Genomic DNA, 55,485 nt, shown 5'->3' with positions numbered 1-55,485 from the left:
GTGGTCTGCTGAAAACGTCACCCACGCGGGCGGCCCTGAGACTGCCTCACGCCATGCTGGTGGGCCGGCCCTCATTCGTGCCGCGCATCATGGCTGACGCTCTGCGCGCCGGCCCGATGAACCTCTGGCACGGGGCCAGCGACCTTCTGCGCGACAGTGTTCAAGATCTGCTCCCCCAGGTCAGTGCGCGCACGCTGGTGATCTGGGGCACCCGCGACGTGCTGGTGCCGGTTGCCCTCGGGCGGACGCTGGCTGCGGCGATACCTGGCGCCAAATACCACGAGATTCCGCGTGCCGGGCATGTGGTGATGGTTGACGCTCCGGCAGCGTTTAATCGCCTGGTGCTTTCGTTTATGAAAGAAAGTGAAGCGGTTTGAGGTGTCCGGCTGCTGTCCCGGGGCATGCACAGTTCACCTGGGTCAGGGGGCTGTGGACTCACGCCTGGGTTCGTGGGAGTGGGCCGCCTGTGGTAATCGTTCCTGGTCTGGGATGCGCTTCCTGGATGTATATCCGCGTTTCCCGCGAGCTCTCGCGGGGCCGGACGGTCTATGTCTATGATCCACCGGGCCACGGCCACAGCCAGGGGCGCCCGGATTTTCCTCGCGTCATCGAGGACCTGACCGACCATCTGGCCGCGTGGCTCGATATCCGTCAGCTGCAGGGCACGCCGCTGTTCGGACATTCGCTTGGGGCAGAGGTGATCTTCGACCTGGCTGCGAGGTACCCGCACCTCGCGTCGGCGCTGGTAGCGTGTGCACCCACCGGGATTCCTGAGAATCCCAGTGTGACCGTACAGCTGCTGCGCCTGATGCGCGACCTGCCCCGTGAACGCGCTGGGCTGATGCTGCCAGGAATCCGTGCCTACATGCGCAGCGGCGTCAATCTGATGTACCGGCTCTCGCAAAACCAGGGCAGACATGATACCGGCCCGCTGTTGCCGCATATCCGCGTGCCGACGCTGCTTCTGAATGGTCTGAGTGACCGTGTAATCCAGACCTGGACCGTGAACGCTATCTGTGACGCTATCCCTGATGCGGTGGTGCGTGAGATTAGAGGTGGAACCCACGCCCTGACAGACAGCCATCCTCGCGCGGTTTCGCGATTTACCCTTGATTTTCTCAAAGAAGTCGAGAAGTGAGAGAAGAAACCGGAAATTCACAATCACGTTATATCGTGAATACTTTCACTTGATAGTATCCTAGGAACGATGCACCTGCCCGGCCCTCAAAGAGCCGACATTCTCTGTTCTTCTGCCATAAATGCAATCCGGTGTGAATCCAGCGACTCGTGCAGTGGGGTCGGCACTCCCTGTTCACCCCTCAAAAAGGCCAGCCACGCGGCGACCAGCGCCGTATCTCCACCACCGTGAATCCCGGCCACAGGTACGTTCCAGATCCGCGGCTCACGAGTGCGGAAGTCGTGCAGTTCCAGCTCGCCGCGTTCCATGTGCCCCCGGAGCTCGCCATGGCTCCCAAGCAGTTTGAGGGTCCGGGTATTGTTGTGAGTGAACGCACTGACCGTCAGCTGGGCCACCACACCGTTGGCGAAGGTGACCGTCACAGCCTGGTGGTCGGCAACATTGTTGAGACCCAGATAAACGCATTGCCCATATGGCCCTGATTCCAGCGCTTCTTCAAGAGAGATCCCGCCGGCCGTCAGCACCGTCACTGGCCACCGGTCTGCCGAACGAGTCGTATAGATGCCCCGGGCATCGTACGGACAGGCATGAACCGGGCAGGTGACGCACCGGTCGGAGGCACCCGCAGGCGCGTTGGCCGGCGTGAAATGGTGCAGCCCTCCTACACTCCGGACCGTCCGTGGCGGCGCTCCAGCAAACCAGCGCAGCAGATCCAGGTCATGGCCGCTCTTGGCCAGCACAAAGGGTGCCGCTGGCGGCGAGGCGCGCCAGTTGCCGCGCACGTACGAATGAGCATAGTGCCAGTACGCCACATTCTCGGCATGCTGGATACCCACCAGTTGGCCCAGAGCACCCGAGTCCAGCACGGCGCGGATCTCCTGGAAAAACGGGGTGGCCCGCAGCACATGACACACCGTGACCCGCCCCGTCGAGACCGCTTCGGCGGCCAGCAGCAGCGGAAGCTCATGTGGACTGAGACAGACCGGTTTCTCCAGCAGCACGTCGTAGCCAAGTGAAAGCGCCTTCAGGCACGGCTCCACATGGGCGTCGTCGGGAGTGGCGATGACCACCGCGTCAGCGACGCGGCCCAGCGCGAAAAAAGAGTTCCAGGTCGCGAAGCACGCCTCAGGGGCCACCCCGTACCGCCCCGCCACCTCCCACAGCCGCCCTGGCCGGGGCTCCACCAGATGTGTGATCTGTACGCCCTGGTGCCCCAGGTGGCTGGCGTACACGTCAGCGCCGCGGTTGCCGCAGCCAATGATGGCGACCCGGACCGTCATGTCTGCCGGGCGACTCCCCAGCCAGCATCTTCCGGCCGTGCCAGGCATCCAGCCGTCCAGTTCAGTCCGGCGTATGGATCGTCGGCCAGCAGAAGCGCACCGTCCAGGTCAGCCCATTCGCACAGGCCAGCCAGGTGGGCAGCTGCGGCGATCCCCAGGCTGCTTTCGATCATGCAGCCCATCATGACCTGCAATCCATGGGCCCGGGCCAGCCGCAGAGCACGCAGCGTCTGAAGCGGCCCTCCCAGCTTGGCCAGCTTCAGATTGACCCCGTCGAAGGCCTGGGCCAGCGCCACGACGTCGCTCACGTGGTGCAGGCTCTCGTCGGCCACGATCGGCACAGGGGAGACCGCGCGCAGCATGGCGTGACCCTCCAGGTCTCCTGCTGCCAGCGGCTGCTCCACGAATTCCACCCTCGCGGCCTCCAGCAGCCCCAGCATCCGTTTGGCCCGGGCCCGGGTCCAGGCCGCGTTGGCATCCACCCGCAACGCCACCTCGGGGGCCTCCTCGCGCAGCGCTTCAAGGATGTCCTCGTCCTGTCCGGTGCCGAGCTTGACCTTCAGCACCCCGTGCCCGCGCCCAACCGCCTCACGGGCCTGGCGCCGCATATCAGGGAGAGGAGCAAGGCTGACGGTGTAACTGCTTTCCGGCAGCGGCGCTGGCGACAGGCCAAGCAGCCGCCAGACCGGCACCCCCGCCGCCTGCGCACACCACTCGACGGCTGCCATCTCCAGGGCGCATTTCACACTCGGATGGTCGTGTGGCATGCGTGTCCCCATGGCCGCGTGCAGCCCGTCCCAGTCCCAGGGATCGGTCAGCGCCTCTGCCAGCAGCGGCAGCACGGCCTCCACCGTGCCGCGGGTCTCGCCATAAAACGCATTGGGAGCCGCCTCTCCCTGGCCGCTCAGGCCTCCCTGGCTCAGCGTGACAAAGGTGCGCGGGTACACGCTGTGGGTCCACCGCGCAATCCCGAACGGCTGAGCGGTGTGCAGTTCCAGCGTTTCCCAGGTCACCATCGGCGCCCCGGCGCTCATCCCGGCCACCGGCCGAATCCGGTGCAGCTGGCCTGAAGCCTGGCCCCGTAGTCGCCTTCGCCCAGGGTTTCGATGGTCACGGACATGTGGGTGGCATTGGCATGAATCATGCGCCGGGCGTCAATCATCAGGCCCACATGCCCTGGAAAGAACGCCAGATCCCCCGGCAAGGGAGTCTCGACCGGGGTCAGAACCTGCTGCTGCTGATCGGCGTCCCTGGGCAGATCATGGCCGCACGCCGCATACACCGTCTGGGTCAGCCCGCTGCAGTCCAGACCCCAGGCGCTTCGCCCGCCCCAAAGATAGGGCGCCTCCAGGAAGCGCAGGGCAAATGCGACCGGGTCGGCCTCTTTGGGTGGCGCGAGGACCACCTCCTGGACCCAGGCACCGCGGCCATCCGGCAGTTCAACGGGCTGCCAGCGGCGGCGTCCTTCCTCCACCACTTCTCCACCGGTGCGGAACACCCGCGCCCCATAAGCCAGTTCGGCCAGCACCGGCTGGCTGACCTTGGGCCCGGCGAACGCGTGGCCCCGCAGCGCCGTGACCCGCAGGCTTTCGCCCTGGGGTGGCTGGTGCACCAGCTCAGTCATCCGGGCCCATCCCAGGTACCGGTCGTGCAGGGTGCGGACATGGGCCCAGCCCTCGGCGTTTTCCCACAGCAGTTGCAGCGGCTCCCCCGCCAGGGCCTCCGTCACCTGGGAACCCCGGACGTCAGGCCCGGAGCGCAGGCTGAGGCGCTGCGCCGCCCACATGGGCCGGGGTGCCACATACCGCCACTGGCCTTCCGGCAACTGACCGCGCAGCGCCTCCTCGGCCACATGGACGTCCGGATCGAAGGCGTGGTTGCGGCGGTCGGGCAGCGTGATGGTCATGCTCTCCAGCCTAGAGCAGTTTGGCCAGCGAGGCCCCGGAAGCGGTGCCCGCGAATCAGAGGCAGCTGCTCAGCCAGCGCGCCCAGTTGCCCCCGCCTACGCCGGCCCGTACCTCTTCAGGGAGCAGGTCCAGCAGCCGTGGCACGTCCGCATAGCGGTCAACTCCAGCCGGGCATTTCTGCTGCCCGTACCCCCCGTCCATATCGGTGCCCAGCACCACCCGGTCCCAGCCAATCAGCTCCGCGTAGTGCCGGGCATGGTCCGCGAGCACTTCCAGCGGGGCCCGCACGTCGCCAGGATTCCAGCCGGGCTGCAGAAAACTGCTGAGGTACACCAGCCCCACCACGCCGCCGGCCGCCGCCACCGCGCGGGCCATCTCGTCACTCAGGTGGCGGTTGCTCGCCGGCCTGCCGTCCGGCCGCGCCATTTTCGCCCGGGCATTCGAGTGTGACGCAATCAGGCGCGGGCCGATCTCCACCACGTCCCAGAACGCCGCGTCATCCAGATGAGAGGTATCGACAGTCAGGCCGAGATCACGCATCGCCGTGACCAGGGCCATTCCTGCCGCGGTCAGCGGACCCGGCGCCCCGGTGCCCCCGGCGTAGCGGGTGGCGCCCCACGCGGGACCAATGATCCTGACCCCGGCCTCCATCCAGAAGCTGAGGTCATGTTCGTCGCGGACAGGGTCGGCGCCCTCCATCAGCAGCACCACGCCCAGCGGCGCATCAGCCGCCATCAGATGCGCCGCCACCGCCTGGGCGTCCGCGAGCAGCGTAATGTGCCCCTGATCCTCCCAGCGGCGGTACTGGTCCAGCTGGGCCAGGGCCTGGCGCCGCGCGCCTGCGGCGTCCGTGTAGCCGTCCGGCGCCTCTGCGTTGCGGGGCATGGCAAAGAGCGTGCCCAGACACACGCGCGTTCCGGCCTGACGCAGTTCCGGAAACGACACAGTGGCCGTCTGTCCTTCCACCGGGTCGGCTGCGCGCAGCGTCTCGAGGGGAAGGGTCAGATCCCGGCCATTCAGGGCGTTCATGGCGAGGTCCAGGTGGCCGTCGATCAGCAGTCCGGGAGAGACCTGCATCAGACCAGCTCCAGGACGGCACGCAGGTCGTGGATGGCCTGGGGGTCCTGACCCCGCAGGTCGATCAGGGCCGCCTCCATCCCGAGCTGCCGGGCTGCTTCCACGTTCTCGATCCTGTCATCCACAAACAGCACCTCGTGGGGCGACACCCCCAGGGCCTCCAGCGCATGGGCGTAGGCACCAGCGTCCGGCTTATGGGCGCCGATGACGCAGGTGGCGAGTGCCACATCCACCAGGTCGTGTAGGTCCAGGGCCTGAAGCGTGCGGTCGATGCTGGGCAGGGTATTGCTCAACACCCCGATTCTCAGGCCACGCGTGCGCAGTTCTTCCAGCACTTCGCGTGCCCCGGCCACGGGCTTCATGTACCGCTCGTAGGGATAGGCTTCCATGAATTCGGTGGCAGCTGACCCGGGCAGGCCCAGCCGACCGGTGAGTTCCAGACCGTATGTCATCCAGAAGTCTGCTTCTTCCTCGTGGGTGCGCAGGTCCCACCAGCTCAGCGCCCGGGCCTGCCACTGGGCCGCCAGCGCTTCCCCGACCACCTGTGCGTCCAGCCCGAAGCGCCCGGCGGCCCAGACTGCCGCTTCGCGGTAGACCTGTGGATCGGTGTAGGCGATGGTGTCGTCACGGTCAAACAGCACCGCGCGCAGACGCGGGGAAGATGGGAAAGAAGCCATGCGCGACATACTACCGTCCGGCCCCTGTTTATAAAGCCGCCGTAATCTGCACTCTCTGCGCAACAGGATTGCTTCACTTCGGAAAATTCGTGAATGTCTAGCAATAAAATTGCCAGATTGGCCCCGGGCCCCTAGCATGGGTTCATGTTCGAGCCGCACCCCGAGCACATTCTCCTGACTCCTGGCCCCACACCAATTCACCCCCGCGCGCAGCAGGCCCTGATCCGCCCCATGCTGGGTCACATGGACCCTGAGGTCTTCGCCCTGAACAGCGAAATTCAGGCTGACCTCCGGGTGATGTACGGCACAGAGCCAGAGGCGTTTACCGCTCTGCTGGCCGGAACCGGCAGCCTCGGCATGGAGGCGGGTTTTGCCAATCTGGTCGAGGCGGGCGACGAGGTGCTGGTGTGCGCCAACGGCAGCTTCGGCAGCCGTATGGCCGAGATGGCCGCCCGTTATGGCGCCCACGTCCGGCTGGTGACGGCGCCTCTGGGGGAAGCGATCTGCCCGGAGGATGTGGCAGCGCAACTCGACGGCGTGAATATGGTGGCAGTAGTGCATGGGGAGACCAGCACCGGGGTGCTCAACCCTGTTCCGAAGATTGCCGAACTGGTGCGCGGCAGTGGCGCCCTGCTGACCGTCGATGCCGTGACCACGGCGGGGATGGAGCCGTTTCATATGGCCGAGTGGGGCGTGGATTACGCGTATACCGGCGCCCAGAAATGTCTGTCGGCGCCTCCAGGGCTGGCGCCCATCGCCGTCAGTGAACGTGCCTTTGCCCGCTTCGCGGCAAGGCGGACGAAAGCGCCGCTGTGGTACTGCGACCTCGAAGGCCTGCGCGACTACTGGGTAGACCACACCTACCACCACACTGTGCCGGTCAACCTGCACTTCGCCTTTCACGCAGCCCTGCGCGCCGCGCTGGAAGAAGGCCTGGTCCAGCGCCAGCGCCGGGTGGCCCAGCTGGGGCAGGCCATCACGCAGACGCTCTCACCGCTGGGTTTCAGCCATTACGTTCAGCGCCCGAAGGATCGCCTGCCCACCGTGCTGGCCCTGCGCCTCCCGGACGGCTTTGACGATGCGGGAATCCGGCAGGCCCTGCGCCGCCGCGAGATCAGCGTGACCGGCGGCCTGGGACCGACCGCTGGCGTGATCTGGCGTCTGGGGCTGATGGGTGAAAGTGCACACCCTGCTCCGTACCGCGCCCTGATGGTGGCCCTGGAGGACCTGCTGGGCGAACGTGGTCTCGCCGGACGCTTCGACGAGGCAGTCCACGGCGTGCTGGCTTAGGGCCCACCGCTGCGAGGGGGCGGACCACACGCCGCCCCCTCATTCCTGTTTAAAACTGCGTTGAGCTGTTCAGGCCATCCGGCCAGTTCGGATCACGTCGGCAATCACCGGCGGCAGGTTCCAGGCCATGATGTCAAACGCACTGGATGCAAAGTCGTAGGTGACCTTGTGCAGGGTGACCTTCGGCTTGCGGCCCACGCAATCCACGATGGCCACGTCCGCGCCGGGCTCATGGTTCAGTGACAGCCCCACGCTGCCGGGATCGACGAACGTGGTCTCGCCAACAACGCGCACAAACGGAACGTGGGTTCCCGCCACGACCACCACCCGCGCCCCCAGTTCCTCGGCCAGCGTTTCCAGGTCTCGCTCGCTGGACATCAGGTCCACCCGACGTTCGGGATCGTGCGGGCTGCCGTGAAAGTACCGTACCCGGCCCACCGGGGTCATCAGGCGGCCACCGGGGGGCAACCGACGCAGGAAGTCCATCTGATCCGGAGACAGCATGGTGCGTGACCAGGTCAGAACCTGCTCGGCCACACCGCGCCGGTCGGAACGCTCTCCGAGTTCCATCGCCACCCGCATGTCGCTGGAGCCCAGAGCCACCGACCAGCCCTCCCGACGGACAAAGTCGATGACCGGGCCTGGGCTGGCGCCGTAGCCGACCATATCGCCCACCACGATGACCTGATTGACCGGGTTCTCCGCGAGGAAGCGTTTGACCGACGTCAACGCGTGGATATTTCCATGAAGGTCGCTGATAAAGGCCAGACGCAAGGTGCCCACATCCTAAAGCAATTTGTCAGCTTTGGGGCGTTACCCCCCCAGAGAGACGACTATCATGCCCCAGATGCCTCGCCTGCCCGTCCCCCTGATCTGCGTGCTTCTGGGCGCCGTCCTGGCCCTGTGCAACCTGCCGCTGGAGTGGAGTTTCGTCACGCCGCTGCCGCTGGCAGTGCTGCTGTTGTATGTGGCTCAGCCCCTGGGCGCCCGGGCCATGGCCGTCAGGATGTGGTGGGCCGGAAGTGCCTACAGCGCCGTCCACCTGTGGTGGTTGACCGCGTTCCTGGGGAAATTGTTTGGCTTTCCCCCGGCCGGGGCTCTGGCTCTGGTGCTGTACGCCCTGGAAGGGGCCTTTCTGGCTGCCGTTGCGCTGCTGGCTGGCCGGCTGGTGCGTGGCGCCCTGGCGCGCGTGTGGGTACTGGCCGGGGTGTGGGTCGGTCTGGAATGGCTGCGCTTTCTCGGCCCACTGGCCTTTCCGTGGCCTTCACTGGGCTACACGCTGCTGCCGACCCCCATGATCCAGGTCGCCGACCTCGGTGGGGTCTTGCTGGGCAGTGTAATCGTGGCGGGCACCGCCGCTGCACTGGTGAGTTTCTGGCTGGACCGCCGCGTGCCGCTGCTGGCCATGAGTGCGGTCTGGGTTCTGGCGCTGGCCTACGGCGTGACACGCACCCCCGCTGAAGGTCCGGAAGGACGCGCCCTGTTGCAGCGCAACACCATCGACACCTTTGCCCGGGCCAGCAGGCGGCTCTCTCCGGAGGCGCAGTTTGCCGAGTATCTTCGTCTGTCGCGCTCCCGGCAGCCTGGAGAGGTGGTGATCTGGTCGGAAAGTGCCATCCAGAGCGAGGAAATGTTGCGCCAGGCGCCTCCGGGAGGTCTGTACGGCGCCTGGGCCTTCGAGGTTGACGAGCGGGCCAACCGGGTATTGAGCTGGGACGGGAAGAAGGTCCTGAGCAGCACGGACAAAGCCAGACCCGTGCCCTTCGGCGAGTACTACCCGCTGCGTCAGGAAGTGGCGCCGCTGTGGAACCTCATTGAGCAGCAGATTGGCTTCTACCTCGTCAGCGTGCCGGCCGCTCAGGCTCTCAGCGTTCTGACCCTGGGCGGCGTGCGTTACGGCGCCTATGTCTGCTACGACAGCGTGTTTCCCTGGGTGGCACGCCAGCTTTCCAACAAGGGCGCCCAGGTGCTGGTCAATGCCAGCAACGACGGCTGGTATGACGGCTGGGGCGTGCAGCAGCACTTCATGATGGGGCGCGTGCGGGCCATCGAGAACCGGCGCTGGGTGCTGCGCAGCGTCAATAAGGGCGTTGCGGCCGTCATCGACGATCTGGGTCGTCCTCGCCGGACACTCGATAGGGGAGAGGGTGTCATTCATGCCCGGTACCGGCTGCTGGAAGGCCAGACCACCTACCAGCGTTTTGGCGACCTGCCGGCCCTGGTGCTGGCCGGGCTGATGGTCCTTTTCGGTGTGCTGATCGAGCGGAGCGAACGCCGACGCATGCAGTGAGGCCTCAGCGAAAGTGCTCGACGATATCGTCCAGGTCGTCTTCGGGGACTTCCACGTACCGGCGGGTGGTGTCCACCTGCTCATGGCCAAGAAAACCAGCGACCCGGGTAAAGTCCTTGGTGGCCGCGTACAGCTGAGTGCCGGCATATTTGCGGCCAGCGTGGAAGCCGCGGAATTCGTGTTCCCGACCAGTCTTCAGCGCCAGCTTCTGCAGCCGGTCATAGGCGGTGGAATATGCCCGGAAAGCAAGCACCCTCCCGGAAGGTGTGGCACCGGTATCGTTCTGCAGGGCCTCAAGTGCCTCGCGGAGCATGCCGCTCATGGGCACGCGCCGGGCCTTGTCGCCCTTGCCGTGCGCCACCAGCAGCCGGCGGCGCGGCAGGTCCATATGGTTCCATTCCACCGCCAGAGCTTCCGCGATCCGCAGGCCCGCATGGGCCATCAGCAGCAGCAGTACCCGTTCCTGAATGTCGGCGTGCTCCAGCATGGCCTGCACGAATTCGGCCCGGTAGGGCGGATTTTTGACAATGCCCCGCGTGCGGTCCTTGGGCCGTTTCACATCGGCAAACGGGTCCGCGTCCGTGGCGCCTGCCCATCTCAGGGCCCGGTACAGCGCCGCCGCCGCCGCCACTCTGGCCATCACCGTGGCGGGTTTCAGGCCGGAACTGCTCAGGGCGGCCACGTACAGCCCCGGGTCGCGCCGGCCCGGGTGCAACAGATTCCAGGCGTGCTCACGGGCGTGCGTCAGCAGCACCTCTATACCTTTGCGGTAGGCGCGGAGCGTATGCGGGCTCAGGGCAACGCCGCCGCTGGTGTCGGTAGTCAGGTACGCCAGGGTCAGCGGCCACAACTCGGTAAAGTCCTTGTCACGGGCGGCCGTCACCGCCCGGACCTTCAGCACTTCATCGCTCAGGCCGCTGAAGGTCCGGGCCTGACCCAGCCGGTCGGCGGTAAAAGGAACCAGATCGGTTGACATGTGCTCCGATGATAACATGCATTATCAACGGAACGGACAGAGAGCCACAGAAGAGAATCCTGGCTCAAGCTTTACCTGCCTGTATTTGACCCCCCTGTACCCCTCGAAACTTTTTGGAGGCCCCTTCCTGGGCCTCCTGTGAGCTCGGCGAAAAAACATTATCGGCAACGACCATTGCTCAGGTGTCGAGCTCGGTCCGCCGCACCGGGGTCAGGAACTGCACCGCGCCAGGCATGATCCGCGCGACGAACGGCGTGGTTTCCACGTGAAGCTCACCATCAAACTGCAGCGGAAACGGTTCGTCGGCGTCCACCTGAACCTGCCGGGCTTCAAAGGTTTCCAGGTTGCCACTGAACATGGGATCGCCCAGATTAAATTTGGCGCGCACCGAGTCGATGATGTTGGGCACCAGCCGGAAAATGTTCCCGGCCTTGAGCAGGATCACCGTGAAGCGTCCGTCGGACGGACTGATGTCACTGGTGATCGGCAGCCGGTAATTGGCCATGCCAAGGTTCGCCACCATCACGCCGATGCCTTCGAACGAGCGCGGCTCGCCGTCCACGATCAGTTTGAAAGTTGTCTTCTTCGGGTTGAGCTGTTTCATGGCGCTCAGCACGTAGGCCATTTCCCCGTATTTTTCCTTGAGTTCCTCACTGTCGCGGATCATGGCGGCGTCTGCGCCGGCTCCAGCCAGCATGGCAAACCCACGGCTTTCGCCCTTGACCTCGATTTCACCCAGGTCCAGCCGCACCGCGTGGCCGTCCCGCATGACCTGCACAAGTTCTTCCGGGGTTTTGGGCAGGTCCAGGTTCTGGGCAATCAGGTTGGCGGTGCCTGCGGGGTATGCCAGCAAAGGAATGTTCTTATACCGGGTAGCGTAGGCTAGGCTGCTCACGGTTCCGTCTCCGCCGGCAGCCACCACGGCGTCGTAGGTTTCGACGTCCTGAACATAATCGGTCATCTTGCTGTCGGGTACCAGTTCACGCTCGGTCACGTCGGCACCGGCAGTCCGCAACAGGTCCAGGAACAGCGGTAGCGGGCTGTCGCCCTGACCACTGCGGGGGTTGTGGATGACGAGGATGCGCCGGCCGGTCAGGGGATCGGTCTCAGTGACGGACGTATCCGGCATTTCAGGTGTTTCGCTGGGGGGTGGTGTTTGACCGGTCATCGCACGGGTCATTAGACTGCGTTCACGGAGGCTGTTGCTATGCGTCATTTCTTTGTTGCTTCTTTACTGTGTGCTGGTGTTCTTGCGTCCTGCTCCCCGACCGCTCAGGTGTCCCGGCAGGTGACGGTGACCCCCATGCTGATCAAGCTGTCTGAACCTGCTGCCCGCGGCGGAACCCTGACCATCCAGGGCCGTTACCTGGGGGGGCCGGCAACCAGCCGCGTCCGCCTGGGGGCCAATGAGCGTGGCGAGGGCGGCTTCGTATTCCCCGCTGCAGCGGTCCGTTCCTGGTCCGATACCGAGATCGTGCTGACCATTCCCGCTGACGCGCCGGTGGGCGGCTCCTGGCTGTTCGTCGAGGTTGGAGGCCGGCAGTCCACCGGGCTGCCCTACAGCGTCCGCCAGTAAGTCTTTCCGTACTACAAGGGTCGCCTCCCGAGATTGGGGGCGGCCCGCTTCCCTGTCCGGATTCTGCGGCGCCGTGGGCAGGATATGGCAGCGGGCGCTACACTTCCTCTGTTATGGCGATCAAGCGTCCCAAGGGGACCCAGGACCACCTGCCGGACGGCAGCCCGAAACTCAGTCTGGACACCCGCGCGGCGGCCTTCACATTTGTCCGTGAAACGGCCCGGCACGTGCTGGAACGTGCCGGCGCCCAGTTCACCGACACGCCGCTGTTCGAGGAGGCCGAGCTGGTGCAGCGGGGCGTCGGCGGCAGCACCGACATCGTGCGCAAGGAGATGTTCACGGTGTACTACTTCGGAGACCACGGGGGTTACATTCTCCGGCCCGAGGGCACGGCGGGCCTAGTGCGCTCCTATCTGGAAAACGGGCTCAAGCAGCTCCCGGCTCCCCTGAAGCTCTGGACGCATGGCCCCATGTTCCGCGCGGAGCGGCAGCAGCGGGGCCGGTTAAGGCAGTTTCATCAGGTGGACTATGAGGTGCTTGGCGACGCAGGCCCGCTGGTGGACGCCGAGGCTATTGCGCTGATGGCTGAGGTGGTGCAGGCGCTGGGCGTCACCAAGGTCAGAATCAAGCTGGGCAGTATCGGTGACCCTGAAGACCGCGAGGCCTACAACACCTACCTGCGCGAGCTCTTCACTCCACACCTGGAGGCGCTCTCCGACGACAGCAAGGACCGCCTGAACCGCAACCCCATGCGGATCCTGGACAGCAAGAGCGAAGGCGACCAGGCACTGATCGCCCAGCTCGGCGTGCGGCCCATGCTGGACTTCCTGGGCGAGGGCGCGCGGGCGCACTTCGAACAGGTGCAGGCCTACCTGGACGCCTGGGACGTGAGCTACGACGTGGACCCCAGCATCGTGCGGGGCCTGGACTACTACCGGCGCACCGCGTGGGAACTGCATCACGAGGGCGTAGGCGCAAAATCCGCGCTGGGCGGAGGCGGGCGTTACGACGGTCTGGCACAGGAGCTGGGCAGCAAGGAAGCAGTTCCGGGTATCGGCTGGGCTTTCGGCATCGAGCGTCTGCTGCTGGCCATGGACGCTGAAGGCGTGGCGCTGCCCGAGACCTCAGGGCCTTTGCTGTACGTCGCAGCACTGGACGAGGAGAACGTCGCCTACGCGGCCACGGTTGCCCTGACCACCCGCCGTACGGTACGTGCTGAATTCGCCTACCGCGCCATGAAACCCGCTGCCGCCTTCCGGGACGCCGAACGGCGGGGGGCGCGCTTCATTGCCCTGATCGGGTCCGATGAAGTCGCGCAGGACACCCTGAGCATCAAGAACCTCCAGACCGGCCAGCAGTCCAGGGTCCATACCCGTGACCTGCAGGCTTTTCTCAAAGGGCAGGCGGACCAGACGTCACCTGTCCTCAGCACCACGCAGGAGACGGCATGAAACGCACCGCCCTTATCGGACAGCTCGGCACCTCCCACCTTGACCAGACCGTGACCTTGCAGGGATGGGTCAACCGTCGCCGCGACCTGGGCGGCCTGATCTTTCTGGAACTGCGTGACCGCAGCGGAGTGGTGCAGGTGCAGGTCGAGCCGGACTCTCCGGCTTTTGCTCAGGCCGACCAGCTGCGCGCCGAGTACGTGACCGAGGTCGAGGGGCGCTACCGGGCACGCCCGGAGAACCAGCGCAAGGGGGGCGCGGCGGACTACGAGGTCATCGCCTCGCAGGTAAAGGTACTAAACACGGCCAAGACGCCTCCCTTTGAGCTCGATAAGGGCGAAAGCGTGGCAGAGGACATCCGCCTCAAATACCGCTACCTTGACCTGCGACGGCCTGAGATGCAGCGGCATCTGCTGCTGCGCTCCCGGGCCATGGCGGCCATCACGGCGTTCCTGGACTCCAACTGCTTTGTGCAGGTCGAAACCCCGATGTTGACCAAGTCCACACCGGAGGGTGCACGCGACTTCCTGGTGCCCAGCCGCCTGAACCCCGGCGAGTTCTACGCCCTGCCTCAGTCGCCGCAGCTGTTCAAGCAACTGCTGATGATCGCCGGTTATGACCGCTATTACCAGTTTGCCCGCTGCTTCCGCGATGAGGATCTGCGTGCCGACCGTCAGCCGGACTTCACCCAGCTCGACATGGAAATGAGCTTTGTCGAGCAGGACGACGTGCTGGAGATTCAGGAAGAGCTGATGGCCCATGTGTTCAAGTCCACGCTGGACGTCGATCTCCCCCGTCCGTTTCCGCGTCTCAGTTACTTTGAGGCGATGGACAGCTACGGTTCGGACAAACCCGACCTCCGGTTCGAATCGGCTTTCACGGACGTGACGGACCTGTTTCAGGGAGGCGAATTCAAGGCCTTTGCGGCAGCCGGGTGTGTCAAGGTCCTCGCGGCTCCTGAACTGACCCGCAAGCAGATCGACGAACTGGAACGGGTCGCCAGGCAAAACGGGGCCGGCGGTCTTGCCTGGCTCAAGCGCGACGGCGACGGCTTTACTGGCGGAATCAGCAAATTTGTCGGCAGCGTGGCGGCTGAGCTGATCGGGCGCAGCGGGGTGCACAACGGCGGAACCCTGCTGTTTGCCGCCGGCGAATGGAAAAAGGCCGTAACGGCTCTGGGTGCTGTGCGCCTGGCACTGCGGGACCTGTTTGACCTAGCCGGCACTGGCCCACGCTTTCACGTTTCGTGGGTGACCGACTTTCCACAGCTCGAATTCGACGAGGACAGCGGAAGCTGGACCTACATGCACCACCCCTTTACCGCTCCGCACCCGGAGGACGCCGCCTTGTTCGGGACCCCGCGCCAAGGCGAGATCCGGGCACAGGCCTATGATCTGGTTCTCAATGGTTTCGAAGTCGGTGGTGGAAGCGTCCGGATTCACGATCCTGCCATTCAGACCAAGATGTTCGAAGCTATCGGCTTTACCGAGGCGCAGGCCCGCGAGAAGTTCGGGTTCTTTATGGACGCCCTGGAGTACGGAACGCCTCCACATGGCGGAATTGCCTGGGGCTTTGACCGCCTGATTATGGTCATGAGCGGCGCGAGCAGCATCCGCGAAGTGATTGCATTTCCCAAGAACAACCGTGGCACCGACCTCATGGCTGAGGCGCCTTCAACAGTTGATGATACTCAACTGGCTGAGCTTGGGGTGGGCGTGCTCTCCCCTGCTGGATCATAAGGAAGGGAGGGGCATAACCCTCTCCTTGTACATTGCGCAAGTGAAAGTATTCACGATACATGCGGATTGTGAAATTTCGGTTCCCGGAGGACTATGTGGCCACCCTATCGTAGGAAAACATTGGCATAACTGACGTTTTACTCGCGTCCAGAGCAATCATCTTCTTGTTCAACTCCTGAATGTGCCTCGGCCCGTCGTGTACCCGTCACAGCCGTGCCAGGCTTGGGACTTCCCAGATCACAGCAGCCGAAGGCCTGAGCGTCCGTAATCGCACCCGTACGCGAAAAGGCCTGTCGTGGAAGGTTCTACCAAGGACAAAGGCTCCAGCTGCAACCCGTTCGTAGGCCGGCTTCCCGTCATTTGCAGCCCTCTCCCCTATGCTGTCCGGAATGCACTTTGATGACCTCCCCGTGCTGCCCACCACACCTGGCGTGTACATCTTCCGCAAAGGAGGGACGCCGATCTATATCGGGAAGGCCAACAACCTGCGCTCACGGGTCGGTCAGCACTTCAAGGCCGGCGGCAAGAGCGGCAAGTTCACAAAACTGGCCGACTCGCTGGAGTTCATCACCGCCCGAAACGAAGTCGAGGCTCTGGTCCTGGAAGCCAACCTCATCAAGCAGCATCGGCCGCATTACAACGTCACGCTGAAGGACGACAAGCACTACCCGTTTCTGAAACTCACCAGCGAAACCTATCCGATGCTGGTGGTGACCAGGCGTGTTCTCAAGGATGGCGGCAGCTACTACGGCCCCTACCCGGATTCTTCGGCAGTGCGGCGCGTCAAGCACCTGATTGACACCATGTTCCCGCTACGCAAGAACTCCGGGCTGCCTCTGCAGAAAAAAGCCCGGCCTTGCCTGAACTACCACATGGGCCGCTGCCTGGGACCCTGTATCGACGCCCCCGCAGTGGACGACTATCGCCGGGTGGTCGAAGACGTCAAGAGCCTGCTGGAAGGCCGGGCGGCACCGGTGATTGCCAGGCTCAGGGAGGACATGAAGGCGGCGGCACTGGCCCAGGATTTCGAACAGGCGGGGCGGTTGCGTGACCGCGTGCAAGCCGTAGAGAAGCTGTTTGGGACCGAGCAGCACGCCTTTGTGAGTGACGAGACGGACCTTGATTTTCTGGGAGCGGCGCAAGCCGGCGAATACGCCATGGTTCAGCTGTTCCGGATGCGGGGCGGGCGGGTCGTGGGGCGCGACAAGCGCTTTCTGACCGGCACTGAGGACAGCCCGCTGGGCGAAATCGTCGAGGCCTTCGTACAGGACTACTACACGCAGGCCACGCATGTTCCACCACTGATCCTGCTGCCGGCCGATTTCGACGATGCACCGATCTGGAGCGCCTTTCTCTCGGAGAAGGCCGGACGCAGGATCGAGATGCGCACCCCCAAGCGCGGTGACAAGGTGGATCTGGTGGAAATGGCGCAGCGCAACGCCAGCACCGGGCTGGAATCCGAACTGGCACTGCTGGAACGTCGCGGTGACCACCCCGGCCTCGACGCCCTGCGTGAGGCTCTGGCACTGCCTGATCGTCCCTGGCGGATCGAGGGGTACGACAACAGCAACCTGTTCGGCACCAACATCGTGTCGGGGATGGTGGTCTTTGAAGGCGGGCGGGCACGACGCGGCGAGCACCGGCGCTTCAAGGTGCGGGGCCTGGACCATCCGGACGACTACACCAGCATGAAACAGACCATCAGCCGGCGTTTTACCGGAAGTCTGGCAGACAAGCTGCCCCTGCCAGACCTGATTCTGATCGACGGCGGCCGCGGGCAGGTAAACGCCGCTCTGGACGCCCTGCGTGAGGCTGGACTTCAGGTGCCGGTGGTGGGGCTGGCCAAGCGCGAGGAACGTCTGATCCTGCCGGGGCGTTACGGCGCGCAGTGGTGGCTGGAAACCGGGACCGAAATTGGGGTTGACCGGGAACTGCTGCTGCCCCAGACCCATCCGGCGCTGCGCATGCTGATCGGCGTGCGTGATGAGGTGCACAACTACGCGGTGACCTACCACCGCAAACTGCGTGGTCAGGACATGCTCCGGAGTGTGTTCGACGACCTGCCGGGAATCGGACAGAAACGCAAGGACGCCCTGCTGGAGCACTTCACCAGCCTGGAGGACCTGGCGGCTGCGCCGGTCGAGCAGATTGCGGCGGTCCCGGGCATGACCACACGCGCGGCGCAGAGCGTTAAGACCTTTCTGGCGCAGCGGGCCGCCAACCAGACGCCCATTACCCGCTGAGGAGCCCACGTGGAGCCGCCCACTTCATTCGAAGTGGGCGGCGAATGGAAGTGACCTGAAGCGTCATGCGAGGCGCAGGCGGCCGAGGAGGGCGGGGATCCGGCTCTTCCGGCGTTTGGCGGGTCGGGCTTCCTGAATAAGGCGAAGCTGGTCGGCTTCCTGGCGAAGGGCCTGGGCCCGTTGCTGGGCAAGTTCAATATAGGGTTGCATGATCTGTGTCCTGTCGCGCCGCTGCCCCACTGGCACCCTTGGCCGGCCCGAAGTGCCCTTATGGTGCCTTCTGGCCCCCTTCCGGCACATGCGCCAGCCGCGCAGTGGAAGCTCAGCACACTGGCTTACAGAGTGGACAGGCGAGGTCTGCTAAAGATTCCCGCAAGTCTTTCCAGGAGGAGTCTGGCGTGTAATGGCGGTGATGTCAGCTCGGGTGCGCCTGGAACTGCTGCCCTTCCTCAAGCGCCACTGGAAGGCGTTGGCCCTGCTGCTGCTGGGCGTCCTGACGCCGCTGGTTCTGATCGCCAACCTGATTGAGGATGTGTTCCGAAACGGGGGCTTCGCCTGGGACCAGGCGATACTGGACTGGTATCGGGAACGCCGCACTCCGGAAGTCACCGCCACCGCGCAGGCACTTGGTACGGTGGCCGGGGTTCCGTCTCTGCCCATCATCACACTGCTGGCGGCGTGGCTGCTGGCCCTGCAGCACCGCCGGCCCCACGGCTGGTTCCTGGTGCTGAGCGTGATAGGCGCAACCCTGCTTAACCTGCTGGCCAAAGCGGTGTTTTCGCGGCCCCGCCCGGACCTCCTCGGGGCCGTGCTGCAGGAACCGGGATTCAGCTTTCCCAGCGGGCACAGCATGTCCAACGCTGCCTTCAGCCTGGCCATCACCCTGATTTTCTGGCGCACCCGCGTCCGCTGGCCCGTGGCGCTGACGGCTCTGGTCTGGGCGGTGTGTATCGGATCAAGCCGCAACTACCTGGGGGTCCACTATCCCACCGACGTCCTGGTGGGCTTTCTGGCCAGCACGGCGTGGGTCTGCGGGCTGTACGTGCTGATGCGGCCCCGCTGGCCGTCCCTGACTGTCAAGGAGTCGCAGCGGGCGGACGCCCCCCGGCTGTGACCGGGGGCGCCCATGGAAGAACAGCAGCCTAGTGAACCGCGGCGGGCTGTTCGCCCAGGCGGAAAGCCTGGTGCACGGCGCGGGTCGCCTCTTCGACCTGGGCTCCGTCCAGGGCCACGCTGATGTTCAGCTCGCTGCTGCCCTGCGAGATCATCAGGATATTGACCTCGGACTGGGCCAGGGCGCTGAACAGGCCCGCGGCCACGCCGCGCTGGCCACGCATGCCGCTGCCCACGATGGCCAGCACCGCCACCCCCGACTGTTCCTCCACCAGCAGCTCGGCGGTCACCGCACCGCGCAGGGCACCCAGGGTGCGCTCCGCGTCGCTGCTCTGCACCGCCAGCGAGACGTTGCTCATGGAACTGCTCTGAGAGACCATCAGCAGGGTGATGTTCTCACGTGCAATCGCCGCGAACAGGCTGGCCACAACGTCCGGTACCCCCAGGGCACCAGCGCCGCTGACGTTGATGATGCTGACATTGCGGATGGCCGTCACCGCCTTGACCGGGTGTCGGCCGTCGTCCAGGGCGTCGGCCTGCACCAGGGTGCCCGGGAAATCAGGATCGGCAGCGCTCTTGACCCGCAGCGGGATTCCACTCTCCTGCAGCGGGGTGACGGCCAGAGGATGCAGCACCTTGGCGCCGAAGTACGCCAGTTCCATCACTTCGCCGTAGCTCAGGACCTCGATGTTGCGCGCGTCCTGCACCACGCGGGGGTCAGCACTCATGACGCCGTCCACGTCCTTCCAGGCCCAGACCTCGTCCGCCCCCAGGGCCTTGCCGATGATGGTGGCACTGAAGTCGGTGCCGCCTCGCCCCAGGGTGGTGATCGCACCCTTGTCGGTCTCACCCATGAAGCCCGCGACCACCGGAGTGACGCCGGCACTCAGCACGCCGCTGAGGCGGTCCTTGACGCGCTCATAGGTGCCGGCCAGTGGCTTGGCGTTGCCGAAGTGGGTATCGGTCAGGATACCTGCCTCGCCACCGGTCAGGTGATGGGCCCGCAGGCCGGAGTGCTCCAGGGCCAGGGCCATCAGCGGCGCGGACAGGCGCTCACCGAAGGCCACGATCAGGTCGCGTGAGCGAAGGGTCAGTTCACGCAGCAGGTACACGCCGTAGACCGCCTGACGCAGGGTCTCGTGCATCTCGCGGATCTCGCGGACGGTGGCACTGTCAGGCGAGGCGCCGAGTTCCTGGGCGGCCGTGAAGTGCCGGGTGCGCATGGCCGCGATTTCATCGTTGGCAGCCGCGATGTCCCCGGCCTGCGCGGCGTCTGCCAGCTTGAGCAGACCGTTGGTGACGCCGGCCATGGCCGAGACGACCACCACCACCCGGATGCCCTCGTGGACACTGCGCCTGGCCAGGGAGGCGCTGTGCCGGATCGCGCTGGCGTCTTGCATGTTCGTCCCGCCGAATTTCATCACCAGAAGCGAGTAAGCCATGAGCCGCAGTATGCCCCGGGCTGCCCGGCCGCCGGAGGCAGGCGTCTGAGCAACGGCTCAGGAGCGGAATCATGCACCTGGTTCACAATTCCCTTGGTGTCCAGAACACACCAATTGCACACTTGCGAGAGGCGTTACACTGCGATATGCGAGGTGATCTTCTCCGGCAAGCGGAGGGGCCCTCAAGACTGGAGGCACAGCATGAAGGTAGGCATTAACGGCTTTGGCCGCATTGGTCGTCTGGTGTTCCGCATTCTTGAAGCGCGTGGTGTGGAGGTCGTCGCCATCAACGACCTGACAGACAACCGTACCCTCGCCACGCTCCTGAAATATGACAGCACCGCCGGACGCTTTAACGGCACCGTCGAGTTCGACGAAGCCAGCCTGACCGTCAACGGCAAGAAGATCCAGGCACTGGCCGAGCGCGATCCCGCCAACATCAAGTGGGGCGAGCTGGGCGCCGAGATCGTGATCGAGTCGACCGGCATCTTTACCGACCGCGAGGGCGCCAGCAAGCACCTTGCCGGCGGCGCCAAGAAGGTCCTGATCACCGCCCCCGCCAAGAACGAGGACTTCAGCGTGGTGCTGGGCGTCAACGAGCAGGACTACGATCCCAAGAATCACAACATCATCAGCAACGCCAGCTGCACCACCAACAGCCTGGGCGCACCGATGAAACTGCTGGATGAGGCTTTTGGAATCGAGAAAGCCATCATGACCACCGTCCACAGCTACACCAACGACCAGCGCGTGCTGGATCTGCCCCACAGCGACCTGCGCCGCGCGCGTGCAGCTGCTGTGAACATCATCCCCACCAGCACCGGTGCGGCCAAGGCCGTGTCCCAGGTGTACCCCGCGCTGAAGGGCAAGTTCGACGGCACCAGCCTGCGCGTGCCCACGCCCACCGGAAGCATCAGCGACGTGGTGGTGATCCTGGGCCGTGAAGTGACGGTCGCCGAGGTCAACGCCGTGTTCCGTCAGGCCGCCGAAGGCAGCCACAAGGGCATCATTTCCTACACCGAAGATCCCATCGTGCTGAGCGACATCGTGGGCGATCCCCACAGCGCCATCATCGACGGCGGGCTCACGATGGCCATGGGCAACCTGGTGAAGTTCTTCAGCTGGTACGACAACGAGTGGGGCTACAGCAACCGCATTGCCGACCTCGTGCAGCTCGTTCAGCAAAAAGGCAGCTAAGGCAGGCCACGCCGGGGGGCAGCAGGCGGAGCTGTACCGCACCATCAGGCGGAGGTTCCAGCTTCAAGCCAGGCCGCCCCGGCGTGAAGGGGGAGGCAGAAAGCCGGCAACCGTGCTTTCTGCCTCCCCTGTTCAATCTTCCCAGGAGGTTTAGATGCAGCATCTGAGTTCGTTGGACGTAAAAGGCAAACGCGTGCTGGTGCGGGTGGACTACAACGTGCCGGTCAAGGATGGCGTAGTGCAGGACGATACCCGCGTCACCGCCAGCCTGCCTACTGTGAAGGCCCTGCTGGATGCCGGCGCCTCGGTGGTGCTGATGAGCCACTTCGGTCGGCCCAAGGGCGGTCCGGAAGACAAGTACAGTCTGAAGCCCGTGGCGCCTGTGCTGGAACAGGTCCTGGGCAGGCCGGTGAAGTTCATTGCCAGCCTTCCGGGAAGCGAAGAGACGCTCCTGGCTGTGCAGCAGTTGCAGCCTGGAGAGGTGGCCCTGCTGGAAAACGTGCGCTTTGAGGCCGGCGAGGAGAAGAACAATTCGGACCTCAACCAGAAACTCGCGCGCCTGGGCGACGCCTTCGTCCTGGATGCCTTCGGCAGTGCCCACCGGACGCACTCGTCGGTAAGCGGCGTGGCCGCCCAGCTCCCCCACGCGGCAGGCGCGCTGCTTCAGACCGAGGTCGAAGCCCTGGGCCGCCTGACCGAGTCTCCTGAATCGCCGTATGTGGTCATCATCGGCGGGGCCAAGGTCAGTGACAAGATCAAGGTCATCGAGAACCTGCTGCCGAAGGTGGACCGCATGCTGATCGGCGGCGGCATGATGTTCACCTTCATCAAGGCGCGTGGCGGCGTGATCGGCAACAGCCTGGTCGAGGACGATCAGGTCGACTATGCGCGCGGACTGCTGGAGCAGTTCGGCAACAAGCTGATGCTCCCGACCGACGCGGTGGCCGCCGACCGCTTCGCTACAGACGCGGCCACACAGGTCGTCCCTGCCGACCAGATTCCCGAAGGCTGGATGGGGCTGGATATCGGTCCGGACACCCAGCAGGCCTACACTGAGGCGCTGCGCGGCGCCAGGACGGTGTTCTGGAACGGGCCTATGGGCGTGTTCGAGTTTCCCGCGTTCGCGGCTGGCACCAATGCTGTCGCAGCCGCGGTGGGCAGCCTGAAGAATCAGGCCTATACGGTGGTGGGCGGTGGGGATTCGGTCAGCGCCATCAACAAGAGCGGCAAGGCTGACCAGATTGACCACATCAGCACGGGTGGCGGCGCCAGCCTGGAACTGCTGGAAGGCAAGGCGCTGCCTGGCGTCGAAGCGATGCGCTGATGGCCGTCACCTGCCTGCTTCGTTACGAAGTGCGCGCCGAGCATCTGGCCGATTTCGAAACGTACGGGCGCAGGTGGATTACCCTGGTCGGCCGGTTCGGAGGGGAGCACCACGGTTACTTCCTCCCCTCCGAAGGCGCCTCGGACGTGGCCTACGCACTGTTTACCTTTCCCAGCCTGACCGCATACGAGGCCTACCGCGAGCAGTCGGCCCTCGATCCTGTGTGTCAGAAGCTCTTCGAGCAGCTACCAGCCTACGTGACACGCTATGACCGAACCTTTTTGAGGCCCGTGTTCGACGGGCAGGAGCCGTAAATGCCGAAAAATCTGTTGGCCCTGAACTGGAAAATGAACAAGATCCCCTCGGAGGCCCAGGCCTGGGCTGCCGAACTGTCCTCCGCACTCTCACTGGGTGACGCGGAACTGGCCGTCATGGCCCCCGCCATCATGCTTCCAGTCCTGGCAGCCGGACTGCCGGCCGGCGTGGCTTTCGGCGGACAGGATGTCAGCCAGCATGAAGCGGGGGCCTACACGGGTGAGATCAGCGCAGCCATGCTCCGAGACGTGGGAGCAACCTACGCCATCGTGGGTCATAGCGAGCGCCGCGAGTACCACGGCGAAACGGACGCTGTCGTCGCAGCCAAGGCACGCCAGGCCCAGGCCCACGGTCTGACACCCATCGTGTGTGTGGGTGAAGGACTGGAGGTGCGTGAACGTGGAGAGCACGTCCAGTACACGTTGACTCAGTTGCGCGCCAGCCTTGAAGGGGTCGGGACAGACCTCGTCATCGCCTACGAGCCGGTGTGGGCTATCGGGACTGGCAAGACCGCGACGGCTGAGGACGCTGAGGAGCTCGCCGCTGCTATCCGCAGCGCCCTGTCGGAGCAGTACGGTCAGGCTGCTGAAGGACTCCGCGTGCTGTACGGCGGAAGCGTCAAGCCGGACAACATCTCCTCCATCTGCGCCAAACCTAACGTCAATGGTGCACTGGTCGGAGGGGCCAGTCTGAAAGTTGCCGATGTCGTCGGTATGAACGACGCGCTGATGTAGGGGGAGTCAACGTTCCCCGCTCGCCTTTCAAGCGGGGGCAGGTTTCGTAAGTGAATTGTTTCACGATATTAAGTTATCGTGAAAATTGGAGTTCCTACTAGAATGTAGTAATGGCGCTTCATCTGGCTATACATGGGCGTTGCAAGGGTACTCTGGCCGGTCTGACCTCAACCTTGCCACTAAATATTCCTGTCTGCTGGCATGGAGGCACGTGCACAGAGCTATGTCAGGCACCGATGCTCGTGGCAAGGGTCAGTGGTCTCCAGCATGACGACACCCCTTTCCATCTTCCACCTTCCACGGAAACAAGCGACCACACTCAGGGAGCCGTGGCGGCCCAAACAGTGGTGCTTAGGCCAGTACAAGCGGAATGACGCTGCCTGTCTGTCTTCTGTCCAGCCCGCCTATACTGACCGCCGATGATCAGCAATATTCGTGACCTGAAGCAGCACGTGGGCGAGACCGTTACGCTCCATGCCTGGCTGACCGACAAAAGCGGCAAGGGAAAGATCCAGTTCCTTAAACTCCGGGACGGTAGTGGATTCGTGCAGGCCACAGTGTTCAAAAATGATGTGGAAGAAGATGTATTCGAGTCGGCCAAACGGTTGACGCAGGAACAGGCGCTGACCGTGACTGGCGAGGTCCGCGCCGATGAGCGGGCTCCAGGCGGTGTTGAACTGAGCGTTCGGAGCCTCTCCCCCATCAGCGAAAACCATGCCGAGTACCCGATCACTCCCAAGGAGCACGGAATCGAGTTCCTTATGGACCAGCGCCATCTGTGGCTGCGTCACCGACGCCCCTGGGCCATCATGCGTATCCGCGACTGCATACAGCGTGCCATTGTGGACTTCTTCCATGGCGAAGGTTTCGTGCGGTTTGATGCCCCGTTCTTTACGCCCAACGCAGCAGAAGGCACCACTGAACTTTTTGAAATCGACCTGTTTGGCGAGGATAAGGCCTATCTGTCGCAGACCGGCCAGTTGCACGCCGAAGCCGGCGCGTTTGCCTTTGGCAAGGTGTACACCTTCGGCCCGACCTTCCGGGCCGAGAAAAGCAAGACCCGGCGGCATCTGCTGGAATTCTGGATGGTGGAGCCGGAAGTCGCGCCCAGCAACCACACGCAGAATATGGACCTGCAGGAGCGCTTCGTCAGCTTCCTTGTGCGGCGTGCGCTGGAAGAATGCGCGGTCGAACTTGAACTTCTGGGACGTGACCTCAGCAAACTCCAGGGCGCGGCTAATGGGAACTACCCCCGCGTGACCTACACCGAGGCACTCGAAATTGTCCGGCAGCACATCGAAAACAAGGACCTGCCACCCAACGTACAGGAGGATGTCCAGCCGGTCGAATGGGGCGACGACCTGGGAGCACCCCACGAGACCATCCTGGGGCACCACTTCGACCGTCCCGTGATGATCGAGAAGTATCCAGCTGCCATCAAGGCCTTCTATATGCAGCCGGACCCGGAGAACCCCAAGGTCGCCCTGTGCGACGACATGATTGCTCCCGAAGGCTACGGTGAGATCATCGGCGGCAGCGAACGCATCCATGACTACGACCTGCTGAAGTCCCGGATCGAGCATGAGGGACTGCCACTGGAAGCCTTTGACTGGTACCTGGATCTCCGCCGGGTTGGCAGCGTGCCACATGCGGGATTCGGAATGGGTCTGGAGCGGGTTATCGCCTGGATCAGTGGGATCGACCACATCCGGGAAGCCATTCCATTCCCGCGTATGCTTACACGCATGCGACCCTGAACGAAGCAGGAAGGCATGAAGGGTTGAGTCAGTAGATCTCAACCCTTCTTTCTTTGGACGACTGAAGTGGAAAGAGCGAGAACAGGAAGAACCGCTTTATGTGAATAGATTCACGATAAAACGCCTATGTGACAGTTTTGTTCCTTGGTTTGATGTCGTGTGGGCTAAACTGTTCTTATGATCGCCTACAGCGAGGTTTGCGCTTTTACCAATACCCCGGGGCATGGCAATCGGGCCGGGGTGGTGCTGGATGCTTCCGACCTGAGCGAACGGGAGATGCAACAGTTGGCAACGTTTGTTGGCACACCTGAGACGGTGTTCGTCACCCGTCTTGCGCCTGGGGCCGTCCGGGTCCGGTACTTCACACCTACGCAGGAAATAGAGTTCTGCGGACACGCCACGGTGGCGCTGGGGCTCATTCTGGCCCAGGGAGGACACTGGACGGGACAACCCCTGCACCTGGAAACTCTGGCGGGCCGGGTGCCCTTGCGGCTCGATAGTCAGGCGGGCGTTCCCAGCCGGGTCTGGATGCGGCAGCCTTCACTCCAGGTTCGTTCCGTGCCCGCGAGCCTGCATACTGATCTCGCAGAAGCGCTGGGAATCGACTCGCGCATGATTCACCGGGGGTTACCGCTGGCTGCCGCGAGCACCGGTGGCTGGAGCGTGGTTGTCCCCCTTCTCGACCGGCTGATTCTGGACGCAGTGGAGCCGGACCTGCCGCGTATTCATGCGCTTACTGAGGCGCTGGACGTCACCAGCCTGTACGCCTATGCACCCGTCGGTGTAAACCGGTTCGCCACCCGGGATTTCGCGCCCCGGGTCGGCATTCCCGAAGATCCGGTCTCCGGCAGCGCAGCTGGTGCGCTGCTGGGTCTGCTCGCGTCGCAGGGGCGGCTGCCGGTGCGGGGCGAGCGCGCCTGTGGCCTGATCGCCCAGGGACATGCCATGGGGACTCCGGGGGAAGTGGAGGTTGAAGTCGAACTGCAGGGCCGTGATGTACGCGCAGTGCATGTCGGTGGCGAGGCAGTTCTTGATCGTGAAGGTGTCTGGACGAGGCCCCTGAGCAGTTAGCTCATCTGGAACAACGCCACTACACGCTACCCGCCAACCCCTACACTGCCCGGATGCTTGGACTGATCGGTGTGGATGTCGATGGGACCCTGGTGGGGACCAGCAATGTAGTCAGGGACGATGTCTGGAAAGCCCTGGAAGACGCCCGGGCACGCGGCGTCAGGATCGTCCTGTGCAGCGGCCGGCCGGCTTTGGGGCACGCCCTGGAGTATGCACGGCGGCTGGACCCCGATGGCTGGCACGTGTTTCAGAACGGTGCCAGTGTGGTGCACGCCAAGAGCGGCGAGAGCATGTCAGAAACGTTTCCCCCAGAAGCGCTGCCTGTACTGCTGGAACGGGCCAGAGCCAAGAGCCGCCTGCTGGAGGTTTATTCCGATACCGAGATGGCCGTGACCCAGCCGGGGGATCTGGCACGTCGGCATGCCGCCCTGCTGGGCGTACCCTACGACCCTCAGTCCCCGGAAGAGCTGCGTGGAACGCCGGTCAGGATCCAGTGGGTGGTGCCGAGGGAACAGGAAGAGCAGGTGGTGGCTGACCCACATGAGGGACTTGATCTGCACCCTGCTGGCAGCCCGGGTATGCCTGACGTGATGTTTATCAGTGTGACGCGCGCCGGCATCAGCAAAGGCAGCGCCATCCGGCGGATTGCAGCCGAGTACGGTGTTCCCCTGGTTCGCGCCATGATGGTTGGAGACGGCGAGAACGACGTGTCAGCCATGAGAGTGGTGGGCCATCCGGTGGCGATGGGAAATGCGGACGCGCCGGCGCGGCAGGCCGCCCGACACACGGTGGGTCATGTAGATGAGGGTGGACTCCGTGAGGCAGTCGAGCTGGCACTAACGCTTTAACTGACCAAACAGCAGCGTCCCCGCCATTCCATTGGCGGGGACGCTGAGTTAACGGCTTACACCAGGACGGGCTCGGTGTACTCCCCGTACACCGTTTTCAGCACGTCCATCTGCTCGCCCAGGGTCACATAGGCATGGGCGCATTCCAGGAAGGCCGGCATGGAGTTCGCTCCGGTCACGGCCGTATCGCGCAGGGCTTCGATCGCAGCGGTGGCACGCTGCGGGTCGCGTTCGCGGCGGACCTGGGCCAGGCGCCGGGCCTGCAGTTCCTCGACCTGCGGGTCAATGATCTGCAGCGGAACTTCCACAGCATCCTGCACAAACTCGTTGACGCCGACAATCAGACGGTCCTTGGTTTCGACTTCTCGCTGGTAGCGATAGGCGGCCTCGGCCATTTCCAGCTGGAAGAAGCCGTTGTCGATCCCCGCCTCGACACCGCCCATCATCCGGATCTGCTCGATGTAGCCCATGGCGGCGGCCTCAATGTCGTTGGTGAGCTTCTCGACGTAGTAGCTCCCAGCCAGGGGGTCGACCACGCCAGCCACGCCGGTTTCATAGGCAATGATCTGCTGGGTGCGCAGGGCGATGGCGGCGCTTTCCTCGGTGGGCAGAGCCAGCGCTTCGTCGAAGGCGTCGGTGTGCAGGCTCTGGGTGCCGCCCAGCACCGCCGCGAGGGCCTGAATCGCCACCCGCGCGATGTTGTTCAGAGGCTGCTGGGCCGGGAGCGACACCCCGGCAGTCTGCGAGTGCGTGCGCAGCATCCAGCTCTTGGGGTTCTTGGCGCCGTAGCGGTCGCGCATCTGACGCGCCCAGATGCGGCGGGCGGCACGCAGCTTGGCAATTTCCTCGAAGAAGTCGTTGTGGATGTCCCAGAAGAACGAGATGCGCGGAGCGAACTCGTCGATGTTCAGGCCGCGTTCCAGGGCCTTCTCGACGTAATGGAAGCCGTCGGCCAGGGTGAAGGCAAGTTCCTGCACGCCGGTCGCGCCGGCCTCACGGATGTGATACCCGCTGACTGAAATGAAATTCCAGCGGGGAACCACCTTGGGGCCCCACTCGAAGGTATCGATCACCAGTTTGACGCTGGGAGCGGGTGGGTAGATGAACTCCTTCTGGGCAATGAATTCCTTGAGGATGTCGTTCTGGATGGTGCCGCCGACCTTGCTCAGATCCTTGCCCTGCTTCTGGGCGTTGGCGATGTACATGGCCCAGATGGCGTTGGCCGGCGAGTTGATGGTCATGGAGGTTGTGACCGCTTCAGGGTCGATACCCTGGAACAGGATCTCCATGTCTGCCAGAGAACTGACCGCCACACCGCACTTGCCAACCTCACCTTTGCTGAAGGGGTGATCCGAGTCGTAGCCCATCAGGGTCGGCAGGTCGAAGGCCGTGGACAGTCCGGTCTGGCCGGCTTTGAGCAGGGAGTGAAAGCGCTCGTTGGTCTGCTCGGCGCTGCCGAAGCCGGCGAACATGCGCATGGTCCAGAGCTTGCCGCGGTACACGCTGGGCTGCACACCACGGGTATACGGGAACTCGCCGGGGTAGCCCAGGTCCCGTTCGGCGTCCCAACCGGACAGGTCGTCCGCCGTGTAGATCGGCTCAGGGTCCATGTCCGAGAGGTTCTTGAAGTTGTACTTGCGCTCCGGAAATTTCTGCGCGGCAGGCTCGTAGACGCTTTGCAGCCACTCGTTCTTGGTCTTCATGGGGCACCTCCAGGGGAGACAGGCAGGATCGGCATCTTGGTAATTGGTTGCAAAAAACTAACGCCCGTTAGGTTGCTTCCAGGGTAGCAGAGTCTTTTCCTAAGCACGTGTGTGGCAGCCCATAAACGGCCCTGGAAATGAAGCTGAAACAGTGGTTCTGCCTGTGCCCGCCGCTCTGCAAGGGACGACATCCCCGGTCTGCCCTTGAGATCTGCTAAAATCTACGTTTGGGTGTCCCGCCCCGCGATCGTGTGGCGGGCTTTTTTATGCCTGAGAAGAGAGCTGACGGCATTCCAGCGCACGGCTGGCTGCTCAAGGCTCGGCACGAGGAGCGAATAGAGTTATGGAATACCGGAACATCGCCATTATCGCGCACGTTGACCACGGCAAGACCACGCTGGTGGACGGACTGCTCAAGCAGACCCTCAAGCTCGGCCACGGCGAGGAAATTGCCGAGCGCGCCATGGACAGCAACGACCTGGAAAAGGAACGTGGCATCACCATCCTGGCCAAGAACACGGCCGTGGAATACAACGGCGTCAAGATCAATATCGTGGACACGCCCGGCCACGCCGACTTCGGTGGCGAGGTCGAGCGTGTGCTGGGCATGGTGGACGGTGCGCTGGTTCTGGTGGACGCGGCCGAGGGTCCCATGCCCCAGACCCGCTTCGTGCTGCGCAAGGCCATCGAGCTGGGCCTCAAGCCCATCGTGGTCATCAACAAGATTGACCGTCAGGATGCCCGCCCCGAAGAAGTCGTCAACTTAACGTTCGACCTGATGGCTGAACTGGGTGCCAATGACGACCAGCTGGACTTCCCGATCCTGTACGCCATTGCACGTGAAGGCAAGGCGTTCAAGGACCTGAGCAGCCCGCAAGAAGACATGCACGAGCTGTTCGAGATGGTGCTCGAGCAGATTCCTTCTCCCAGCGTTGACCTGGAAGCGCCGTTCCAGATGCTGGTCACCAACCTGGACTACTCCGAGTACCTGGGCCGCATCGTGCTGGGCCGGGTTCAGCGCGGCACCGTCAAGAAGGGCGAATTTGTGCAGCTGATGCACAAGGACGGCACCATGACCAAGTCCCGCGTGGTGCAGCCGTTTACCCACATGGGCCTGCGCCGTATTGAGGTCGATCAGGTTGGGGCCGGCGACATCGTGGCCCTGGCCGGCATCGAGGACGCCCAGATCGGTGAGACCGTGGCCGACCTGGCCGATCCCGAGGCCTTGCCCATCATCACGGTGGACGAGCCGACTGTCTCCATGATCTTCCAGCCCAACACCTCGCCGTTCGCGGGCAAGGAAGGCAAGTACGTCACCTCACGACACATCAACGACCGACTCAAGCGCGAAGTCATGACCAACGTGTCGCTGAAGGTCGAGGAAATCCGCCCCGACGAGTTCAAGGTCAGCGGACGCGGGGAACTGCACCTCTCGATCCTGCTTGAGACCATGCGCCGCGAGGGCTATGAAGTGCAGGTCGGCGCGCCCCAGGTGATTATCCGGGAGATCGACGGCGAGAAGCACGAGCCGCTCGAGCACCTCGTCATTGACGTGCCGGAGCATCATGCCAGCACGGTCATCGGTGTTCTGGGCGCCCGCAAGGGCCAGATGGTGAACATGGAGCCCCAGGGCACCCGCACCCGCGTGGAATTCAAGATTCCGTCGCGCGCGCTGTTCGGCTTCCGGACCCAGTTCCTGAGCATGACCCAGGGCGAAGGCATCATGAGTCACATCTTCGACGGGTATGCGCCCTGGGCCGGTGACCTCAAGACCCGCCAGAACGGCTCGCTGGTCAGCATGGAAGACGGCGTTGCGTTCGCCTACAGCATCTGGAAACTGCAGGACCGGGGCAGCTTCTTCATCGATGCCGGCCAGGACGTGTACGTGGGAATGATCGTGGGTGAAAACGCCCGTGAGCAGGACATGAACGTCAACGTCTGCAAGAACAAGAAGCTGACCAACGTTCGTTCCAGCGGTGCCGACGAGGCCCTGACCCTGATTCCGCCCAAGCGCATGAGCCTGGAAGACGCGCTGGAATACATCGCAGATGACGAACTGGTCGAACTGACCCCACAGAGCATCCGTCTGCGCAAGAAAGTGCTGAACCCCAGCTTCCGCAAATAAACGGAGCTGCAACTGGAGGCCGGACAATGTCCGGCCTCCAGCGCTTTGCTGAATATCGGTGGGAACTTGCCGAGGGCAATCAGCGTACCCTGAACATATGAACGGTGCGACCCTTCAGAGGACACACTGATGCCCGAGGTCCTGAACTGGCTGGCCTTGCCTCTGGCCATCTTCGCCATGATTCATTTTCCTGGGGTGATGTTTTCGTCGCGCGGTCGCAGGGCAAAAGCTGTGGCACGGGCTTCCGGGCTGGTGGTCCTGGCAGCACTGCTGGGAGCAAGCTGGGTGGTACACCCGGCAGCCGGCATGCTCCTGGGTTTTTTCGGATCGCAGGCTTTTGGCAACTGGCAAGGGCGCAGGGCAGCCCTGTTCACCGGGCTGGTGGCCGCGTTCGTCTTCAGCGCGCTAGGCGCCGGGTGGATCATGTACCCGCTGGCCGTCATGGCGGCGTTCTGGTTATTGAACCAGGGGTCAGCGGGCAACCGGCGGCGTCACCGTGAGCCTTCGGCGCCTGCAGGAGCACTGCCAGAGCACACCAGTGGGCGGGTCTGGCATTTTCCAGATGTGGCACCCTCAGCGGCGCAGACGTCGCCGGCAGGTACGAGCAGGCGTAAGGCTCAGACAGTGCAGTCGACCGCTAAGCCTGTTCCTGTCAATGAACCAGCCAGCCTTTTAGCGGCCCTGCACCAGGATGACCGGCTTCCGGGGGATGTCCGTGCCCGGCTCGTGGCACTGGACCTACGGACGCAGGAGGCCCTGACGCACCTGCAGTCCGGGGGCCAGACCAGCAGTGAGGGGGCTTATCTGGCTCGCGCCATCCGTGAGGACTATGCCCCGACCGCCGTCCGAGCCTACCTGAAACTGCCCCAAGAGCAGGCTGAAGTGACGCCACTTCAGAATGGGAAAACCGGCGGTGAACTGCTCAGAGAACAGCTCGACCTGCTGCTCCGAGCCGTGCAGGAGCTGCTGGGCGGGGCCCTGCAAGCCAGCAGTCAGGACCTTCTGACTCACCAGCGTTTCCTGGAAGAGCGGTTCGGGACAGGCGGCAAAGACCTGAAGATTTGATCGGGCCCTTTGGGCAACGGTGTCCAAGGTGACCATGAAGCTGCTTTACTGCCTGCATGACTGCCGAGCTCACCGTGCGCCGCGCTGACCGGGCTGACGTGCCCGCCATCCTGGAGATCTACAACGAGGCGGTCGTCAACACCACGGCTTCATATGATCTGGTACCCGTCAGTCTGGAATCCCGGCTGACATGGTTCGACCACAAGCAGGGCACAGGCTGGCCGGTGCTGGTGGCCGAGCAGGAAACCCATGTGGTGGGCTGGGCCACCTTCGGGCCCTACAGGGACAAGGCCGGGTACGCCGGTACCGTGGAGCACAGCGTGTATGTGCAGGCTGGAGGCCGTGGCAGCGGTGTGGGCAGGGCCCTGATGGCGCCGCTGATTGCCGAGGCCAGGGCACGTGGCCTGCACGTGATGCTAGGCGCGGTCGATGCCGAGAATGCCGCGAGCATTCGATTTCACCAGAGTTTCGGCTTTGTGGTGGCCGGGCAGCTGTCGCAGGTCGGGCGCAAGTTTGACCGCTGGCTGGACGTGGTGTTTATGCAGCTGATGCTTCAGGAGCCAGCCACGACATCCTGATTACGTTGATGGCGTAACGCGCTATGCTAGGTGAGATGACTGCCGTCTCCCCTGCTTCACTTCCCCAAGCCCTGGCGGTGTTGAACCGAGTCTGGGGCTACAGCGCGTTCCGGGGGGTTCAGGCCGATATCGTACGAACAGTGATCGAGGGCGGCAACGCGCTGGTTCTGATGCCGACAGGGGGCGGGAAGAGTCTGTGTTATCAGGTTCCGAGTCTGTTGCGTCCTGGCACAGGCGTCGTCGTTTCTCCTCTGATTGCCTTGATGAAGGATCAGGTCGACGCCCTGCGTCAACTGGGCGTCCGTGCGGCGTTCCTGAATTCCAGCCTGAGCCCTGAGGGCGTACGCGAGGTCGAGCAGGCTCTGCTGGCCGGTGAGCTGGACCTGCTGTACGTGGCCCCGGAGCGGCTGCTGGTGTCACGCACCCTGGACCTGCTGGAACGCGCGCAGGTGGCACTGTTCGCCATTGACGAGGCGCACTGTGTCTCGCAGTGGGGGCATGATTTCCGGCCCGAGTACGGGCAGTTGCATGTGCTGCCCAGGCGTTTCCCGCACGTTCCGCGGCTGGCACTGACCGCCACCGCCGACGAACGTACCCGGGCCGACATGCTGCGCGTGCTGGAGTTGCATGGGGCGCCGCAGTTCGTCAGTTCGTTCGACCGGCCCAACATTCAGTACCGGGTGGCGGGCAAGGAAGGTCCCAAGGCGCAGCTGCTTGACTTTATCCGCGCCGAGCACCCTGGTGACGCCGGAATCGTGTACTGCCTCTCGCGCAAATCGGTGGAGGAAACGGCGCGCTGGTTGCAGTCACAGGGGCTGGATGCGGTGGCCTACCACGCCGGGCTTTCGCCTCGTGAGCGCAATCACGCCCAGGAACGGTTCCTAAACGAGGAAGGGTTGATCGTGGTGGCCACAGTGGCCTTCGGAATGGGCATCGACAAGCCAAACGTGCGCTTCGTGGCGCACCTGGACCTGCCCAAGAGCATGGAGGGCTACTACCAGGAAACTGGCCGCGCCGGACGCGATGGCCTCCCCAGCACTGCCTGGATGGTATACGGGCTTGCGGACGTGGTCAACGTGCGCCGAATGCTGGCTCAGAGTGACGCCCCTGATGAGGTCAAACGGGTGGAAGCCGGGAAGCTCGACGCCCTGCTGACCTACTGCGAGGCGGCCAGCTGCCGGCGCCAGATCCTGCTGGACTACTTTGGTGAGCAGCTCCGCGAGCCGTGTGGAAACTGCGATGTCTGCATGAACCCGCCGCGCGTGCAGGATGCCACCCGCGAGGCGCAGATGGCGCTGTCAGCGGCCATCCGAACCGGCAACCGCTTTGGCGCGGCCCACCTGACCGATGTCCTGCTGGGCCGCGAGACCGAAAAGGTGCTGGCCATGGGCCACCATCAGCTGCCGACCTTCGGGGTGGGACGCCAACACGACGAACGCTACTGGCGCGGCGTGCTGAGACAGCTCACCAGCCTGGGCTACCTTACATCAGGTGAATTCCACGGTCTGAGTGCGACAGGCAAGGCCCGCGCCATCCTGAAAGGAGAAGCGGCGCTTGCCCTGCGGGAAGACAGCCTCCAGCCGCGTGAACGTGTGCGCAGGCGTGACTCGGCGCGCCCTGGACGAGCGGGTGTAGGAGCACAGGACCAGCCGCTGTTCGAGGCGCTTCGTCAGTGGCGACTGAGCAAGGCACGGCAACAGGGGGTGCCGCCCTACGTCATTTTCACCGACGCCACGCTGAAGGTGATCGCCGAGCTGCGACCTGGCACTCACGCGACCCTCGGCACGGTAAGCGGTGTGGGGCAGAGGAAACTCACCGAGTACGGCGACGAGGTACTTCAGGTGGTGCGTGATCTGAATAGCTCCCCGGACGCTCAGGCCGAGGCCCAGGACCGGGGGATGGCGGGCAACCGGGCCGTGCTGGACATTTTGAAGGGGGCTGGCCGGAGCGGTGGGGCTGAAGAACATACGCTCGGAGGGCCGGTCAGCAGCCCGGATCAGGACCGCGTGGAAGCCGTGGCGGAGGCGCTCCGGGCGACACGGCGGGAACTGGCCAGCGAAGCCGGCGTCAGCGCCTTCCTGGTGTTTCCTAATGCCACGCTCGAAACGCTGGCACAGCGTCAGCCCCGCAGCCTGGACGAGCTGCGGGGGCTGCCGGGTCTGGGACCCAAGAGGATGGAAGCCTACGGCGAACGCATTGTTCAGACGGTCCGTGCCGTGCTGAGCGACTAACCGGCAGGCCGGGAGCTCAGAACGAGTAGCTCTTGGGCACCACGACCACGCCGCTTTCTGTCACGGTGAAGCCGCGCTCGCGGTCCTCATTGTGATCAACTCCGATCCGGGTGCCCGGCGGAATTTTGACATTCTTATCGACAATGACGCGGTTCAGGTGGCTGTGCCGCCCGACCTCCACGTCATCGAACAGGACACAGTTCTCGATCAGGGCGTACGAGTGCGCCCTGATACTCCGCCCCAGCACGCTGTCACGCACGGTGGCGCCGCTGATAATCACTCCGCCGGCCATGACCGAGTTGAAGGCCTGACCCTTGCGGCCCTCGCTTTCATGCACGAATTTGGCTGGCGGAGAAAACTCGCTGCTGGTGCGCAGAGGCCAGCTGGGGTTGTAGATGTCGAATTCCGGATTGATGCTGATCAGGTCCATGTTGGCTTCGTAGTAGGCGTCGATCGTGCCGACGTCGCGCCAGTACAGGTTCGGATTGGACTGCCCCGGAATGGGGTTGCGGTGAAAGTCATAGGCCTGCACGTGATACCCGTCCGCCAGCGCACGCGGAATCACGTTGTGGCCGAAGTCGAAACCCTCTTCCTGGCCGCTGATGCTGGTGTGCAGCAGTTCCTCGAGCGCGCGCCGGGAAAAGATGTAGTTGCCCATGCTGGTCAGCGACAGGTCCGGGTTGTCCGGCAGACCAGGCGGGTCCGGCACCTTTTCCATGAATTCGGTGACGCGCCATCCCTTGTCCACCTGCATCACCCCGAATTGATGGGCGTTGCTGCGTGGCATGGGATACGCCGCGATGGTGACGTCAGCGCGCGAGTCGATGTGCTTCTCGAGCATGTGCTCGACGTTCATCTTGTAAATGTGATCCCCGCTGAAGATGGCCACGTAATCGGCGTCGAAGTTGTCGATCAGGTGCATATTCTGGTACACCGCGTCCGCGGTGCCGCGGTACCAGACGGCCCCAAGTTCCTCGTAGCGGTACATCTGCGCCGGCACCAGCGTGATGAAGTAGTCGCTGAGAAAGGTCCCGAAGCGCCAGCCGCGCTGGATATGCTCAGTCAGGCTCTGCGCCTTGTACTGGGTCAGCACGTAGATGGAGAACACGCCGCTGTTCATAAAGTTGTTGATGGCGAAATCGATGATGCGGTATTTGCTGCCAAACGGAACTGCAGGCTTGCTGCGCTTCTGTGTCAGCGGTGCGAGGCGCGAGCCTTGGCCACCAGCGAGAATCATGCCCAGAACACGTGGTTTCATGCCTGCTCCCTGAGATGTGGAAGAAAAGGGGTCCGGCCCGCGGGCAACATGCCCTGTGACGGACCCTGCCGGAACCCGGGCGGAAAAGAACGTCGTCTACCCCTTAATTCTAGGTGGCGAAGGCGGCAGCTCCGGTCTTTATGCTTTCTTGGGTCCTAACCGGGTCAACGGATCACCAGATGGTGCGACAGCTCGGCCTGGGCGCCATCTACGGTCTGAATAATCGCGCCCAGCTGTGTTCGCATGAAGGTCAATTGGCGCCTGGCGTATTGCCGCGACGCGCCGAGCACCGCCGCGGCAGCCTCCGACAGAGTCATCGACCCTTCTGCCACCGCCAGGGCCTCTGTATAGCCCAGGGCCTGCCAGGCGGTCGGTCTCGGGAGGGTGGCCGGCTCCACGCGCGAGGCCAGCCACCTCGCTTCCTGCGGCCAGCCCTGATCGAGCATGACCTGGATTCTCTGGTGCATCCGGGCTTCAAGTTCTGCGGATGGCCGGGTAAAGGCCGTGACCTGGTAGCGAAACGCTGGCGGCGAGGTTCCGAATTCCCCGGGAAAGCGGCCGGTGCTGCGGTAGACCTCCAGGGCACGCACGATACGCCGTGGGTTGCGCTCCATTCTGGCGGCCTCGGCAGGATGAGCACCGGCAATTTCAGCGAGGAGCGCGTCAAGCCCGCGGCTATGCAGTTCGGCCTCGATGGCGCCGCGCGTCCCCGGGTCCGAAGGCGGAGTCAGGGGCAGGCCGCGCATGAGGGCCCGCAGATAAAACCCGGTGCCTCCCACCACCAAGGGCTGTTTTCCCCGCGCCAGTATGTCGTGCAACGCTGCCTCTGCGTCCCGGACGAAACGGGCTACATCGTAGAATTCAGTGACCTCGGCAATGTCGATCAGGTGATGAGGAACTGCGTTGCGCTCATCCGGGGCAGGCTTGGCGGTCCCAATGTCCAGGCCCCGGTACACCGTGAAGGCATCGGCGGAAACGATTTCCAGGGGCACTCTAGCGGCAATGGCCAGGGCCAGCGCTGTTTTACCGGCGGCCGTCGGGGCTGTCAGGATGGGAATCACCGGGCTCACAGGCCGGATTGTAGGCCAGTGGTCTGGTGACGGGGTTTTGGCAGCACGGGATGCGGGGCAAAGGGGTGCTGTGCCGGTCCTGTCTCGCTTCGTCCTGATCCTGCTGGCAAGCTCTCAAGATGCAGTGGTAGCGTACTGAACATGAACGAGCCGGTCCTGAGTCGCCTGCAACACCTGATGACCCTGCGTGAAGGCGTGGAATCCCTGACCAGCAGCGGGCCATGGGTCCCGCTGGCCGACTGGACAGATTCGGACAGCCACATCACGCTGCACATGGATGTTCCCGGCGTCGTGCCGGACAGTCTGGCCCTGCATGAGACTGGAGAGAGCGTCACTGTGTCCGGGGAGCGCCCTGCACCTGTGGGGCGCCTCAGCGCCGAGCGGCCCCACGGGGCATTCAGCCGCACGCTGGGGCTGCCGGTGGAGATCGTGCCGCAAACTGGTCAGGCCACGCTGGTGGGCGGGGTTCTGTGTGTACAGTTTGAAAAGCGCCATCCGACGATCAACGTCGAAGCCGACGAATTCTCAGATACTTCCAGCAGCCACCCCTGAAGTTAAAGGGCACATTAAGGCGGGGGACGCAGACTGCGGGACTCTTCTGTTCTGATTCCTGGAGCAGCCCTCTAGCATAAACTTAATGTCTCTCCAGGGTTCCATGTTCGTAAGCTGGCCGGCTGAACGATGAATGCAAGACGTGTGAATCGACCTGCCCTGATAGCTCTGCTGACCCTGGCGACTGTGGGTTCTTTTTCAGCGCACAGCGCCGCGAGTCGCCCTGCCTGTGACCCCACCGGCCGGGTGATGAACAGCCTGTTCAACCGTCCTGCTGGAGCCAAACGCGTGTGCAGCGGGCGAAAGTACATCGCCTACGCAGCAGAAATTCAGCAGTATTACGCCCTCGGGGTCCGCTTCGAGATCTGGACGGCAACGGAAGGTCAGGCGGCCCGGACCTTTGACCAGACCCTGAAAGTCAAATTGCGGCAGTTCGGCTATCTCGCCTCGGAGGCCCTGACCAATGGCGATGTCAAATACAACCATGCCCAGGGTCGAGGGGTGCGGATTTCGCGCTGGACCGAGGGCAACAGCCGCTACTGGATGCTGTTCCTGTACTGAGCGCACGGGCCCTGTCCCTGCCCAGGGCACGGAATTTGGAACACCTAATCCTGTTAGCCTCGTCAAAGGTATGGACCGCACGATACACATAGCGCTGGGCAGCGTGGTGGTGGCCACTGTCGTGCTGGGTCTGAAGTTCCTGGCCTATCTGATGACCGGTAGCCTCGCGCTGTATTCCGACGCGCTGGAAAGTGTCATCAACGTGGCGGCGGCGCTTGCCGCCCTGTTCGCTCTGAGAATTGCGGCCCGGCCAGCCGACGCAAACCATCCCTACGGCCACACCAAGGCCGAATACTTCAGTGCCGTCGCCGAGGGCGTCCTGATCGTCCTGGCGGCCGTGACCATCCTGCGGGAAGCCATTCCTGCACTCCAGAACCCCTCCATGAAGGCTGCCCCGCTTTCGGGCCTGATGGTCAATATGGGCGCCAGCGTTCTGAACGCCATGTGGGCCACCTTCCTGCTGCGGGCCGCCCGCGCGGTCAGGTCTCCTGCCCTGCTGGCCGACGGACGGCACCTGCTGACCGATGTCGTGACCAGCATCGGCGTCCTGATTGGTGTGCTGCTGGCCCGCATGACGGGGTGGCATGTGCTTGATCCGTTGCTGGCCGTCCTGGTGGCGATGAACATTCTGTGGAGCGGCTGGCATCTGGTGCGCGACAGTGTGGGAGGACTCATGGATATCGCCGATCCACAGACCACCCGGCGCCTGCGCGAACTGATGAGCATCCACGCCGAGGGGGCCCTCGAAATTCATGACCTGCGGACCCGTCAGGCTGGTCAGGTCACCTTTGTCGAGTTCCACATGGTCGTGCCGGGGGACATGTCTGTGAGCGAGGCTCACCTTATCTGCGACCGTCTGGAGGACGCGATCCGGGCCGAGATCGGGGGCGCCAATGTCACCATTCACGTTGAGCCGCAGGACAAAGCCAAACACCATGGTGTGCTGGTCCTGTGACAGGGAAATCACCCTCGACGACTTGACGGTCCCGTGCGCCCTGCCCCCGGTGGCGCTGCTTCCTGAGGTTCTTGGCCCAGTAGCATGAGCCTGTGACCGACCGAGGCGAGCGTCCCACGCGGCCCATCGCGGCGAAGCCAGCTGGCTACCTGGAACTGGCCCGCTACTCCAGTCTGGGGCGGCTGTGGTCACTGCTGTCTGGGGCGCAGCGTGCAGGGCGAAAAGTCTCTCTGATCCGCGGCGACGCCCCCGAGACTGCCCGCCGCCGCATCAGCGGATACGCGCTTCCGGGGGCGGGAATCTTCCTGGATACCGCGCGGGTGCTGAGTGAACTGGAAGATGGATTTGACCCCCACCCCGCGCTTGTGTCCCTGCTGGCCGGAGACGCAGGACCACTGCGCACCGAGCTCAATGCTCACTTCGAACTGCAGCTGGAATTTGTGGTGGCTTTGACCGCAGGGAGAGACCTAATCGCGCGTCCGGAGTTCGGGTATGTGCCGATTATTCCCGGCCTGAGCACCCTGCCGGCAGACCTGCCATTGAGAGCCCGGCGCCTGCCGCGTGACGAGGTGCATCTGCTGCTTCAGCGTGCCTGCGGGCTGGCCTAGGGCTCGGCGAAGGAGGCGCCAGCCCGTGGCCTGATGCCTCGTTGTCGGCGGCTACGGGACCCGTTCAGCCATCGCTGGGCGTGCGCTTTTTGGGCTTGCTGGCTGCAAATTTGGCCAGGCTCAGGGTAACGTTCGGCGGCGTATTCGTAAGCAGGTGACGTGAAGCGGGGTTCCGCGCTGCAAAGGTCTCCACCCGGCCAAACATGATCTCGAAGACATCACGCGGCATGTCCAGGGCCGGGGTCAGGCGTACCGTGCGCTTGCTGCTCAGGCTCAGGTTGGCCATGACCCCCGCCTGATGCAGTTCCCTGAGCGCCAGGATGGCGGTGCCCTCGTATACGAGTTCCTTGACCGGTCCCGGGAGCGGGACGCCCACCACCGGCTGGAACTGCATGGCCAGCAGCAGGCCCTGACCGCGGACCTCCTGCACCAGGCGGGGGTAGCGGGCCTGAAGGCCCTGCAGGTGGCCCAGGCCGATCTGGCCCAGTTCGAGGCTGCGGCGGGGCAGGTCGGTCTCGATCAGGTGTTCCAGGCTCCGCAGGCCCACCGCCATGGCCAGCGCCGCGCCCCCGAAGGTGTTGCTGTGGCGCTTGCTGCTCAGTCCACCAAGCATTTTCTTGTAGATGGCGTGGCGCACGATGGTGGCCCCGACAGCGACCAGTCCGCCCCCCAGCGGTTTGGCCAGTGTCACGATGTCCGGGTCCAGCCCCTGAGCCGCCGATTCAAACCAGTGGCCGGTCCGGCCAAGACCGGTCTGAATCTCGTCGGCAATGACCACGATACCGTGGCGGCGGCACAGCTCCCCCAGGCCGCGCAGGAAGCCCTCGGGCGGAATGTTCACGCCACCTTCGCCCTGGATAGGTTCGACCACCACACAGGTCACCTTGTCCGGTCCCAGGCGGCGGATCAGCGCCGACAGAGCGTCCAGGTCGCCGTAGGGGCAGGTGACGGCCCCCGGAACCAGCGGGCGGAAGACATCCTGGTACTCGGGGTTGGGCGTCAGGCTCAGGCTGCCCATGGTCTTGCCGTGGTAGGCGCTGTTAAAGGAAATGCTGTATTTGGTACCGGGCCGCCACGCGCGGGCAAACTTCAGGGCACCCTCGATGGCTTCCGTGCCACTGGAACAGAAGAAGACCTGACTGTCATGGTGGCTGGGCAGTTCACGGGCCAGCAGGCGTACCAGATTGGCTTCCAGCGCCGCGCGCCAGGGGCTGCTGGACTGCTGCGGCAGGCTCATGGCACGGTTCTTCTCCAGGAATTCCTTCAGAAACCCGGTCAGGACCGGCGGCATCTCCCCAAAAGGCGTGGCCGAGTACCCGCTGGCATTGATGCGCCGCACGCCCTGCTCATCTTCCAGTTCCCAGGGTGTCACGCGGGAGAATGGGCCAGCGACCCCGATCAGGTTCAGCCCATACAACAGTTCCTCGTTGCCGTGTTGCAGTTCCAGGGTCCGGACCTGGGCACCAGTCAGGCGGTCGTCGAGTACGTCGCGGCTGCGAATAAATCCGTGGGGCAGTCCCGTCATCCCGCCAGTGTAGCTGTGGGTGACCGATGGCTGGCAGACGCTGAGTCGTGTCAGTGGCGCACCGACTGCAAGAATGCATCAATTCCACCAGGATGCGCCTGGGCGTCCAGGCCGTCAGCGCGCAGGTACCGGGCGGCCAGGCCGGAACGCACTCCACGTTCGCAGACCACTAGCAGGGGCCCCGAGTGCTGGCTCAGGCCGTGCTGACCGTCTTCGATGGCCTGCAGGCTGAGCACGATGACCAGCACGCCGGGACCCTCCAGCGGCTGGGCCTGCCGAAGGTCGTCGGGCCTGAGGTCCACCACGGTAACAGGGTCGGGCAGCGGCATCCAGGCAGCATACCTGCACCGCAACGGCCACATTCCGACCTGTGCGCTCGGGTATGCTGGGTCAATGGAAGAAGTAACGCCACAGGAAGGGCAGCGCCGTGTCCAGCAGGGCGCGTTGCTCGTGGATGTCCGCGAGCAGAACGAGTTCGATGAGGTGCACGCCGAGGGTGCCCAGCTGATCGCCCTCAGCGAGTTCGAGGGCCGGGCGGCCGAACTGCCGCGCGACCGCGAACTGGTGATGATCTGCCGCAGCGGCGCCCGCAGCGCCCGCGCCGGACAGTACCTGCTGGATCAGGGCTACAGCAGGGTAGTGAATCTGGCGGGCGGCACGCTGGCCTGGGTGGACGCCGGCCTGCCCAGTGTGCGCGGCGGGTAAGGGAGACGTATATGGAAGAACAGATGAACAGCGCGGCGCAGGAAGTGTCAGGTCTGCCCAATGAGGAGCAGGTTCTGGAGGCCCTGAAGATCGTCAAAGACCCGGAAATCCCGGTCAACGTGGTTGATCTGGGCCTGATCTACGGGGTCGATATTCAGCCCAGCGGGATGGTGGACATCACCATGACCCTGACCAGCGTGGGCTGCCCGGTCCAGGACCTGATCCGAGCGGACGCTGAAATGGCCGTCAGCAGGCTTGACGGCGTCAGTGAAGTAAACGTGGAATTCGTATGGACTCCACCGTGGGGTCCTGACAAGATGACCGAGGACGGCAAGCGCCAGATGCGCATGTTCGGCTTCAACGTCTGACCCAGTGACCAGGTCAAGCGCCGCCTCATATGGAACGAGGCGGCGCTTGACTTGTCTTCAGAGCCCTGGTGGGGGTTGTCTCGTCATTTCGGGCGTGGGTAACTACGGTGTCAAGGCTATGGCCATGAACCGCCGGTGTCCCGGCCCTCAGTCGTCGCTGCTGCGTGCCAGGGCCAGCACGTTCAGGAACTGTGCCAGAGCCATCGCGAAGCCGGCCACATAGGTCAATGCCGCGGCATTCAGGACCGCGCGGGCGCCTTTCTGGCCCTCGGCCGAGCCGTTCAGGCCACGCTGGTTCAGGTAGACCAGGGCCCTGCGGCTCGCATCGAACTCCACTGGCAGGGTTACCAGGTGAAACAGCAGGGCGGCCCCGAACAGCGCGGCTCCGATCCAGATCAAGCCCGTCAGCTGCGTGACGATGCCGCCCAGCAGCAGCAGCGGCGCCAGGTTCATTCCCAGACTGAGCGGCAGGGCCATCTGACCACGCAGCACCAGAGCGGGCATACGCACCTTGTCCTGAATGGCGTGCCCAACCTCATGGGCGGCCACTGCCATGGCACTGACGCTGGGCACGTTGAAGTTCCCCTCGGACAGGTTCACGGTCTTACGCACAGGGTCGTAGTGGTCGGTCAGCCGACCAGGAACCATCTGAACCGGCACCTGCGAAAGGCCGTTCTCGTCCAGCATCAGGCGTGCGACCTCAGCACCGGTCAGGTTATGGGCATTGCGAACCTGGCCCCAGGTCCGGTAAGCACGGGTCAGGTGCCCCTGAATCAGCATCGAGGCCACAAAGATGAGCAGGATCAACGGCGTGTAGGGGCCAAGAAATTCCATAGCAGTGTCCCTCCAATGCCTATGCTAGCGACGCCTGGACGAGCCTAATGAAAGCGCGCTGACAGGAGCTTGACCCTCAGGCCCCGGGCGCCGCCGGGACAGCCCGCACGATAAAACGAATCGCGGTGCGTTCCTCCCGGTCCACGTCGAGCTTGATGAATTCAGGCTGTACGCTCAGGTCGATGCCGTTGCCGGCCAGGTATCCCCGGGCGATAGCCAGTGCCTTGACCGACTGATTGACCGCAGCCGGTCCGATGGCCTGAATTTCTACAGCATGCTGGGTCCGGAGCAGGGCTGCGACGGCACCTGCCAGGGCATTGGGCCTTGAATTTCCGGAGACACGCAAAACTTCCAATTGACAACCTCTGGGGACTAATCACCCCGTTCCTGAATGGAAATTCTGCCGCGCGCGGCGCAAGGCGCACAATGCCCCCCCAGCGGGGGCAGCAACGAAAGGCCTCAAGATTGACGGTTACTCAATTCCCGCTGGGTGCCCCGTAAAGGCCGCATCAACTTCCGGGCGGCGTACGCGGGCACACTGTCGTCATGGAAGTTGTCCTCGCTGCCGGCGCCGTGATCCTTCCGTTCGTGCTGCTTCCGGTGCTGTACCCGGCCCGCAGCAGCAGCGAACACCGCTGATCACGGACCAGATCCCCCTATACCGCCATTCAGGCCCCCGCTGATGCGGGGGCTGTTTCCTGGCTGGGATGAATGGGAGCCGTTCACACCAACGGGGCACCGGGTCGTGCACCGAGCCAGGGACAAAGCTTCTTACGTCACCGCAGACCGGTCCAGAACGCAGTACGCGGCCTTGTGCGGCGTGACAGCGACCGAAGGACCATGGTGGTCTGAAGCTGGCTTCCAGAATCTCCAGTGCGGGTGGTCATCCCATACGTTTCATGATCTGCGCGAAGAGGGACTGGCCGCGCCGCCAGCTGGCGCCAATGTCTGCTGCCTGACGAGTGCCACGCCGGAACTGCTGCTGGTCATCCGGGCCGCCGCAGCCGCCGGGTCCTTCCCTGATCCTCAAGTGGCCCATCATGTCCGTCAATCCGGGAAGCGGTGAACCGTGTCCATTCCTGGAGGGGCTATGGGACCAGCCATGAGCAGAACCCCACGAGCCTTTCCTATTTCCCAAGCGCGTCCTGAATCTTTCTTGCCAGCATATCTGCCACCGCCCTTGAGCGAATTCCGTCACCCACGGTGTACTTCCCACCGCCCGCGAACTCGGCCCTTAAGCTGTAGGTGTGATGGCTGTCACGGTCAGCGCCGCCTGCAGACACGACCGGTACGATCCGTTGTACCGAAGTGGCCGGCCACTCCCCGTTCACCTGTTTGAAAGGAGACTGGCCGCGCACGATCAGCCTCTGACCGGTGGCCTCCACGCGCAGAGGCGCGGTCCATAACCGTACTCCGGTTACCATCAGCCCCAGCCCAACCAGCCCGAATACCAGTTCCGGTCCTCCTCCCAGGCGGAGCAGCATTAAACCGGTAACCGTGATAAAAGCTGCGCCCACCACAATAAAGGCTCTTGCCGTGTCCCTGTGGCGCCGTGCGGAAAAATCGATCCGCAGGCCGCCGTCCAAAGGTGTCAGCGTCGCCAGAGAAGCGGGCAGCGCGGCCGGTTCTGCCAGCGGTGCCGTGGACGGCGCTTTGTGCGTCTCCGGGATCACCGGCAAATGCAATTCGGCCTCTGGCCCGGCTGGAACAGGCGCACTGCCCAGAGAAGGTGAGACTATCAGCGGGAAATTCCGGCTGATTTTGCCGTCAGGCCACACGAGGTTCAGCCGCCAGGTTATTCGTCGTCGCCCATTCAACCCACTGGCCTGAGAGGTCGCGGGAGGGTCGAACCGGCATGTCAGTACGCCGCCTGCCTCACGGACCCGCAGTTCCTGTTCCCACAACAGCCGCGTGTCCTGGTGCTTCCGACCCTGATTGATCTCCTCGTTCACCAGGCGCAGTGTGTAAATCCCGCCTTCAGGCGGCTTTCCAAACTCGATCCTGGCCCACAGTGGCCGGCCCACGGCAGGCTGACCTGGGGCCAGAGTCAGTGTCATGCGGCCGATACGGTGACTGTCCCGCACGTCCTGCGCCCACCATCGCGTTAGCCCTACACCGATCAGTGGAAAGATCAGCACCGCCAGATGTCCTCCCCAGAGGCCCCGTTCAACCAGAACCAAGGCCCCCAAAGGGAATGTCAGCAGGTTCCAGCACAGCACGAATCCGAAAACCATCCACTGTCCCTCCCGCTCGTCGGACGAAATGCGCGGCGGGTTGGTCCGTGCCTCCCCCTTGGGCTTTGACCGAGTCGTCCACCACGCTCCCAACCCAGCACCCAATCCGACGAGTGGAAACACGGTGGCGAAGGGCAACATGAACAGCACCTGTCCGACTCGCAGGTTGCGGTTAACTACCGCCTGTGACGGCTGCGAAGGATTGACCCACACGGTGACCGGAGTTCCCTTCTCCAGGGCGTCACGGAGGACACGGTACTGGGCAAGCTGCCAGTCGCCGATATTGTCTCCGCCTCTGGCCACTCCCAGACGCGACGATTCGTAGGTTTTGCCTCCATAGCGATAGGCATAACGCGTCTGGGCCTCATAGGTGCTCGAATTTCGGCCGGCTTCCGTTTCGAGGTCGGCTTGCAGAACCTGCGCCTCGACCGCGACCCATCCTCGGGCGGACTGCCAGCCATGGATCATTTCAACCAGTTGCGAAGCCGCCAGAAAGCCAAAGCCTCCGAAGGGAAGGACAAACACCAGCCAAAACAAAAGCAGGCCCACCTTATTTTTCACACTTAACCTCTCCACCCATTAAGCCACAATGAAGGTAACGGCCGCACGACTATTCTGCAGCGCATGAGCCTTTTGGAAACAAGAAGCAGGCAATCGGCCCAGGCGGACCGTTTCCTCCATCATTTTGCGATTCCCCTTTTACCGTCAGGGCGTACCGGATATGCAGACGGCGTGCCACCTGATTGACTCAGGCATCTTGAGCGGCGAGCAGTGCCTCCTGTCGAAAAGAACCAGGACATCCAGAGTCAAACGGACGGGCGTTCAGGCTTCCGGCCTTTTCGGTGCCCGCGCACGTCGGACATCTTGCGCTCATGGCCTGGACCTGAGCGACAATAGACCCATGACTTGCCGCGAGGAGATTCTGGCCGTTGCCCGCACCGTCAGTCGACAGCACGCCGACCAAACCTTCTCCATTCAGGACATCGTGGCTGGCATGCGGGCACGTGGAACCAAACATCTCGACACCACCATTCGCCGCCACGTCAGCACACACATGTGCGTCAATGCCGCCGGGCCGGAGGCCGGGAAATACAAAGACCTGGAGCGGGTCAGCCGGGGCCGGTTCCGCCTGCTGTGAAGCAGTTTTTACACCGTTTCGCCGGAAAGCGTCGTTACCCTGCCATCTCTGCGAAACAAGTCGAGAGCCCAGAACGCCGCTGCGGCCTAATTCAGCTTCAGGATTTCGCGCTCATCTCCTGCGCTGGGAATCCCAGGGCGCCGTCTGGACCGTTTTACCTCGTACATCCTGACGTCGGCCAGATGGAGCAGTTTTTGGGGCCCTGAACTTCCGAGCCACTGGCCACGCCCATACTGGCTGAGGCCTGAGGAAACCCTGAACAGCGGACCTGCAGGACGGCGCGCGCAAGAGACGGCGAGAGGTTCTGCACGCGGTCACGTGAGCAAAGAACAACAAACTCGTCGCCACCAAGTCGAAAGACCTGCTGGCCGTTGCCAAGGTGCCTCGCCACCGCACGCGCAAAACGCCTGATCAACCGGTCTCCGGCATCATGACCCAGCTGATCGTTTACCAGCTTGAGCCCGTCGACATCCACCAGCGCAAGGCAAAGTTCCTCGGAATCAGCTTCCCACGCTTCGGCCAGTGCGTCATCGAAGGCACGCCGGTTTCCCAGATCTGTCAGACCGTCCACCAGGGCTCCACGCTGCAACATGCCGAAGGTCCTGTCGGTGAACGCCAGAAGCCAGGCCACGAGGCTGCCTGCCGCGAACTGCATCAGCGTGCTCCAGACCACACCAAACTGCTGCTCCAGAGGCAGCGGAAACACCAGTGTACCCACGGCCAGGGTATAGAGCGAAAACACCATGACTCCGGTGAAGCCAAACCAGACCGCCGATAAGGCAATCGGGAGCATCAGGGCCCCGCTTCCGGGTGCACTGGGAGTATGGGTGCTGGGTTGTGCAGCGGCGGATGTATCACTACACAGACGGCGGGCTCCAGCGAGTGCGCTCACCTTCTGAACGCTTTCACACGCTGCCCCCAGTTCACTGGTTTGATGAGGAACTCGACAAGTTCCTGGAGCACGAAAAGACAGTTGGGATCCTGCAGGCGCACCTTCTCTAAAAGATCCGCAGGCTTCACGGGACTCAGAGGAGCGAATGGGCTCACCAGGCAAGGCAAGTCGGGGACAGGCCGGCGGAGGGGTCGCGTCACCCCAGGCGGCCACAACTGAAGGGCCTATCTGAGACACATGGTTATCAGCCTTTCTTCGAGCCATCTGTCCGATCCACACGGTTTTCGACCTTCCGAAGGAAGCACGGAAAACGGCCAATTAACCCCTGAACCGGACTCACGGGGGGGAGTAGCTGGATTAGTAAAGTGGAGAATGGACATCAGTCAGGTTGTCAGGGCCACGGCGCACCACCTGTTCAAGTTGTACTGGGCAATGTTTGCCAATATTGAAAGTCCAGAAGAAGCACTCGCCTCAGCCGGGCAGGCTGTGCTGCTGTACCTCGGGGACTGCGGGATGCCCGAGCACGAAGCCGTGATCCTGAGGGACGAAATCATGCTCAGCATTCCTCCAACCAGAAAAACATGAGCCTGCTTCCGTGCGCCTCTACGCATGGAGTCTGAGAACTTCGAAGCCTGCGGCGGCGATTACTGGAATAAGGCAGCCCTGCGTTGCCAGGACATGATTTGAGTAGGGATTAGGCGGAGCGCCAAGATGAACAGATGATCCACCATGCGCCAGTTTTTACGTACGCCAGGTATTACCAGTGAAGCAGGCAGTTGCTTACTGGTTTAAATTTGCGGCACAGCCAGGCGCACCCGGTTCCAATTTGGATTAGCTTTCTCCGGTGACCGTCACAGCCACCTCCCCCGGGATCAACGATGAAGACCCGTTCTGGTATCAGCTTTGCTGGCAAAACGGTCCTGAAGGAGAACAGCCAGTTCCTCTGCAACGGTCCTGATCCCATGCAGTGCTTCTATCGAATCAGCGGTTGACCCGGCCCGATAAAGGGCCAACGTCAGCCGGGAAGCAGAAACATTTTGCGTCACCCTGGCCCAGCGCGAAGCGTTCAGGATGGCCTTCTGGGTCGCCTTTCGGGCGTCACGCAGTTCGGCGGATGATGTCATTCCTGGACTCCAGATGTGTTTGGTTCCTCTCCGAGGGGTGAGCTGGTGACTGCCCATCCGGTAGTTGGACCCTCAGTTTCTCAACCAGTCGGCGCATACGGTGACAAGCGTAATCCTTCCGACGACTCACGACGCGCCTTCTCAAAGTCAGGGATTTCGTCACTCAAAGACCTCCCACATTGCCGCTTCAATGTGCCTGTGCCGGGACACCCACGCACCAGTCCTGTAAGGCTAACCACCCTGTGGTCCGGCATCATCCCTGGTCGGACCATACCCGGTTGTATACTCATCTTTTGCGAAAACTTCGATCTATCGAGAATGGCGTCGAAAAGCTGGGACTCTCGGTCATATGAGCGCTCCGGTGAAGAGTTCATTATCTGGCAGCGCTGGAGAAGAGCGAGGCGTTGCTCTTCGTGAACTTCGACGCGAGACCGCCTGCGCCAAAGGGCGAAGTAGCGGCCCTGAAGTGACCAACGACACCGTTATTACACTGACATGCCAGAAAATGACTGCAGGGACAGAACTGAAAAACGTAGAAACCCCGTCAAAAACGGGGTTTTATCCTGGTGGGCGGTGAGGGATTTGAACCCCCGACCCGTCGCTTGTAAGGCGAAAGCTCTACCGCTGAGCTAACCGCCCACGCGGCCTGACATAGTACCCGGGCCGCTTCTAAAATGCAAGCTTCAGAGCGGTGGGAAGCGAACTCCACCCAGTTCGCGGTTCAGGTGTGCCCCCAAACTCATCAGCCTGCCGTCCTGTCCAGCTGGGGCTACCAGCAGTACGCCCCCGGGCGCCCCTGTTCCAGCGTGAGGCACGGTCAGGCTGGGGTAGCCGGCCTTGGCAGCCTGACTGCAGCCCTGAATTCCAGGGAACAACACTGCGTCGAGACCACGCGCGAACAGTTGGTCAAACCCGCCTGCACGGGTCAGGCGGAGGTCTCGCTCCCGCGCGTTCCGGTAGGCCTGTTCACTCAGGTCGCCGCGGGTACCCTGGGCGGCATGCAGCAGGTGCTGGCCATAACGGAGGCAGCGCTCAGGATCGGCGTCATTGCCCTGAATGACCTCAGAAAGCGAGCGCGGGCCGTTCTGTACACCTGAGAGGTAGGCGTTGAGGTCATGCTGGAATTCATAGACCAGAACGTCAAGCATCCAGCCTGAGGCCTGCATTTCCGCACGGCTGGGAAACTCGACAGGAACCAGGGTCGCCCCGGCTCGCGTCATGGCTTCTTCGGCCGCGCTCTGTGCCTGCTGGTCAGCCGGGCTGACTCCAGTCTCGTCGCGGATTACTCCGATGGAGGCCCCCTTCAAAGCTCCCTCGGTGAGGCTCAGATCCGGCACGGGAAGGTGGCGGCTGGCCGGGTCCTGGGCGTCGGGCCCGGCCATGACACATAGGAGCAGGGCAGCGTCCCGGACACTGCGGGTAATCGGACCCGCCGTGTCCTGGCTGTGGCTGATGGGAATGATTCCTGTACGCGGCACCAGACCGACGGTGGGTTTCAGGCCGATCACTCCGCTCTGGTGGGCTGGACTGACGATGCTTCCGCTGGTTTCCGTACCGATAGCCGCCGCACACAGGCGCGCGGCGACCGCGACTCCACTGCCCGAAGAGCTGCCGCCGGTGTCCACCTCCGGTCCCCAGGGGTTCACCGTCTGTCCGCCCAGAGACGAGTAGCCGTTGGACATGCCCAGGGTCATGAAATTGGCCCACTCGGTCATGTTGGCCTTGCCCAGGATCACGGCGCCCGCAGCCCGCAACCGAGCAACCAGAGGCGCGTCGACAGCGGGAATGTGGTCTTTCATCAGCGCGCTTCCAGCAGTGGTCGGCAGGCCGGCAACGTCGATGTTGTCCTTGATCAGGACAGGCACGCCGTGCAGGGAACGTCGTGCACGTTCGGGCAGGTGGTCCAGGGCCTCAGCGTCTGCCTGGGCATGGGGATTGACCGTGATCACCGCGCGCAGCTGTCCATTCAGGGCATGCAGCCGGGTCAGGTAGGCGCGCGTCACTTCGGAACAGGTCAGGTCACCGCGGGTGGTCGCGGCACTGAGGGCACAGGCATCCAGGTCAAGGATCGGGTCCGGGGGCGTGGCGGTCATGTCCGCAATGTAGCTTGCGGGGGCCACACACCGGCCACGTCTACCCCTTATGGCCAGCGGAAACGGACTCTTACGGTAGCCTCGGGACCATGACTGATGTGGCCTCGACACAAGCCGGCGCCGCCGTAACGGTGGCGTTCCAGGGCAATCCCGGTGCATATGGCGAGATTGCCGCGCTCAACGCCGTGGCCCACACGCAGACCACGTGCGGCTACGCCACATTCCATGAGGTCGCCCGTGCCGTAGAAACCGGAGAGGCCGACTACGGGGTGCTTCCGGTGGAAAACAGCCTGATGGGCGCCATCCACCAGACCATCGACCTCCTGAGTGAGACTGACCTGCATGTCATCGGCGAAGTGGTGGTCCGGGTCAGCCACTGCCTGATGGCGCTGCCCGGCGTGGAACTGGCTGACATTCGCAAGGTGCTGAGCCAACAGCCGGCCCTGGATCAGTGCACCACGCTGATTCGCCGCCACAACTGGCGACCGGTCGCGGCGCATGATACGGCCGGCAGCGCCAAGGATCTTGCCCTGAGGGGCGCGCGGGACGAGGCCGTGATTGCCAGCAGTCGAGCGGCGGAGCTCTACGGCATGAATATCCTGGCGCGGGAGGTCGAGGACGAACCGTTCAACTACACCCGCTTCATGATCCTGGCGCGGCATGAGCCTGAGCGCTCGGATGTCCCGCACAAGACCAGCCTGGTATTCGCGGTCCGGCACACGCCGGGTTTCCTGGTCGAGACCTTGAACGAGTTGCGGGGCCTGAACCTCAGCCGCATCGAATCGCGGCCCCGGCGCGACCGGGCCTGGAGTTACCTGATGTACGTGGACATTGAGGGTGACGCCCGGGACCCCCAGGTGGCCCAGGCACTGGCCGGGGTACTGCGCAAGGCCAGCTACGCCAAGATCATTGGTTCGTATCCCCGGGCGCTGGACACGGTGGGCTAGGTCGTCGGGGCCAGGGGTCAATACTTGTCCGAGACTGGTTGGCTTTGTGGCTGTGCCGCAGACATGCCGATTCCCTGCCGTGACGCCGGATTGAAACCATCCGATCGGACCCCACGGTGTGAGACAATTTATCTAAATGACCAGGGAATCCGACCCAAGGGCACGCCTGCGCGAGTTCGCGCGGCTGCGACGCGTCCGCGACCGAATTGATCGCGAGTACGCGCAACCACTGGACGTCGAAGTTCTCGCCCGCAGTGTGAACATGTCTGCCGGGCACCTCAGCCGCCAGTTCCGACTTGCATACGGCGAATCGCCATACGCCTACCTGATGACGCGGCGCATTGAACGTGCGATGGCGTTGTTGCAGCGAGGCGATCTCAGCGTCACTCAGATCTGCTTTGAGGTCGGCTGCTCGTCACTGGGCACCTTCAGCACCCGCTTCACAGAACTGGTGGGAATGCCACCCAGCGCCTACCGCACTCAGTCCACTGGCATGACCGCAGGGATACCTCCCTGCATGGCGAAACAGGTGACCCGACCGATCAGGAATCGAGAAGCGAAGAACACCAAGGGGCACCTACAGTAAAGGCTATGGACATGACCATTCACCAGACCTTTCTTCCGCACAGTGATCCGGACGCCTCTCTGGCCTTCTACCGGGACACCCTCGGCTTCGAGGTCCGTAATGAGGTCGAGTACGGCGGGATGCACTGGATCACGGTCGGTCCGACTGGGCAGCCTCACACCTCAATCGTCCTGCATCCACCCGCCGCCACGCCCGGCATCACCGAGGATGAACGCCGGATTATCACCGAGATGATGGCCAAGGGCACCTACGCCACCATCGTATTTGCCACTGCCGATCTTGACGGCACCTTCGAGCGTTTGCAGGGCCGCGACACCGAGATCGTGCAGGAGCCTAGTGAGCAGCCGTACGGCGTTCGTGACTGCGCCGTTCGAGATCCGACCGGCAACCTGATCCGCATCCAGCAAAAGCGTTGAGGCACCAGAACACCACCTGGCAGGGCAGGACACCAATACATCTGTCCCCCTGAAGGGGCGAGCACACAATGCCTGGAGCAATGGTTTCGAGGAAACCGCCACGAGCGGTCATCGGAGGGAGCACCATGACAGAGAAAACACTTGGGAAGCCAGCGAAGTCCGTCAGGCGCGAGGCCATTACCGACAACACGTCACAGGTGTTTACGAATGAAGAACGGGTGGCCATAAAGGAGCGCGTCAGCGAACGGAAAGCGCAGAGGACGCGCCGCTCGCGTGCGGCGGACGCGGATGGGGAGGCCGATGTGCTTGCAAAGATCGCTGAGATGCAGGAAAATGACCGCATCATTGGTGAGCGCCTGCATACCGTCATCAAAGCCGGCGCGCCAGACCTCTCGGCGAAACTCTGGTACGGGATGCCCGCCTACGCGAAAGACGGCAAGATCGTCTGCTTCTTTCAATGTGCACAGAAATTCAAGACGAGGTATGCGACGTTGGGCTTCAGCGATCAGGCGAAGCTTGATGACGGCGTTTGCTGGCCGACAGCCTTCGCGCTGACAGAGTGGAGTGCCGAGGTGGAGTCAACAGTCAGCGCGCTCGTGAAGAATGCTGTGAGCTGAGACTTACTCCCTGATTTCAATAGAGGTATGTCTGGATCAGTCGTGATGGGACATTAACTTCTTGAATCTGAGAATGGCGTGCCGCCCACTGCTATGCCATCGACATTGACGCGAACTTTTCTGTGCCCTGGTGGCTCAGCCACCTTGTTTGGGCGTCAAAGCCAAAGAAGTACCGCCGCCAGAGTGACCCCTGAGCGGTAAATCCGGGCGCGTCTGTCATAACGGGGAGCGATCCTGCGAAAGTTCCCGGAACGGTTGATCAGGCGCTCGACCTTATTCCGTCCCTGGTACAAGGGAGCGTCACGGTAGATAGCACGTCCCTGGCCTTTACGCTGAGAATGTCACCCGGACGCATCGGACAGGCAAGTTATTCCGTGCACTGGTGGAGTTGCACCCTTTATCGCCGATCAGCCACTTCGCAAACCGCGCCGGTACATCCCGCCACGGCGCGCCTGTTCGCATACCCCACATGCCCCTGATGATCGGACGATGGTCGAGGTATGGCCTTCCTGGTCCAGTTTTTGGGGCCAACAGAGGAGCAAGTCGCTGCTTTTGTTCACTGGTCCCCTCTTCTCGACACAGCGGCCAAGTCTACCAGTCGCGGGGGAGCATTCACCCTTGACCTACATGCGTAGCCGGCACAGAAAAGCGGGGCAGACACATCGTTCTGCCCCGCTTTGACGCCCCTCGGGCTCAGGTCCTGGTGACGCCCGTATTGCGGTTGGCACCCCACCCGAAATAGGCGGCCACCAGCGCGGTCCCGGCATGCAGCCAGACATCGTTGCCGTGCAAGGGGGCCAGACCGAACATGGTTTTGAGGCCGGGAATCAGACCCATGACGGCCAGCACAGCGTACAGAATGGCCAGACCACGGGCAAAGCCCACCGAGGCACCTAGTGTGCGGGCGGCCGAAAGTCCCCACAGGCCAATCGCGATGTGCACCAGATTGTGCATCAGATTGACCGGGAACAGACCGAGCAGCCTCCCGTGGAAGGCGTCGACAGCCAGGTCGGGGCCATTAGGTGGAGACAGGAAGGCCGGAATGAACCCGAGAATGCCGACGAGTAGATAAATGATACCTGCAGCGCGTGCGAAGGTCCTGACCATAACTTCCTCCTTTGAACAGGCCGGGACATTCCACGTGGAGCTGCTTGCCGGCCAGGCTTGATATCTGCATTGAGCCACGCCAGCCCCTGCTGTAGGACCTGAGCAGGCTTAGTGTTTCTTGATCCGCTGTGGGGCATATCCGAGCCTGCAGACCTACAGCAGTTCCACAACCTGCGCCCGGACCACCAGGGCATCCTGCCGGAAGCGCATACGCAGCGACTCCCGGTATGTGAACCACCAAGCACGGTCCAGTTCCTCGGTCATGACCTCATAGACCACCACGTCGTCACGCACTGTCTGATCGCCCTCCTTCCACAGACCGGCGGCGGGCGCGCGCACATATGCCGTCAGACCTCCGAAACGCTCGGTGAGGGTCTGCTGCACCCCGGTAAAAAGTTCACCTTCAAAGGCCTCGCCGGAGTTGTCGTACAGGGGCAGCAGCAGTTGGACAATGTGCATGGTGGGCGCACTGTAGCTCGCCTGAGCATCAGGAGTGCGGACAGGCCACGATTGGGTCTGCAGGATTCGCCATACCAGCGCCCCCGACCTGGATAGCCTTCTGCACAATTGATTTGCGGCTGCGCGCTATTCTTGCGTTTATCGTGCCTCCGCGGCACGGTCATCCAGAGATGCCCGAGGGTTTTTCCTGCCCTGTGACGGCGCGGCAACCGGCCCTCATTGCGGTCACGGTGCTTTCAGGAAAGCCCCCGCGTAGGTGCGCTGACGATGGTGCGAGCGGGCGACGATGGCC

56 protein-coding genes and 1 tRNA gene (1 of these 57 running past the window's edge) are annotated in these 55,485 nt (G+C 63.4%); 32 read left to right on the top strand and 25 right to left on the bottom strand.

What is annotated here, in order from left to right:
* Positions 1 to 377: the 3' portion of an alpha/beta fold hydrolase gene (locus IEY49_RS05955; protein ID WP_189005501.1), read on the top strand. 370 nt of this gene lie to the left of the window's left edge; the window shows 377 of its 747 coding nt (coding positions 371-747); its start codon lies off the left edge, out of view; the stop codon is at positions 375 to 377.
* An 89-nt stretch (positions 378 to 466) separates the two neighbouring features.
* Positions 467 to 1,138 carry an alpha/beta fold hydrolase gene (locus tag IEY49_RS05950; RefSeq protein ID WP_373291854.1) on the top strand — a complete coding sequence of 224 codons (672 nt, stop codon included), beginning with the start codon at positions 467 to 469 and terminating at the stop codon, positions 1,136 to 1,138.
* An 86-nt stretch (positions 1,139 to 1,224) separates the two neighbouring features.
* On the opposite strand, the gene IEY49_RS05945 is transcribed toward IEY49_RS05950, so the two are convergent.
* Genes IEY49_RS05945 through IEY49_RS05925 form a run of 5 tightly spaced genes read right to left on the bottom strand, consistent with a single transcriptional unit; the run spans position 1,225 to position 6,088 of the window.
* Positions 1,225 to 2,418, bottom strand: a complete 1,194-nt coding sequence (locus tag IEY49_RS05945) for a Gfo/Idh/MocA family protein (RefSeq protein WP_189005492.1) — start codon at positions 2,416 to 2,418, stop codon at positions 1,225 to 1,227.
* Positions 2,415 to 3,452, bottom strand: a complete 1,038-nt coding sequence (locus IEY49_RS05940) for a dipeptide epimerase (protein WP_189005490.1) — start codon at positions 3,450 to 3,452, stop codon at positions 2,415 to 2,417. Before IEY49_RS05940 ends, IEY49_RS05945 begins: the two co-directional genes overlap by 4 nt.
* Positions 3,449 to 4,324 carry a C40 family peptidase gene (locus IEY49_RS05935; protein ID WP_189005488.1) on the bottom strand — a complete coding sequence of 292 codons (876 nt, stop codon included), beginning with the start codon at positions 4,322 to 4,324 and terminating at the stop codon, positions 3,449 to 3,451. Before IEY49_RS05935 ends, IEY49_RS05940 begins: the two co-directional genes overlap by 4 nt.
* A 55-nt stretch (positions 4,325 to 4,379) precedes the next feature.
* Entirely contained in the window at positions 4,380 to 5,402 is a 1,023-nt protein-coding gene (locus tag IEY49_RS05930) for a dipeptidase (protein ID WP_189005486.1), read from the bottom strand.
* Complete coding sequence (locus IEY49_RS05925) at positions 5,402 to 6,088, bottom strand: HAD family hydrolase (RefSeq protein WP_189005484.1); 687 nt, start codon at positions 6,086 to 6,088, stop codon at positions 5,402 to 5,404. Before IEY49_RS05925 ends, IEY49_RS05930 begins: the two co-directional genes overlap by 1 nt.
* A 135-nt stretch (positions 6,089 to 6,223) precedes the next feature.
* Between IEY49_RS05925 and IEY49_RS05920 the strand changes: the two genes are divergently transcribed.
* Entirely contained in the window at positions 6,224 to 7,369 is a 1,146-nt protein-coding gene (locus IEY49_RS05920) for an alanine--glyoxylate aminotransferase family protein (protein WP_189005482.1), read from the top strand.
* A gap of 69 nt (positions 7,370 to 7,438) precedes the next feature.
* Here IEY49_RS05920 and IEY49_RS05915 read toward each other — a convergent pair whose 3' ends face one another.
* Positions 7,439 to 8,143, bottom strand: coding sequence for a metallophosphoesterase family protein (locus tag IEY49_RS05915; RefSeq protein ID WP_189005481.1), 705 nt, complete (start codon positions 8,141 to 8,143; stop codon positions 7,439 to 7,441).
* A 73-nt stretch (positions 8,144 to 8,216) separates the two neighbouring features.
* Here IEY49_RS05915 and lnt point away from each other — a divergent pair, with 73 nt between their 5' ends.
* The gene (lnt, locus tag IEY49_RS05910; RefSeq protein WP_189005480.1) at positions 8,217 to 9,659 is read left to right on the top strand and encodes an apolipoprotein N-acyltransferase; all 1,443 of its coding nucleotides are present in this window, start codon (positions 8,217 to 8,219) and stop codon (positions 9,657 to 9,659) included.
* 4 nt (positions 9,660 to 9,663) lie between these two features.
* Here the strand turns inward: lnt and IEY49_RS05905 are convergent, their stop codons facing one another.
* Positions 9,664 to 10,635 (bottom strand): tyrosine-type recombinase/integrase, encoded by a 972-nt coding sequence (locus tag IEY49_RS05905; RefSeq protein WP_189005479.1) that lies wholly within the window; start codon positions 10,633 to 10,635, stop codon positions 9,664 to 9,666.
* Positions 10,636 to 10,813: 178 nt separating this feature from the next.
* A complete protein-coding gene (locus IEY49_RS05900; RefSeq protein ID WP_373291860.1) occupies positions 10,814 to 11,803 on the bottom strand; it encodes a diacylglycerol/lipid kinase family protein in 990 nt (329 codons plus the stop codon).
* 120 nt (positions 11,804 to 11,923) lie between these two features.
* Between IEY49_RS05900 and IEY49_RS05895 the strand changes: the two genes are divergently transcribed.
* From IEY49_RS05895 to uvrC, 4 genes are all read left to right on the top strand, one after another.
* Positions 11,924 to 12,211, top strand: coding sequence for an IPT/TIG domain-containing protein (locus IEY49_RS05895; RefSeq protein WP_308424643.1), 288 nt, complete (start codon positions 11,924 to 11,926; stop codon positions 12,209 to 12,211).
* A gap of 113 nt (positions 12,212 to 12,324) precedes the next feature.
* The gene (gene hisS, locus IEY49_RS05890) at positions 12,325 to 13,662 is read left to right on the top strand and encodes a histidine--tRNA ligase (protein ID WP_189005476.1); all 1,338 of its coding nucleotides are present in this window, start codon (positions 12,325 to 12,327) and stop codon (positions 13,660 to 13,662) included.
* Positions 13,659 to 15,398, top strand: coding sequence for an aspartate--tRNA ligase (aspS, locus tag IEY49_RS05885; protein WP_189005475.1), 1,740 nt, complete (start codon positions 13,659 to 13,661; stop codon positions 15,396 to 15,398). The genes hisS and aspS overlap by 4 nt, the downstream gene beginning before the upstream one ends.
* A gap of 389 nt (positions 15,399 to 15,787) precedes the next feature.
* Entirely contained in the window at positions 15,788 to 17,641 is a 1,854-nt protein-coding gene (gene uvrC / locus IEY49_RS05880; protein WP_189005473.1) for an excinuclease ABC subunit UvrC, read from the top strand.
* A gap of 63 nt (positions 17,642 to 17,704) precedes the next feature.
* On the opposite strand, the gene IEY49_RS05875 is transcribed toward uvrC, so the two are convergent.
* Complete coding sequence (locus tag IEY49_RS05875; RefSeq protein WP_189005471.1) at positions 17,705 to 17,851, bottom strand: hypothetical protein; 147 nt, start codon at positions 17,849 to 17,851, stop codon at positions 17,705 to 17,707.
* 193 nt (positions 17,852 to 18,044) lie between these two features.
* Between IEY49_RS05875 and IEY49_RS05870 the strand changes: the two genes are divergently transcribed.
* Positions 18,045 to 18,755, top strand: coding sequence for a phosphatase PAP2 family protein (locus IEY49_RS05870; RefSeq protein WP_189005469.1), 711 nt, complete (start codon positions 18,045 to 18,047; stop codon positions 18,753 to 18,755).
* Between the two features lie 28 nt (positions 18,756 to 18,783).
* On the opposite strand, the gene IEY49_RS05865 is transcribed toward IEY49_RS05870, so the two are convergent.
* The gene (locus IEY49_RS05865; RefSeq protein ID WP_189005467.1) at positions 18,784 to 20,196 is read right to left on the bottom strand and encodes an aspartate kinase; all 1,413 of its coding nucleotides are present in this window, start codon (positions 20,194 to 20,196) and stop codon (positions 18,784 to 18,786) included.
* A gap of 201 nt (positions 20,197 to 20,397) precedes the next feature.
* On the opposite strand from IEY49_RS05865, the gene gap reads away from it, so the two are divergent.
* From gap to IEY49_RS05830, 7 genes are all read left to right on the top strand, one after another.
* Positions 20,398 to 21,393: a type I glyceraldehyde-3-phosphate dehydrogenase gene (gap, locus tag IEY49_RS05860; protein WP_189005465.1), complete on the top strand. Its 996-nt coding sequence runs from the start codon at positions 20,398 to 20,400 to the stop codon at positions 21,391 to 21,393.
* A 154-nt stretch (positions 21,394 to 21,547) separates the two neighbouring features.
* Entirely contained in the window at positions 21,548 to 22,717 is a 1,170-nt protein-coding gene (locus IEY49_RS05855; RefSeq protein ID WP_189005463.1) for a phosphoglycerate kinase, read from the top strand.
* Positions 22,717 to 23,031: an NIPSNAP family protein gene (locus tag IEY49_RS05850; protein WP_189005462.1), complete on the top strand. Its 315-nt coding sequence runs from the start codon at positions 22,717 to 22,719 to the stop codon at positions 23,029 to 23,031. The genes IEY49_RS05855 and IEY49_RS05850 overlap by 1 nt, the downstream gene beginning before the upstream one ends.
* Complete coding sequence (tpiA, locus tag IEY49_RS05845; RefSeq protein WP_189005460.1) at positions 23,032 to 23,766, top strand: triose-phosphate isomerase; 735 nt, start codon at positions 23,032 to 23,034, stop codon at positions 23,764 to 23,766.
* A 419-nt stretch (positions 23,767 to 24,185) separates the two neighbouring features.
* A complete protein-coding gene (asnS, locus tag IEY49_RS05840) occupies positions 24,186 to 25,523 on the top strand; it encodes an asparagine--tRNA ligase (protein WP_189005458.1) in 1,338 nt (445 codons plus the stop codon).
* Positions 25,524 to 25,700: 177 nt separating this feature from the next.
* On the top strand, positions 25,701 to 26,594 hold the full coding sequence (locus tag IEY49_RS05835) for a PhzF family phenazine biosynthesis isomerase (RefSeq protein ID WP_189005456.1): 894 nt from the start codon (positions 25,701 to 25,703) through the stop codon (positions 26,592 to 26,594).
* 53 nt (positions 26,595 to 26,647) lie between these two features.
* Positions 26,648 to 27,442: a Cof-type HAD-IIB family hydrolase gene (locus tag IEY49_RS05830; protein ID WP_189005455.1), complete on the top strand. Its 795-nt coding sequence runs from the start codon at positions 26,648 to 26,650 to the stop codon at positions 27,440 to 27,442.
* Between the two features lie 56 nt (positions 27,443 to 27,498).
* Here the strand turns inward: IEY49_RS05830 and IEY49_RS05825 are convergent, their stop codons facing one another.
* Positions 27,499 to 29,145, bottom strand: coding sequence for a methylmalonyl-CoA mutase family protein (locus IEY49_RS05825; RefSeq protein ID WP_189005453.1), 1,647 nt, complete (start codon positions 29,143 to 29,145; stop codon positions 27,499 to 27,501).
* A gap of 343 nt (positions 29,146 to 29,488) precedes the next feature.
* On the opposite strand from IEY49_RS05825, the gene typA reads away from it, so the two are divergent.
* The 4 genes from typA (at position 29,489) to recQ (ending at position 35,144) form a co-directional block, all read left to right on the top strand.
* On the top strand, positions 29,489 to 31,270 hold the full coding sequence (gene typA / locus IEY49_RS05820; RefSeq protein WP_189005451.1) for a translational GTPase TypA: 1,782 nt from the start codon (positions 29,489 to 29,491) through the stop codon (positions 31,268 to 31,270).
* Positions 31,271 to 31,399: 129 nt separating this feature from the next.
* Positions 31,400 to 32,335, top strand: a complete 936-nt coding sequence (locus IEY49_RS05815) for a hypothetical protein (protein ID WP_189005449.1) — start codon at positions 31,400 to 31,402, stop codon at positions 32,333 to 32,335.
* Positions 32,336 to 32,391: 56 nt separating this feature from the next.
* Positions 32,392 to 32,913, top strand: coding sequence for a GNAT family N-acetyltransferase (locus tag IEY49_RS05810; protein WP_189005447.1), 522 nt, complete (start codon positions 32,392 to 32,394; stop codon positions 32,911 to 32,913).
* A gap of 35 nt (positions 32,914 to 32,948) precedes the next feature.
* Positions 32,949 to 35,144, top strand: a complete 2,196-nt coding sequence (gene recQ, locus IEY49_RS05805) for a DNA helicase RecQ (protein WP_189005445.1) — start codon at positions 32,949 to 32,951, stop codon at positions 35,142 to 35,144.
* 16 nt (positions 35,145 to 35,160) lie between these two features.
* Here recQ and glgC read toward each other — a convergent pair whose 3' ends face one another.
* Complete coding sequence (glgC, locus tag IEY49_RS05800; protein WP_189005443.1) at positions 35,161 to 36,402, bottom strand: glucose-1-phosphate adenylyltransferase; 1,242 nt, start codon at positions 36,400 to 36,402, stop codon at positions 35,161 to 35,163.
* A gap of 164 nt (positions 36,403 to 36,566) precedes the next feature.
* Complete coding sequence (miaA, locus tag IEY49_RS05795) at positions 36,567 to 37,472, bottom strand: tRNA (adenosine(37)-N6)-dimethylallyltransferase MiaA (RefSeq protein ID WP_189005441.1); 906 nt, start codon at positions 37,470 to 37,472, stop codon at positions 36,567 to 36,569.
* Positions 37,473 to 37,613: 141 nt separating this feature from the next.
* Here miaA and IEY49_RS05790 point away from each other — a divergent pair, with 141 nt between their 5' ends.
* From IEY49_RS05790 to IEY49_RS05775, 4 genes are all read left to right on the top strand, one after another.
* Positions 37,614 to 38,024 carry an Hsp20/alpha crystallin family protein gene (locus IEY49_RS05790; protein WP_189005439.1) on the top strand — a complete coding sequence of 137 codons (411 nt, stop codon included), beginning with the start codon at positions 37,614 to 37,616 and terminating at the stop codon, positions 38,022 to 38,024.
* A gap of 144 nt (positions 38,025 to 38,168) precedes the next feature.
* The gene (locus IEY49_RS05785; RefSeq protein ID WP_189005437.1) at positions 38,169 to 38,585 is read left to right on the top strand and encodes a hypothetical protein; all 417 of its coding nucleotides are present in this window, start codon (positions 38,169 to 38,171) and stop codon (positions 38,583 to 38,585) included.
* 70 nt (positions 38,586 to 38,655) lie between these two features.
* Positions 38,656 to 39,540, top strand: a complete 885-nt coding sequence (gene mntE, locus IEY49_RS05780) for a manganese efflux transporter MntE (RefSeq protein WP_189005436.1) — start codon at positions 38,656 to 38,658, stop codon at positions 39,538 to 39,540.
* 92 nt (positions 39,541 to 39,632) lie between these two features.
* Entirely contained in the window at positions 39,633 to 40,148 is a 516-nt protein-coding gene (locus IEY49_RS05775; RefSeq protein WP_189005434.1) for a hypothetical protein, read from the top strand.
* Between the two features lie 64 nt (positions 40,149 to 40,212).
* Here the strand turns inward: IEY49_RS05775 and IEY49_RS05770 are convergent, their stop codons facing one another.
* Both IEY49_RS05770 and IEY49_RS05765 read right to left on the bottom strand, forming a co-directional pair.
* Positions 40,213 to 41,673 carry an aspartate aminotransferase family protein gene (locus IEY49_RS05770; protein ID WP_189005432.1) on the bottom strand — a complete coding sequence of 487 codons (1,461 nt, stop codon included), beginning with the start codon at positions 41,671 to 41,673 and terminating at the stop codon, positions 40,213 to 40,215.
* Positions 41,674 to 41,723: 50 nt separating this feature from the next.
* On the bottom strand, positions 41,724 to 42,002 hold the full coding sequence (locus IEY49_RS05765) for a rhodanese-like domain-containing protein (RefSeq protein ID WP_189005430.1): 279 nt from the start codon (positions 42,000 to 42,002) through the stop codon (positions 41,724 to 41,726).
* A gap of 64 nt (positions 42,003 to 42,066) precedes the next feature.
* On the opposite strand from IEY49_RS05765, the gene IEY49_RS21380 reads away from it, so the two are divergent.
* Positions 42,067 to 42,378, top strand: coding sequence for a rhodanese-like domain-containing protein (locus tag IEY49_RS21380; protein WP_229780660.1), 312 nt, complete (start codon positions 42,067 to 42,069; stop codon positions 42,376 to 42,378).
* Positions 42,379 to 42,389: 11 nt separating this feature from the next.
* On the top strand, positions 42,390 to 42,746 hold the full coding sequence (locus IEY49_RS05755) for a metal-sulfur cluster assembly factor (RefSeq protein ID WP_189005426.1): 357 nt from the start codon (positions 42,390 to 42,392) through the stop codon (positions 42,744 to 42,746).
* A 147-nt stretch (positions 42,747 to 42,893) separates the two neighbouring features.
* Here IEY49_RS05755 and IEY49_RS05750 read toward each other — a convergent pair whose 3' ends face one another.
* The 3 genes from IEY49_RS05750 to IEY49_RS05740 form a co-directional block, all read right to left on the bottom strand.
* Positions 42,894 to 43,580 (bottom strand): zinc metallopeptidase, encoded by a 687-nt coding sequence (locus IEY49_RS05750; protein WP_189005424.1) that lies wholly within the window; start codon positions 43,578 to 43,580, stop codon positions 42,894 to 42,896.
* Positions 43,581 to 43,656: 76 nt separating this feature from the next.
* Complete coding sequence (locus IEY49_RS05745; RefSeq protein ID WP_189005423.1) at positions 43,657 to 43,935, bottom strand: stage V sporulation protein S; 279 nt, start codon at positions 43,933 to 43,935, stop codon at positions 43,657 to 43,659.
* Positions 43,936 to 44,707: 772 nt separating this feature from the next.
* Positions 44,708 to 46,375 (bottom strand): DUF3592 domain-containing protein, encoded by a 1,668-nt coding sequence (locus IEY49_RS05740; protein ID WP_189005421.1) that lies wholly within the window; start codon positions 46,373 to 46,375, stop codon positions 44,708 to 44,710.
* Positions 46,376 to 46,715: 340 nt separating this feature from the next.
* Here IEY49_RS05740 and IEY49_RS05735 point away from each other — a divergent pair, with 340 nt between their 5' ends.
* Positions 46,716 to 46,952: a DUF7669 domain-containing protein gene (locus tag IEY49_RS05735; RefSeq protein ID WP_189005419.1), complete on the top strand. Its 237-nt coding sequence runs from the start codon at positions 46,716 to 46,718 to the stop codon at positions 46,950 to 46,952.
* 154 nt (positions 46,953 to 47,106) lie between these two features.
* Here IEY49_RS05735 and IEY49_RS05730 read toward each other — a convergent pair whose 3' ends face one another.
* Positions 47,107 to 47,697 (bottom strand): GGDEF domain-containing protein, encoded by a 591-nt coding sequence (locus tag IEY49_RS05730; RefSeq protein ID WP_189005417.1) that lies wholly within the window; start codon positions 47,695 to 47,697, stop codon positions 47,107 to 47,109.
* A 384-nt stretch (positions 47,698 to 48,081) separates the two neighbouring features.
* On the opposite strand from IEY49_RS05730, the gene IEY49_RS21375 reads away from it, so the two are divergent.
* Positions 48,082 to 48,429, top strand: a complete 348-nt coding sequence (locus IEY49_RS21375) for a hypothetical protein (RefSeq protein WP_229780659.1) — start codon at positions 48,082 to 48,084, stop codon at positions 48,427 to 48,429.
* A 287-nt stretch (positions 48,430 to 48,716) separates the two neighbouring features.
* Here the strand turns inward: IEY49_RS21375 and IEY49_RS05720 are convergent, their stop codons facing one another.
* The 3 genes from IEY49_RS05720 to IEY49_RS05710 form a co-directional block, all read right to left on the bottom strand.
* On the bottom strand, positions 48,717 to 48,968 hold the full coding sequence (locus IEY49_RS05720; RefSeq protein ID WP_189005415.1) for a hypothetical protein: 252 nt from the start codon (positions 48,966 to 48,968) through the stop codon (positions 48,717 to 48,719).
* 564 nt (positions 48,969 to 49,532) lie between these two features.
* Positions 49,533 to 49,607, bottom strand: a tRNA-Val gene (locus tag IEY49_RS05715).
* A 44-nt stretch (positions 49,608 to 49,651) separates the two neighbouring features.
* Positions 49,652 to 51,061 carry an amidase family protein gene (locus IEY49_RS05710; RefSeq protein WP_189005413.1) on the bottom strand — a complete coding sequence of 470 codons (1,410 nt, stop codon included), beginning with the start codon at positions 51,059 to 51,061 and terminating at the stop codon, positions 49,652 to 49,654.
* An 89-nt stretch (positions 51,062 to 51,150) separates the two neighbouring features.
* Here IEY49_RS05710 and IEY49_RS05705 point away from each other — a divergent pair, with 89 nt between their 5' ends.
* From IEY49_RS05705 to IEY49_RS05690, 4 genes are all read left to right on the top strand, one after another.
* The gene (locus IEY49_RS05705; protein WP_189005411.1) at positions 51,151 to 52,008 is read left to right on the top strand and encodes a prephenate dehydratase; all 858 of its coding nucleotides are present in this window, start codon (positions 51,151 to 51,153) and stop codon (positions 52,006 to 52,008) included.
* A gap of 136 nt (positions 52,009 to 52,144) precedes the next feature.
* The gene (locus IEY49_RS05700; RefSeq protein ID WP_189005410.1) at positions 52,145 to 52,594 is read left to right on the top strand and encodes a helix-turn-helix transcriptional regulator; all 450 of its coding nucleotides are present in this window, start codon (positions 52,145 to 52,147) and stop codon (positions 52,592 to 52,594) included.
* Positions 52,595 to 52,599: 5 nt separating this feature from the next.
* Positions 52,600 to 53,010 carry a VOC family protein gene (locus tag IEY49_RS05695; protein ID WP_189005408.1) on the top strand — a complete coding sequence of 137 codons (411 nt, stop codon included), beginning with the start codon at positions 52,600 to 52,602 and terminating at the stop codon, positions 53,008 to 53,010.
* A 125-nt stretch (positions 53,011 to 53,135) separates the two neighbouring features.
* Entirely contained in the window at positions 53,136 to 53,627 is a 492-nt protein-coding gene (locus IEY49_RS05690; RefSeq protein WP_229780658.1) for an iron chaperone, read from the top strand.
* A gap of 327 nt (positions 53,628 to 53,954) precedes the next feature.
* Here the strand turns inward: IEY49_RS05690 and IEY49_RS21870 are convergent, their stop codons facing one another.
* The 3 genes from IEY49_RS21870 to IEY49_RS05675 all read right to left on the bottom strand — a co-directional run bounded on the left by IEY49_RS21870 (position 53,955) and on the right by IEY49_RS05675 (position 55,193).
* Positions 53,955 to 54,209 carry a transposase gene (locus IEY49_RS21870; RefSeq protein WP_417323673.1) on the bottom strand — a complete coding sequence of 85 codons (255 nt, stop codon included), beginning with the start codon at positions 54,207 to 54,209 and terminating at the stop codon, positions 53,955 to 53,957.
* Between the two features lie 111 nt (positions 54,210 to 54,320).
* The gene (locus IEY49_RS05680) at positions 54,321 to 54,734 is read right to left on the bottom strand and encodes a DUF4383 domain-containing protein (protein WP_189005407.1); all 414 of its coding nucleotides are present in this window, start codon (positions 54,732 to 54,734) and stop codon (positions 54,321 to 54,323) included.
* A gap of 153 nt (positions 54,735 to 54,887) precedes the next feature.
* Positions 54,888 to 55,193 carry a hypothetical protein gene (locus IEY49_RS05675; protein ID WP_189005406.1) on the bottom strand — a complete coding sequence of 102 codons (306 nt, stop codon included), beginning with the start codon at positions 55,191 to 55,193 and terminating at the stop codon, positions 54,888 to 54,890.
* Between the last annotated feature and the right edge of the window lie 292 nt (positions 55,194 to 55,485).

Origin of the sequence: Deinococcus malanensis (genome assembly GCF_014647655.1) — a bacterium.
In the GTDB taxonomy this organism is placed as follows: Bacteria; Deinococcota; Deinococci; order Deinococcales; family Deinococcaceae; genus Deinococcus; species Deinococcus malanensis.
Note: the sequence above shows the minus strand (reverse complement) of the source record. Positions and strands in the feature narration are given on the sequence as shown.

Bases quoted from the DNA above. Each gene is read 5' to 3' on its own strand.
- IEY49_RS05790 (WP_189005439.1), top strand. From the start codon at position 37,614: ATGAACGAGCCGGTCCTGAGTCGCCTGCAACACCTGATGACCCTGCGT.
- IEY49_RS05690 (WP_229780658.1), top strand. From the start codon at position 53,136: ATGACAGAGAAAACACTTGGGAAGCCAGCGAAGTCCGTCAGGCGCGAG.
- IEY49_RS05765 (WP_189005430.1), bottom strand. From the start codon at position 42,002: ATGCCGCTGCCCGACCCTGTTACCGTGGTGGACCTCAGGCCCGACGAC.
- IEY49_RS05850 (WP_189005462.1), top strand. From the start codon at position 22,717: ATGGCCGTCACCTGCCTGCTTCGTTACGAAGTGCGCGCCGAGCATCTG.
- IEY49_RS05935 (WP_189005488.1), bottom strand. From the start codon at position 4,324: ATGACCATCACGCTGCCCGACCGCCGCAACCACGCCTTCGATCCGGAC.
- IEY49_RS05905 (WP_189005479.1), bottom strand. From the start codon at position 10,635: ATGTCAACCGATCTGGTTCCTTTTACCGCCGACCGGCTGGGTCAGGCC.
- IEY49_RS21380 (WP_229780660.1), top strand. From the start codon at position 42,067: ATGGAAGAAGTAACGCCACAGGAAGGGCAGCGCCGTGTCCAGCAGGGC.
- gap (WP_189005465.1), top strand. From the start codon at position 20,398: ATGAAGGTAGGCATTAACGGCTTTGGCCGCATTGGTCGTCTGGTGTTC.
- mntE (WP_189005436.1), top strand. From the start codon at position 38,656: ATGGACCGCACGATACACATAGCGCTGGGCAGCGTGGTGGTGGCCACT.
- IEY49_RS05750 (WP_189005424.1), bottom strand. From the start codon at position 43,580: ATGGAATTTCTTGGCCCCTACACGCCGTTGATCCTGCTCATCTTTGTG.
- IEY49_RS05830 (WP_189005455.1), top strand. From the start codon at position 26,648: ATGCTTGGACTGATCGGTGTGGATGTCGATGGGACCCTGGTGGGGACC.
- IEY49_RS05730 (WP_189005417.1), bottom strand. From the start codon at position 47,697: ATGGTGTTTTCGCTCTATACCCTGGCCGTGGGTACACTGGTGTTTCCG.
- IEY49_RS05920 (WP_189005482.1), top strand. From the start codon at position 6,224: ATGTTCGAGCCGCACCCCGAGCACATTCTCCTGACTCCTGGCCCCACA.
- IEY49_RS05870 (WP_189005469.1), top strand. From the start codon at position 18,045: ATGGCGGTGATGTCAGCTCGGGTGCGCCTGGAACTGCTGCCCTTCCTC.
- typA (WP_189005451.1), top strand. From the start codon at position 29,489: ATGGAATACCGGAACATCGCCATTATCGCGCACGTTGACCACGGCAAG.
- IEY49_RS05825 (WP_189005453.1), bottom strand. From the start codon at position 29,145: ATGAAGACCAAGAACGAGTGGCTGCAAAGCGTCTACGAGCCTGCCGCG.
- uvrC (WP_189005473.1), top strand. From the start codon at position 15,788: ATGCACTTTGATGACCTCCCCGTGCTGCCCACCACACCTGGCGTGTAC.
- hisS (WP_189005476.1), top strand. From the start codon at position 12,325: ATGGCGATCAAGCGTCCCAAGGGGACCCAGGACCACCTGCCGGACGGC.
- recQ (WP_189005445.1), top strand. From the start codon at position 32,949: ATGACTGCCGTCTCCCCTGCTTCACTTCCCCAAGCCCTGGCGGTGTTG.
- IEY49_RS05865 (WP_189005467.1), bottom strand. From the start codon at position 20,196: ATGGCTTACTCGCTTCTGGTGATGAAATTCGGCGGGACGAACATGCAA.
- IEY49_RS05705 (WP_189005411.1), top strand. From the start codon at position 51,151: ATGACTGATGTGGCCTCGACACAAGCCGGCGCCGCCGTAACGGTGGCG.
- IEY49_RS05695 (WP_189005408.1), top strand. From the start codon at position 52,600: ATGGACATGACCATTCACCAGACCTTTCTTCCGCACAGTGATCCGGAC.
- IEY49_RS05925 (WP_189005484.1), bottom strand. From the start codon at position 6,088: ATGTCGCGCATGGCTTCTTTCCCATCTTCCCCGCGTCTGCGCGCGGTG.
- IEY49_RS05710 (WP_189005413.1), bottom strand. From the start codon at position 51,061: ATGACCGCCACGCCCCCGGACCCGATCCTTGACCTGGATGCCTGTGCC.
- asnS (WP_189005458.1), top strand. From the start codon at position 24,186: ATGATCAGCAATATTCGTGACCTGAAGCAGCACGTGGGCGAGACCGTT.
- aspS (WP_189005475.1), top strand. From the start codon at position 13,659: ATGAAACGCACCGCCCTTATCGGACAGCTCGGCACCTCCCACCTTGAC.
- IEY49_RS05735 (WP_189005419.1), top strand. From the start codon at position 46,716: ATGACTTGCCGCGAGGAGATTCTGGCCGTTGCCCGCACCGTCAGTCGA.
- IEY49_RS05720 (WP_189005415.1), bottom strand. From the start codon at position 48,968: ATGACATCATCCGCCGAACTGCGTGACGCCCGAAAGGCGACCCAGAAG.
- IEY49_RS05930 (WP_189005486.1), bottom strand. From the start codon at position 5,402: ATGCAGGTCTCTCCCGGACTGCTGATCGACGGCCACCTGGACCTCGCC.
- IEY49_RS05700 (WP_189005410.1), top strand. From the start codon at position 52,145: ATGACCAGGGAATCCGACCCAAGGGCACGCCTGCGCGAGTTCGCGCGG.
- glgC (WP_189005443.1), bottom strand. From the start codon at position 36,402: ATGAAACCACGTGTTCTGGGCATGATTCTCGCTGGTGGCCAAGGCTCG.
- IEY49_RS05815 (WP_189005449.1), top strand. From the start codon at position 31,400: ATGCCCGAGGTCCTGAACTGGCTGGCCTTGCCTCTGGCCATCTTCGCC.
- lnt (WP_189005480.1), top strand. From the start codon at position 8,217: ATGCCTCGCCTGCCCGTCCCCCTGATCTGCGTGCTTCTGGGCGCCGTC.
- IEY49_RS05855 (WP_189005463.1), top strand. From the start codon at position 21,548: ATGCAGCATCTGAGTTCGTTGGACGTAAAAGGCAAACGCGTGCTGGTG.
- IEY49_RS05940 (WP_189005490.1), bottom strand. From the start codon at position 3,452: ATGAGCGCCGGGGCGCCGATGGTGACCTGGGAAACGCTGGAACTGCAC.
- IEY49_RS05835 (WP_189005456.1), top strand. From the start codon at position 25,701: ATGATCGCCTACAGCGAGGTTTGCGCTTTTACCAATACCCCGGGGCAT.
- IEY49_RS05945 (WP_189005492.1), bottom strand. From the start codon at position 2,418: ATGACGGTCCGGGTCGCCATCATTGGCTGCGGCAACCGCGGCGCTGAC.
- IEY49_RS05900 (WP_373291860.1), bottom strand. From the start codon at position 11,803: ATGACCGGTCAAACACCACCCCCCAGCGAAACACCTGAAATGCCGGAT.
- IEY49_RS05675 (WP_189005406.1), bottom strand. From the start codon at position 55,193: ATGCACATTGTCCAACTGCTGCTGCCCCTGTACGACAACTCCGGCGAG.
- IEY49_RS05755 (WP_189005426.1), top strand. From the start codon at position 42,390: ATGGAAGAACAGATGAACAGCGCGGCGCAGGAAGTGTCAGGTCTGCCC.
- IEY49_RS05770 (WP_189005432.1), bottom strand. From the start codon at position 41,673: ATGACGGGACTGCCCCACGGATTTATTCGCAGCCGCGACGTACTCGAC.
- IEY49_RS21375 (WP_229780659.1), top strand. From the start codon at position 48,082: ATGGTTATCAGCCTTTCTTCGAGCCATCTGTCCGATCCACACGGTTTT.
- IEY49_RS05875 (WP_189005471.1), bottom strand. From the start codon at position 17,851: ATGCAACCCTATATTGAACTTGCCCAGCAACGGGCCCAGGCCCTTCGC.
- tpiA (WP_189005460.1), top strand. From the start codon at position 23,032: ATGCCGAAAAATCTGTTGGCCCTGAACTGGAAAATGAACAAGATCCCC.
- IEY49_RS05680 (WP_189005407.1), bottom strand. From the start codon at position 54,734: ATGGTCAGGACCTTCGCACGCGCTGCAGGTATCATTTATCTACTCGTC.
- IEY49_RS05810 (WP_189005447.1), top strand. From the start codon at position 32,392: ATGACTGCCGAGCTCACCGTGCGCCGCGCTGACCGGGCTGACGTGCCC.